This is a genomic window from Rhodococcus sp. NPDC057135, from assembly GCF_042670865.1.
Classification (GTDB): Bacteria; Actinomycetota; Actinomycetes; order Mycobacteriales; family Mycobacteriaceae; genus Rhodococcus_F.
In genome coordinates this window covers 379785-434348 of record NZ_JBHUUU010000003.1, presented here as the reverse complement: position 1 = coordinate 434348, position 54564 = coordinate 379785, and the positions used below count along the sequence as shown (strand labels likewise).

Below are 54564 nucleotides of genomic sequence, written 5' to 3'. Positions count from 1 at the left end.
AGATGATCTCCCGCAAGATCCGCCTTGAGTGCGGCAGCGGTGTTGTCCGCGATGACAGTGCCCTCGTCGATGACGATGACCCGCTCTGCCATCGAATCCGCTTCTTCGAGGTAATGCGTGGTCAGCACGATCGTCGTGCCCATCTCGCGCCGCAACCGAAGGATGTGGTCCCAGAGGTTGGCCCGACTCTGCGGGTCCATTCCTGTGGTCGGCTCGTCGAGGAACAGAAGAGGTGGGCGATGGACCAGGCCCAGAGCGATATCGAGCCGCCTACGTTGCCCGCCCGACAGAGTGCTGACCTTCCGAGTGCCCAGATCGGTGAGTTCGAGATCACCCAGCAACTCGTCGGCTCGGACCTGCGAATCGGCCTTGGACATTCCGTAGCACAACCCCTGCGTCACCAACTCGTCGCGAACCCGCTGGTTGTGGCCGGCGCCGTTCCCCTGTCCGACGTATCCAAGGCTCGAGCGCACCTCGTTTCGTGCCGCGGAGATGTCGAACCCTGCGATTCGCGCGCTGCCGGAGGTGGGCTCGAGCAAGGTGGTCAGCATTCGCAACGTCGTCGATTTTCCGGCACCGTTCGGCCCCAGCAAGGCGACCAATTCGCCCTCCGCTACGTCGAGCGTGACTCCCTTGACTGCTTCCACGAGCTTCTTGCCCTGAGCGAAGTGCTTGGTGAGCGCCTTCGTCTCGATCATCGGTCTGCTCATGATGTGGCCCCAATTTCTGCTCGACTGGTCGGATATGGACCAACCTAAATTCAATTGAGGACTCATACGGTCCTAAATGTTTGGCAGACTTCTTGCCATGAAGGAGACATCGGCTCGCCTACTGCGGTTGCTGTCACTGCTCCAGACGCGTCGAGACTGGTCCGGTGCCGAACTCGCAGACAAACTCGCGATTACCCCGCGCACGGTTCGACGTGACGTGGACCGCCTCCGCGATCTCGGTTACCCCGTCGACGCAACAGTCGGCGTCGGCGGCGGATATCGCCTGGGTGCCGGCGCGGAGATGCCTCCGCTACAGCTCGATGACGAGGAAGTGCTCGCGGTGGCGCTCTCTTTGCAGTCCGGAGCGACCGGCTCCGTGGTCGGCATCGGCGAGGCCTCGATGCGCGCGCTGGCGAAACTGCGTCAGATCATGCCGTCGAGGCTGCGGCACCGTCTGGAGTCACTGTCGATCGACGTCGTGCCGCGCGAACCGGCAGCTAGCGCGGTCGATGCGTCGGTCCTGTCCGCCATCGCGTCCGTGTGCCACAACCACGAACGCTTGAGATTCGACTACAGCACGCACGACGGCACACAGAGCCGGCGCGAAGTGGAACCGTATCGGCTCGTACGGTCGGGTGTTCGGTGGTACCTGGTGGCCTGGGATCTCGCTCGCGAAGACTGGCGGTCATTTCGCGTCGACAGGATGGAACCCAAGATCCCCACCGGTCCGCGGTTCACGCCTCGGGAACTACCTGCGGGCGGTGCAGCCGACTTCGTTTCCCGCGGTGTCGCTCGGGCCTATTCCTCCACGCGCGCAACAGTTCTACTGCACGCGCCCATCGAGCAGGTAGCACCCATGGTCAGCGAACAGTGGGGATCAGTGGAGTCCACCGACGAAGGGCGTTGCGTCATAGTGCTTTCGGGCGCTTCCCTACGGTCGATCGCACAGTGGCTCAGGGCTTTCGACGTCGATTTCACCGTTGTGAATCCACCTGAACTCCGCGAAGAATGCCGGACCATCGCGGCGGAAACGGCAGTCGCCACTCAGCGGTATCTCGATGCGTGACAGCGCTTTTCACCCAAACGCAACAAGACCCCAACTCCGAAGAGTTGGGGTCTTGTCAGTACGTCATGCGTCGGTTGCCCGACTTACATGGACGTCTTAGACGATGGTAACGCCGGTGGCCTGCGGGCCCTTGTTGCCCTGACCGATCTCGAACGCCACGCGCTGGTTCTCCTCGAGAGTGCGGAAGCCGCCACTCTGGATCTCGGAGTAGTGAACGAAGACGTCAGCACTGCCGTCTTCGGGAGCGATGAAGCCGAACCCCTTCTCGGAGTTGAACCACTTCACGATGCCCTCTGCCATGTAAATCTCCTCTAACACAGTGTCAACAGGCAGTCGCTTCGACCGCCCGGGTCACTTACTACGACCGTTCTGAGACAAATCCGTGGAGGATGTCCAAACGCTCGCAACCTAACCATTTGCGAGCGTGGAAACACAAACACAAACACTTACGACCAACACAAGTAGACCACACATCCGCCGTGTTGTCTTCCCTGAGGTCTTCATCACTGACCAACCCGTTGACAGGCATACCCCCTGGGGGTACCTTCGATGGCAGGGCGATACCTACACCGGGTATCCGTAAAATGAGTTTTCCACAACCGAAGGGATCTGCGATGACCACCGCCGAATACACCGTTTCCGGAATGACCTGCGGACACTGCGTCGGATCCGTCAAGGAAGAGATCGGCAACATCGCGGGCGTAACCGCGGTGGATGTCGAATTGGCGAGCGGACGCGTCGTTGTCACCAGCGACGCTCCCGTCTCCGCAGCCGACGTCGTCGCAGCAGTCGACGAAGCCGGCTACGCAGTCGTACCAAGCTGAGTCAGCTGTGCGCACCTCGACAACACTTGCCACCTACGCCGTAGGGCTGGTCGCCGTCTTCGGCGCCGCCCTCGGTGTGGGGGCCGCAATCGGAAGCCCGATAGACATGTCCACTACCCAGCACAGCACCCACGAATCAACCACCGAATCGATGCCAGGCATGGATTCGGCAACACCCGCAGGGCTCGAAGTCTCTTCCGGCGGTTACACACTCACCGAAGTGACCGCACCCGATCGAGCTGGGGAGCCGGGAACCTTGACCTTCCGGATTCTCGACAGCAACAACGAGCCCGTCGTCGATTTCGACCTTCTGCACGAGAAGATGCTCCACCTCATCGTCGTCAGAAACGACACCAGCGAGTTCCGCCACGTGCATCCTTCGCTCGCCGCAGACGGCACCTGGTCGATCGACTGGACCTGGCCTGTCGCCGGTACCTACCGAGTCTTCGCGGACTTCGACCCCACCGACGGCACCCAACTGACGCTCGGCCGAAACTTCGATGTGGCAGGCGAATTCGCTCCTGCTCCGCTGCCGGCGAAGAGTGCGACCGCAACTGTCGACGGATACACCGTGACTCTCGACGGTGATCTGACCACTGCCGGCGGCCCGATCACGCTGAGCGTTGCTCGCGACGGAGCCCCGGTCACCGATCTCGATCCGTACCTCGGTGCCTACGGTCACCTTGTCGCTCTGCGCACCGGCGACCTCGCCTACCTGCACGTTCACCCCGAGGGTGAGCCGGGCGACCGCGTCACTGCTCCCGGTCCGGACATTTCCTTCCATGCACAGGCGCCGAGCGAAGGAACGTATCGCCTCTTCCTCGACTTCCAACACGAAGGAGTGGTTCGCACCGCCGAATTCACGGTTGATGCAGGCACTTCCGCAGCTTCAGTTCCAGACAATCACGAGGGCGGGCACTGATGACGTCACCGACTGCGGTCGACAATGCTGCCAACTCGAGTAGCGTCGAACTCGCGATCACCGGAATGACCTGCGCTTCCTGCGCGTCACGAATCGAGAAGAAGCTCAACAAGATCGACGGCGTCACAGCCACCGTCAACTACGCGACGGAAAAGGCCAAGGTCACTTTCCCAGACGGTGTACCCGTCGAAGATTTGGTCACTGCCGTCGAGAATGCCGGCTACGCCGCCGCGCTCCCCAAGCCGCCGAGCGCGCCTGACACCGTCGACCCGGACGCGGAAACCCCGCAGGATCGCGATCTGCGCGAGCTGCGCACCCGCCTGATCATCTCGACTCTGCTCTCCGTACCGGTCATCGCGATGGCGATGGTTCCTGCACTGCAGTTCGACAACTGGCAGTGGCTCTCCCTCACGCTGGCCGCGCCGGTCATCGTGTGGGCGGCCCTTCCCTTCCACCGTGCCGCCTGGGTGAACCTGCGTCACGGCGCCGCCACGATGGACACGCTCATCTCCCTGGGCACCATCTCGGCATTCGTCTGGTCGCTCTACGCACTGTTCTTCGGCACCGCGGGCGAAGCAGGAATGAAACACGCGTTCAGACTGACGGTCGACCGGATGGACGGCAGCGCCAACATCTACCTCGAAGTTGCCGCGGGCGTCATCACGTTCGTACTGGCCGGACGCTACTTCGAGCACAAGTCCAAGCGCACGTCCGGAGCCGCACTACGCGCGCTCATGGAACTCGGTGCGAAAGACGTCGCGGTATTGCGAGACGGCGTCGAAGTACGAATCCCCGCCGAAGAACTGGCAGCGGGCGACTCCTTCATCGTTCGGCCCGGCGAGAAGATCGCCACCGACGGCATCATCACCGAGGGCCGCTCAGCCGTCGACATGAGCATGTTGACGGGTGAATCCGTACCGGAGGAAGTCGGTGTCGGGGACACCGTCGTCGGCGCCACCGTCAACGTCGGTGGAACCTTGACCGTCCAGGCCACCCGAGTCGGGAGCGACACCCAACTCGCCCAGATGGCGGCGCTGGTCGAAGACGCACAGAACGGCAAGGCCGAAGTTCAGCGCCTCGCCGATCGGATCGCCGGCATCTTCGTTCCGGTCGTCATCGCGATTGCCGTTGCGACGCTGGGCTACTGGCTCGGGACCGGCAACCCCATCGAGATGGCGTTCACCGCTGCGGTCGCCGTGCTGATCATCGCGTGCCCCTGTGCTCTCGGATTGGCAACGCCCACAGCCCTGTTGGTGGGCACGGGCCGCGGAGCTCAGATGGGAATCCTGATCAAGGGACCCGAGGTGCTCGAATCGACGCGCGCAGTCGACACCGTCGTGCTCGACAAGACGGGAACCGTCACCACTGGTCAGATGACACTGCTGGACACCGTCGTGGGCGAAGGAACAACCGTCGACGAGGTGCTTCGACTGGCCGGCGCACTGGAACATCGCTCCGAGCACCCCATCGCCGCAGCGATCGCGAAGGGCGCGACCGAAGCCGTGGGCGAATTGCCTCCGGTCGAGGATTTCGTGAACGTCGCCGGACGCGGCGTGCAGGGAATGGTCGACGGTCATGCCGTCGTCGCCGGCCGAGACGCGCTGCTCGCCGACTGGTCGATGCCGTTGCCGGAAAATCTCCGCGAGGCGAAAGCTGAAGCAGAGAAGGCCGGGCGCACCGCAATCGCGGTGGGTTGGGACGGCAAGGCACGCGGCATCCTCGTGATCGCCGACGCGGTCAAGGACACGAGCGCCGAAGCGATCGCGCAGTTGAAGGCACTCGGCCTCGAACCCGTTCTGCTGACCGGTGACAACGCCACCGTCGCCCGCACTGTCGCGGATCAGGTCGGAATCAGCACCGTGTTCGCCGAGGTCATGCCGGCCGACAAGGTCGACGCCGTCAAGAAACTGCAGGCGGAAGGACGCGTCGTGGCCATGGTCGGCGACGGCGTGAACGACGCGGCAGCCCTGGCTCAGGCCGATCTCGGTCTGGCAATGGGCACGGGTACCGACGTTGCAATCGAGGCCAGCGACATCACCCTGGTGCGCGGTGACCTGCGGTCGGCAGCCGATGCAATTCGACTGTCCCGCAAGACGCTCAAGACCATCAAGGGCAACCTGTTCTGGGCATTCGCCTACAACACGGCAGCGATCCCGCTGGCTGCGGCCGGTCTGCTCAACCCGATGCTCGCCGGTGCCGCAATGGCATTCAGCAGTGTGTTCGTGGTGAGCAACAGCCTGAGGTTGCGGCGGTTCAAATAGCGGGGGGCAAGGCCCCTGTGCGCGGTTAGGGAGTCCCTGCACTCCTTAACCGCGCACGGGGCTATTCGCCTCCAGCCAGCCGAACGAAGGCTGCTGCGTCGAGCATCTCGCCACGCGTCTGTGGCTCGATGCCCGCAGCGAGGAGCCGTCGTTCGGCTTCGGCAGGCGAACCTGCCCAACCACTGAGCGCGGCACGCAAAGTCTTGCGGCGCTGCGCGAATGCGGCGTCGATAGCCGCAAAGACCTGCTTGCGGTGCTTCTCGTCCATCGGCCACGGCGGCTCCGCATACCGGTCGATACGAACCAGACCTGATTCCACCTTGGGTACCGGCCAGAAGACGTTGCGTCCGACGGCGCCGGCGCGGCGAACCTCGCCGAAGAAGTTGGCCTTGACGCTGGGAACGCCGTAGATCTTGCTTCCCGGATCAGCCGCCAGTCGATCGGCAACCTCGGCTTGCACCATCACGAGTGCGGTCCGCAGACTCGGCAACGATGCAAACAGGTGCAGCAGTACCGGCACCGCGACGTTGTACGGAAGGTTCGCGACCAGCGCGGTCGGCTCGCCGGGAATCTGCGAAGGCAACACACGCATTGCGTCGGCTTCGACGACGGTCAGGCGATCGGCCAGTTCCGGCGCTCGCTCGGCCACCGTCTTGGGGAGGCGGGCCGCGAGGTTGGGATCGATCTCGACCGCGATGACCCGATCGACCACGTCCATCAGCGCCATCGTCAGCGAACCGAGACCGGGCCCTACTTCGAGGACGACGTCGTCACGCGTGACGCCTGCGGTGGTGACGATGCGTCGCACGGTATTGGCGTCGTGAACGAAGTTCTGCCCCAACTGTTTCGTGGGTCGGACACCGAATTCCTCGGCAAGAGCGCGCACCTCGACCGGACCGAGCAGGGCTGCCTGCCCGCGCGGAGTAGCGATGGGTTCGTTCGATTGTTCGGCGTCTGACACCAGTAGAACTTATCCCAGTCCGAGGCGACCCGAGCACGACGGCCATGCGCCCCAGCCCTGAGTGCGCTGGGTCTGTGTCGCAATCGCGATCTGCTCTTCACGGGTGGCGAGGTCGGCGCGGGGCGCATATTTCAACCCGCCCTGTCGTTCCCAGGTGTTCTGATCGAACTGCACGCCGCCGTAGAAACCGTTGCCGGTGTTGATTGCCCAGTTACCGGTGGCCTCGCACTGTGCGAGCGCATCCCACGTCGAACCGTTCTCCACGGGCGGCACCTCGGTGCCCGGCTTCGTGCCGACACGCACGACCTTCGGCTGAGCCGGTGTGGTGATCGTCTCCGCCACCTGTGTGCGTCCGGCTTCGACACCGTTGACGAGATTGACGGCGAACGTCACGTCGCGCACGCCGGGAACGCCCGGGTTCTCGACGGTCGTACGGCTCTGGTTCATCGTCGGATCCTCGATGCGCTGATCCGGCGGATCGAGCGGCAAGGTCTCGATCTTGTTCTCGGTGCGGTTACGCGTCACCGTGACCTCGAGGCCCTCGGTCAACGGCGCATCTGCGGCGGGAACAACCGTGTCCGACTGCTCGAGCGGCGTTCCGTTTGCGGTGAGGAACTCCCCTACCGTCGGAGCCGCGATACGCACGTCTGCTGCCGCGTTTGCGCCGTCGACCAGTTTTGCGACAACCGGTGTCAGCACGTCCAGCGCGGCGCCGTCGAGCGGAAGACGCTGCGAGCGCGAAGCCGACACGTGCACATCTGCTGCGACATCCAACTGCTTCAACGCGTCGTCGACGGTCAAAGCGGTGGTCCAGAGCTTCTGCGGCTGACCGTCGACCGTCAGCGTGATCTCTCGCGCGCGACGGAGCACCACGGTGTCGCCGTCGGACAGCGAAGCGTCGGCCGCGGGAGCAACTGCGTCCTTGTCACCGATCGGGTAACCCGCATCCTCGAGAGCGCCGTCGACGTTGGTCGACATGGTGCTCAGGCGAATCTGCTCACCGTCGACGTCGAGGGTGATGGTCTTGTGCCGGACGACAGCGAGAACACCACCCACGAGGACGGTCAGAAGGAGCGCGGCGATCGCCGAGTACAACAACGGCGACCTGGTCGAGTTGATCTTGGCGAACGGTGACATGGGTTCCTGAGTTCTGTGTGGAGTGAGGGCGGGTCAGCGCAGGCCCAATTTGCTGGTGCAGGACGGCCACGCACCCCAGCCCTGACCGGCGCGGACCTTCTCGCCGATCGCGATCTGCTGTTCACGTGATGCGAGGTCGGCGCGAGCCGCGTACTGACCGCCGCCGAATGCCTCCCAGGTGCTCTGGGTGAACTGAAGTCCGCCGTAGAAACCGTTGCCGGTGTTGATGGCCCAGTTTCCGGTCGCTTCGCACTGAGCAATGGAGTCCCACGTCGACGCGTTGGACACGGCGGGCGCGGAAGTCTGCTTGGTGCCGACCTTCACTACTGCTGCGACCGGTTCCTTGATCACGGTCGCGGAAAGTTCGGTTCGGCCGGCCTCGACGCCGTTGACGGTCTTGACCTCGACGGTGGCCGTGCGCTCGCCCGCAACACCCGGGTTCTCGACGACGGTCTTGTCCTTCTCGAGCTCGGGATCTTCGACCTTGTTCTCGGGCGGCGCGATCGGCTGCGTCTCGACGCGAGTGTCCGTGCGGTCGCGGGTGACCTGGATGGTCAGGCCGTTGGTGACAGGTGTGTCCGCGGTGGGAACAACCGAGTCGGCCTGCTCGAGCGGCGCATTCTTCGCCGCGAGAAGATCACCGACGGTCACGGCGGCGAGCTTGATCTCCGACGCGGGAGCGCCGCCGTCGCTGACGCTGACGGTCTTCGGGCTGACGACGTCGAGTTCGGTCCGTTCGAGGGGCAGACGATGCGAGCGCGAAGCCGAAACTGCGAAGTCGTCGGAAACATCTACCTGCTTCAAGGCCTCGTCGACCGTCAATGCGGTGGTCCAGATGGTGGTCGGCTGACCGTCGACGGTCAGCGCCAACTCACGGGCACGGCGCAGTACGACGGTATCGCCGTCGGACAGGGAGGAATCAGCGCTGGGAGCGAGAGCGTCCTTGGGATCGACCGGGTATCCGGCGTCCTCGAGAGCGGTACCGACGCTGCTCGACATCGTGGACAGCGAGATCATGTCGCCGTCGACATCAAGGGTGATCGTCTTGTGCCGAACTACGGCGAGCGCACCCCCGACGATGAGCGTCAGAAGCAACGCACCCACCACTGAGTAGAGAAGTGGTGACTTCGTGGAGTTGATCTTGGCAAAAGGCGACACAGGAAATCCCAAGGCAGACGACGTTCGATCACAATACGGTAACGACCGAGCGTTGTATCGGCAACCAAATCACAACGAAATGCGACTTTTGTCACGGAACGGCAACGGCGTGTCGTGTGTTCTGCACTTTCCGGCTCCGATACCCGTGTATCGATTCAGCTCTGGGCGCAGTATGTTCTCGTCTGGTTCAAAGCAGTCCGGCGATCCCGGGCGCGACAGAAGAAAGCTGGGCGATAGTGCGAAGAAGATTCGACAGACCACGTAATGCCAGGTGGCCGATCCTGGCCATCCTGCTGGCGCTGATCGCAGCGCTGTTCGCCCCCGGAATCGCGAGCGCGCAACCCGGTCGCACCTACACGATCGCCACCGATCTGACATTCGCCCCGTTCGAATTCGAGAACGAAGACGGCAAACTCGTCGGCATCGACATCGACCTGCTCAATGCGATCGCCGAGGACCAAGGTTTCAAGGTCGACATCAAGCAGCTCGGCTTCGACGCGGCCCTTCAGGCCGTGCAGGCGGGGCAGGCCGACGGTGTCATCGCCGGCATGTCCATCACCGACGCCCGCAAGCAGGTCTTCGACTTCTCCGACCCGTACTTCGAGTCGGGCGTGCAGATGGCCGTCCTCGAGACCGACAACGACGTGAAATCGTACGAAGACCTGAAGGGCAAGCGCGTCGCCGTCAAGAACGGCACCGAGGGCGCCAGCTTCGCCGAGTCCATCAAGGACCAATACGGTTTCACCACTGTCTATTTCGCTGACTCCGCCAGCATGTACGACGAGGTCCGAACCGGGAACTCCGTCGCCGTCTTCGACGACTATCCCGTCCTCGCCTACGGCATCACGCAGGGCAACGGCCTCAAGACCGTCACCGAAAAAGAGGTGGGCGCGAGCTACGGCTTCGCCGTCAACAAGGGCCAGAACGCCGAACTCCTCGAGATGTTCAACGCCGGTCTGCAGAACCTGCGCGACGACGGCCAGTACGACGAAATCGTCTCGACCTACCTCGGTCAGGGTGCATCGACGTCGGACAACTCGATCATCGGCTTGATCAAGAGCACCTACCCCCAGCTCCTCAAGGGTCTGTGGCTGACCATCGTCCTCTCGGTCGTCTCGATTGCTATCGCCCTGGTGCTCGGCGCGATCTTCGGCCTCTGCCGGGTGTCGACCAACATATTCGTCCGAGGCATAGGAACCGCGTACGTCGACATCTTCCGCGGCACACCACTGTTGGTGCAGGCGTTCTTCATCTACTTCGGCATCCCTGCCGCCCTGCATTTCCAGATGTCCGCCTTCACGGCAGGCATCATCACGCTCTCGCTCAACGCCGGTGCGTACATGGCTGAAATCGTCCGCGGCGGCATCCTGTCCGTCGACAAGGGACAGATGGAAGCGTCACGAAGCCTGGGTATCAACTACATGAAGTCGATGCGAAAAGTCATCATGCCGCAGGCAATTCGCACGATGATCCCGTCGTACATCAACCAGTTCGTCATCACCCTCAAGGACACGTCGATCCTGTCGGTCATCGGACTTGCCGAGCTCACTCAGACGGGGCGCATCATCATCGCGCGCAACTTCCAGTCGTTCAACATGTGGCTGATCATCGGCGTCATGTACTTCATCATCATCATGGCGCTCACCAAGCTGTCGAACCGCCTCGAGAAGAGGATCAACAAGTGACCGAAACAGCCGTCAACATGGGCAAGCCCGACACCGAGGTCAAGATATCGGTCCAGGGACTGAAGAAGTCGTTCGGCGACAACGAGGTTCTCAAAGGCCTCGACGTCGACATCAAGAGCGGTGAAGTGGTCTGCGTCATCGGACCTTCCGGTTCGGGCAAGTCCACCTTCCTGCGCTGCCTCAACCGCCTCGAAGACATCACCGCGGGTTCCGTGCGCGTCGATCAGTTCGATCTCACGAACAAGGACGTCGACATCGACAAGGTGCGCCAGCACATCGGGATGGTGTTCCAGCACTTCAACCTGTTCCCACACATGAGCGTCGTCGAAAACGTGATGCTCGCCCCGGTGCAGACCGGCCGATCGTCCAAGGAACAGGCTCGCGAGATCGCCGTCAAACTGCTCGGCCAGGTCGGCCTCGCAGAGAAGGCAGATGCCAAGCCCGCCAGCCTGTCCGGTGGGCAGAAGCAACGTGTCGCCATCGCCCGCGCGTTGGCGATGAGCCCCGACATCATGCTGTTCGACGAGGCCACGAGTGCCCTCGACCCCGAAATGGTGGGCGAGGTTCTGCAGGTTCTTCGCGACCTCGCCAAGCAGGGCATGACCATGGTCGTCGTAACCCACGAGATGGGCTTCGCCCGTGAGGTTTCCGACCGGGTCATCTTCATGGCCGACGGGTACATCGTCGAAGAAGGCAAGCCGGAGAACTTGTTCGGCAACCCCCAGCAGCAGCGAACCCAGGACTTCCTGGCGAAGGTTCTCTAGGGGGCAAGCCCCCTGTGCGCCTTTTTGGTAGTGGGGACTACCGGAAAGGCGCACGGGTGGTGGCCAATTCGACGACAACGGCCGTCTCCATCCAGCCACGCCGACCGGCAACCAGCGACGGCAGGCCGCGAAAATGTGGCGGGACCTTCTCGACTCGAACGTGATCGGTGCTCCCAGGTACCAACACCCAGTGCCTGGGTTCTTGTTCGACAAATTCGCCGCGCTCGAGTCGGATCGCGAGAACGATCCCGGCTGTAGGTTCCACGTCGTCGGGATAGATTCCTCCATGAACCGTCCCGTCGAACCACTGCGACTCATCTATCGGGTGCAAAGCCCACGCAGATTTTTCGCCGACCACCGGCAACGGTGCACAGCACTCGAATTCCCACGTTTCGATGCGGACTGTGACCACGTTGTAGTCATTCATCTGAAATACCCCGCGCAGTAGACGGGCCGGGACACGACGGTCCCGGGCGCGGAGTTACCTGTCAGACCACCATAGCGTCAGAGTTTGTAGACGCGCTCCGCTGTCGCCGTGGACGCTGCCGCGAGAGCTTGCGGATCCTCACCGCGGATGTCTGCGAGCGCACGCACTGTGTAGGGCAGGCAGTACGACTCGTTGGGCGCCCCGCGGAACGGGTGCGGCGTCAGGAATGGCGCATCCGTTTCGACGATCAGCTGATCCGACGGCACCAGCAGCGCGGCCTCACGCAGCGCTTTCGCGTTCTTGAAGCTGACGGTTCCCGAGAAACTCAGCACGTACCCGGCGTCGATGCACTCCCGCGCCATCTCCGAATCCGAGGAGAAGCAGTGGAACACCACGGTCTCCGGTGCACCTTCCTCGTTCAGCACTCGCAGCAAGTCCTGGTCGGCTTCGCGGTTGTGGATCATCAACGTCTTGCCCAGACGCTTCGCCAAGTCGATGTGCCACCGGAAACCGTCGACCTGCTCCTCGATGGTGGCGCATCCCTCGAGCTTGCCGGGCCAGTAGAGATCGAGCCCGGTCTCCCCCACGGCAACGACTCGTGGATCGGACGCCAAACGCTCGATCTCGGCTCGGGTGCCGGCATCAAGAACGTTTGCCCTGGTCGGATGGATTGCGACGGCTGCGTAGACCCTCGAATCCCAATGAGCCGCGTCGACGGCAAATCGCGCGGCGTCGAGGTCGTCGGCCACCGTGACGACTCGCCCGACACCGACTGCCTCGGCTCGATCGACTATCTCGGCCACGGTTGCAGCGTCATGCGCACCGCACGCGTCGAGGTGTGTATGGGCGTCGATCAGAGGCGACAAGGGCTCAGGGGCATCGGGGGCGGGACGGTCTTTGCTCACGCCCGATAGAGTAAGCGCACCATGACTGTGCCTGCCTCACCCTCCCAGACCCCGCGCCCGGACTCCGCCGCCTCGGAAGGCGCGGAACGACCGCCGTTCTACATCACGACAGCGATCGCGTATCCCAACGGCGCTCCGCACATCGGCCACGCGTACGAGTACATCTCCTCGGACGCGCTCGCCCGCTTCAAGCGGTTGGACGGACATGAAGTGTTCTTCATGACCGGCACCGACGAGCATGGTCTGAAGATGCAGCAGACAGCGATCAAAGAGGGCATCGACGTCCGCGAACTCGCGGCTCGGAACTCCGACGTGTTCCAGAACCTCGACAAGGTCCTGAACATCTCGTACGACCGGTTCATCCGCACCACCGACGCAGATCATCAGGTCGCCAGCAAGGCAATCTGGGAGAAGATGGCCGCATCGGGCGACATCTACCTCGACACGTACTCGGGGTGGTACTCGGTTCGTGACGAGGCCTTCTACACCGAAGCCGAGACCACGCTTCTCGAGGACGGCACCCGTCAGTCCACCGAGACCGGTACGCCGGTGGAGTGGACCGAGGAGTCCAACTACACCTTCCGCCTCTCGGCGTACGAGGACCGTCTCCTCGCACTGTACGAAGAGCATCCCGAGTTCATCGCCCCCACGACTCGCCGCAACGAGATCGTCAGCTTCGTCAAGGGCGGCCTCAAGGACCTGTCGATCTCGCGCACTACGTTCGACTGGGGCGTCGAGGTTCCCGGCGACCCCGACCACGTCATGTACGTCTGGGTCGACGCCCTCACCAATTACCTGACCGGCGTGGGCTATCCGAACGTCGACTCGGAGGAGTTCAAGAAGTTCTGGCCCGCGAGCCTGCACATCATCGGCAAGGACATCACACGGTTCCACACCGTGTACTGGCCGGCGTTCCTCATGTCGGCCGGCATCGAACTGCCGGAACGAGTCTTCGTCCACGGGTTCTTGTACAACAAGGGCGAGAAGATGTCGAAGTCGGTCGGCAACGTGGTCGATCCGATCGCGATGGTCGATCAGTACGGCCTCGACGCGGTCCGCTTCTTCCTGCTCCGCGAGATCTCGTACGGCCAGGACGGCAGCTACAGCCACGAAGCAATCGTGACTCGAATGAACGCAGACCTGTCCAACGAACTGGGCAACCTCGCGCAGCGTTCACTGACGATGGTCGCGAAGAACTGCGACGCCCAGGTCCCCACCCCCGGTGAGTTCACCGAGGACGACCTGGCGATGCTGGCGTCGGCGGATGCCTTGCTTGCCAAGTGCCGCAGCGAGTTCGACGTGCAAGCACTGCATCTCGCGTTGGAGGCCATCTGGGGCGTCCTCGGAGAGACCAACCGGTACTTCTCCAAGCAGGAACCGTGGGTTCTGCGCAAGACCGATCCGGCACGGATGGCAACGGTCCTCTACGTGACGATCGAAGTTGTCCGTATCGTCGGCCTTCTCGTTCAGCCCGTCATGCCCGACGCGGCGTCACGCATCCTCGATCTGCTTGGTCAGAGCGAAGAGAACCGTCAGTTCACCGACATCGCGGTTCGCATCGACGCGAACCGGAAACTGCCTGCTCCGGCACCGGTCTTCCCCCGCTTCGTCGAGGAATGACCTAGGCACGAGTGCCGCATGTGGGGTCCGAAATATCCGTCTACCGGCGGATGTGTCGGACCCCACGTGCACACTCCAGCCATGACTACGAATAGAACATACATTCGAACCAGCGCTTCGGCGCAGACACTGCCTTGGAACGGAGCACGGGTGTCCACTCAGGAGGTCAGCCCTCAATCCGTCTCTGCGGCGCAGGGTCTCGTCAGCGAACTGACGGCCGCCTACGAACGCGGATGGCAACCGGCAGATCTGATCCATCTGGCTCGCCGAAGCAAAGACGCGTCCGACGCCGATCTCGCTGCCACCACCATCCTGTTCGACGCGCACGCATCCCGCGCGTCGGATCGCGCACCACTCGAGTGGGTGGGGCAGTTGCAGACGATCGGCGAGCAGTACCCGAAGTCTCGGCGCGTCGCCTCTCGAATCACCGTGGACGACGACGCTTTCCGCTCCCTCGCGGCCGGCCTACTGTTCCAGGACCCCTACTTCCTTGTTTCGCAGATCGTCGATGTCACACGATCATGGATGCGCCTACCTCATTGGACGGTATTGCTCGCGCCACCATCCACCTGGCCGTCGCAACGCAGCCACACCAGCTATGCCGGCGTCGGTGACACCGAGGTCGACGCCAAGGTACTCAAGCGAATTCGTGGGCTACTCGCCAAGGCCGAAGCCACCAACTTCGCGGAAGAAGCCGAGATCTTCACCGCGAAGGCCCAGGAGTTGATGACGCGATACGCGATCGATTCCGCACTGCTCCACAGTCGCGCCGGGGTCACCGACACGTCCGTGAATGCACGACGCATTCACATCGAGAACCCGTACGTGAAAGAAAAAGTTCACCTCTTGACCGAGATCGGCGAATCGAATCGTGTCAGGACGGTGTGGTTCAGCGATATCGCGCTCGCGACCGTCGTCGGCACTCCGGTCGACCTTCAGCAAGTCGACATGCTGTTCACTTCACTTCTTGTACAGGCAACCCGTGCAATGCAATTCGCCGATTCGAGCAATCGCGGCGGCTCCCGCACCACATCGTTCCGCAAGGGGTTCCTGGCCGGGTTTGCCAGCCGAATCGGACACCGATTACGCGACGCAGGCACCAAAGCCACCGCCGAAGCGGCCGACGCAGCATCGATGGACGTCGCAGATCTTCTACCGATCCTCGCCACCACGTCCGAGGCCGTCGACGCCGAATTCGATCGACTGTTCCCGACAACCCGCAAGACTCGCGGACGCTCCGTCGACGCCGAAGGCTGGCACGCCGGCCAGGCCGCAGCCGACGACGCCAACCTGCGTCCCGGTGCGCCAGCAGTGCACCGCTCCCGCTAGTCCTTGCGAGCGGCCAGAACCGTCTCGTACAACTCGCGCTTGGATACTCCGGCCGTCGCGACCAGAGCGCACGCGTCCTTCAAGCGCGTTCCCCCCTCGACCAGCCTTTCCACCTCGTCGACAAGATCGGCAGGATCGGATGCCACCAGCACGGCGCCTTCGAGCACCACCGTGATCTCGCCGCGAACACCCTCGGCCGCCCAGGCAGCTAACTCCCCGAGAGTGCCGCGCTTGACCTCCTCGTAAGTCTTGGTCAATTCCCGGCACACGGCCGCGCGCCGATTCGGCCCGAGAACTTCCACCGCATCTGCGAGGCAGTCGGCAAGGCGATGGGGTGCTTCGAAGAACACACACGCTCGCTGCTCGGTTGCCAAGGCCGAGAGCCACGTCTTGCGCTGCCCCTGCTTACGCGGTGGGAATCCGTCGAAGCAGAACCGCTCCACGGGCAATCCGGAGAGTGCCAGCGCCGTCGTCACCGCCGACGGACCGGGAAGGCACGTGACGGCGAGGTTCTCGGCCACGCAGGCGGCAACGAGGCGGTATCCAGGATCGCTGACAGACGGCATGCCTGCGTCGGTGACCAGAAGGACGGTCTTGCCTTCGGCGACGTCGGCGACCAGTGCAGGCAGCCGCGAAATCTCGACCTGATCGTAGAAACTGACGATCTTTCCGGTGATGGTTACGTCGAGCGCGGACGCCAGAGACTTGGTGCGTCGTGTGTCCTCCGCAGCGACGACGTCGGCGGTTGCGAGAGCAGACCGAAGACGCGGAGACGCGTCACCGACATCTCCCATGGGTGTTGCGGCGAGTACCAAACGACCAGTCATACCTGACAGCCTACGATTGCCAGGTGACTGTGCAGACGGACGAGCGGCCAACGCCCGCCACGAGCGATCGGGTAGTGCGTAGTCCCGGGCCGCTGGTACCGGATCCTGATTTCGGCCCGACCGACAGATTGCGCGGCTGGATAGTCACCGCTTTCATCACCGCCATCGCGGCAATCACACGCTTCACGATGCTCGCCTATCCGACCGACGCCGGCACTCCGGTCTTCGACGAGAAGCACTACGTTCCGCAGGGTTGGCAGGTTCTCACCGGCGGCGGCATCGAAGACAACCCCGGCTACGGATTGGTGGTTCACCCGCCGATCGGCAAGCAGATGATCGCGATCGGAGAAGCACTCTTCGGTTACAACGGTTGGGGGTGGCGATTCTCGTCGGCCCTGGTCGGGACACTGATGGTCTTGCTCATCATCCGCATCGTGCGCCGCATGACGCGCTCCACGCTGATCGGCGCCATTGCCGGAATCCTGCTCATCGTGGACGGCGTCACCTTCGTCTCCTCACGCCTGGGGATGCTCGACATCTTCCTGGCTTTCTTCGTCCTCGCCGCTCTCGGATGCCTGGTGGTTGATCGCGACCAAGTCCGTGAACGGATGGCGAAGGTATACGAAGAAGGCCGAATCGATGATTCGGCCTGGGGTCCGCGACTGGGTTTCCGTTGGTGGAGGTTCGGCGCCGGCATCCTGCTCGGTCTGGCCTGCGGAACCAAGTGGTCCGGCATGTACTTCATTCTGTTCTTCGGATTGCTCAGTGTTGCCTTCGACCTGTCAGCGCGCCGCGCATACCGCGTGCAGCGCCCATGGGTCGGCACCGCCGTTCGCGACATCGGACCGGCTCTGTATGCGCTGGTGATCATTCCGCTCGGTGTGTACCTCGCGAGCTACTGGGCTTGGTTCACCAGCGAGACCGGCGTCGACCGTCACGCCGTCGGTAACGAGATCGGTGAGGGCGGCACGTGGAGCTTCATCCCCTCCGCGCTGCGCTCACTCTGGTATTACAGCGGAAACGTTCTCCAATTCCATGCCGGTCTGACGAACTCCGCCGGAAACCACCACCCGTGGGAGTCGAAACCCTGGACGTGGCCGATGGGGCTGCGACCGATGCTCTACTACTACGCCGACGGTGAGCAGGTCACCGGTTGCGGGGCCGCCAGCTGCGTCAAGGCCGTGATGCTGATCGGCACACCGGCGATGTGGTGGCTGGCCCTGCCGATGCTGGCGTGGGCGATCTGGCAGACGTTCGTGCGCAGGGATTGGCGATACGCAGTGGTCCTGACGGGTTACGGTGCCGCCTACCTTCCGTGGTTCGCGACGCTGGACCGCCAGATGTACTACTTCTACGCCGTTGCGCTCGCCCCGTTCATGGTCATGGGATTTGCGCTCGTCCTCGGTGACGTTCTGGGCAAGGCGAGCGCCTCCGTCGAGCGTCGTACCACCGGACTTCTTGCAGTCAGCCTGTACATCGGTCTGGTCGTGGCCAACTTCGTCTACCTCTGGCCGATACTCACCGCCATGCCGATCACGCCGGAATCTTGGCAGAACCACCTCTGGTTGCCGAGCTGGAAGTAACAGGACAAAGAAGGAGGCACCGAACCCAGTTCGGTGCCTCCTTCTTTCACGCTTACTCCGCCGATTTACCGACGCGACGCCCCCGCCGCGGGCGCAGGAGTGCACGTTTCTGCTCCTTCGCCGCAACGATGATCGGGTCGTGCGAAAGATCCTTGTACAGCGAGAAGCACAGTCCGATCATGACAAGCACGAACGGCGCCGCAGCGATGATCGTCATCGTCTGCAAGCCGTCGAGCGCTTCGGAACCACCGGTCCACAGCAGAAGCGCCGCGACGCCACCGGTCAACATGCCCCAGAAGACTACGACCCAGCGACTCGGTTCGAGCGTTCCGCGCTGCGAGAGCGTGCCCATCACCATCGACGCGGCGTCCGCGCCGGAGACGAAGAACACTGCGACGAGCAGCATGACCAGGACAGTCGTCACTCCGGCCAACGGCAGATTGTCGAGCATGCCGAAGAGTTGAGCCTCTTCCGAGCCGCGACTGGACAGGCCGATTCCATCGCGTTCCTCCCCGATGCCGGCGCCGCCGAAGATCGCGAACCAGAGCAAGCTGACAGTCGTGGGAACGGCGATGACGCCGACGATGAACTGACGGATCGTACGACCACGGCTGATGCGCGCCAGGAACATGCCGACAAACGGCGTCCAGGACACCCACCATGCCCAGTAGAAGATCGTCCAGGACGAAAGCCACGCGCCCGTTTCGGGATTCGACGACGCACCCGTGCGGGCGGACATCTGGGCAAGGTCGGAAACGTACGCACCAATGGTCGTCGGGAGCAGATTGAGAATCAGTACGGTGGGCCCGAGAACGAACACGAACAGGGCCAAGACCAGCGCGAGCACCATGTTGATGTTGGAGAGCCACTGAATTCCCTTGGCCACACCGGAAACCGCGGAAGCGACGAACGCCAGGGTGAGCACCGCGACGATGGCAACGAGCAGGAATACGCCGGCTTCTTCCATCCAGCCGACTACCTCGAAACCGGAGCCGATCTGCAGTGCGCCGAGCCCCAAGGATGCTGCGGTTCCGAAAAGTGTCGCAAAGATTGCCAGGATGTCGATGACCTTGCCGATCGGCCCTTCGGCCTTGCGACCGAGCAACGGGATGAAGGCCGAACTGAACAGTTGCTTGCGTCCGCGGCGGTACGACCCGTACGCAATGGCAAGGCCCACAACGGCATACATCGCCCAAGGGTGAAGTCCCCAGTGAAACATGGTGGTAGCCATGGCAGTTCCGACGCCGCCGTCGGTGCCGGGAGGCGGAGTCACGTAGTGCGCAAGCGGTTCCGCGACACCGAAGAACATCAGGCCGATCCCCATACCGGCGCTGAACATCATGGCGATCCAGCTGACGGTGCGGAACTCGGGCTTCTCGCCGTCTTTACCCAGCGGAATGTCGCCGAATCGGCTCACTGCGAGGTAGATGGAAAACAGCACGAAAGCCGAAGCTGCGAGTACGAAGAGCCAGCCGATGTTGGTCACCAACCAGCCGAGAACACTTCCGGTTACCGAGTCGAGGTTGTCGGGAGCTACCAGGCCCCACACGACAATGGCCGACACCGCTGCGGCCGCCACGGAAAACACCACGTAGTCGGTCCGAACGCCTACCCGAGTAAAGCCCGTCTCCGGGCGCTCTTCGTTGGCCCCGGAATCTTGTTCGGATCGATCAGATTTCGTCACCATAGATGACTACGTTCGTCACTTTGTGGTCCAAAAGCAAGCCAGAAGGCGGGCTCAACGTCCGCTGAGCCCGCCTTCTCACCGCGATCAAGCTGGGGTTTTAACCCAACCGTTGCCCTTGCCGATCAATCCGTCGATGCTGATCCGTCCTGCGCCGATCACGGCGATCAAGAGCGATCCGACACCGAGAGCGACGACGAGTTCATAGCCACCGTTGTCGATGAAGACACCCTTGTCCGCGTGCACGATGAAGAACGCGCCGACCATGTCGAGGAACAAGAGCGCTCCGACGAGCGGGGTCAGCAGACCCGCGATGAGCAGGATTCCGCCGCCGAGTTCGATGGATGCGGCGAGAACTGCAGAAATCTTGGGGAGCGGGGCGCCCATCCCTTCGAATGCGGCCTGCGTTCCGGCGATCTTGTAGGTGAAGAACTTCTGCCAACCGTGGGCGATGAAGATGATCCCGAGGCCGACACGGGCGATGAGGAGTCCGAGGTCACGAGCAATCGACGAATTCATGAGCCAAGACTGACAGCTTTAACTTGAAGCGTCAACTTAATCATTGTGTCACGCACCTCTCAATGCCGACTCCACCATAGCGACGATCTCACTGTCGGAGTACCCGAGCGAGCGGACGCTATGCGCAAACGCAGTCGCCGCTTGTTCGGCCTGCGCCTGCACCGGATCGGTCCCGGACGCGATGAAGGTCCCTTGCTTTCCCCGCGTCTCGATGACGCCCTGATCACTGAGCGCGCGATAAGCCTTCGCGACGGTGTTGGCCGCCAAACCCAGCTCCGAGGCGAGCGCCCGCACCGTCGGGATCTTGGTTCCCGCGATCAATCCGCCGCCGTGAACCTGCTCGATAATCTGTTGCCGCAGTTGGTCGTACGGAGCCGTGGAGGAATCGTGTTCGATCGCGATCTTCATCGTCACCCTCGTCGTATCTTCTCGGTCACAGGCCACAGCATCTTCTCGATCACAGACCCTCGACAGCCTCGCGGATCGTATGGGGGCCGGAGGTCAGAACCAATATCTTGCCGACGCTGGACGGCGCATCGATGAGCGCCTCGACTACGGCGGCGACGTCGGCACGCGGAACTGAGCCGCGATCGACGGGCGGCTGCGCAAGCAACACTTCACCGGTTGGGTCGTCGTCCGTCAGAAGGCCTGGCCGAAGAATCGTCCAGTCCAGCGAAGTCCTTGCCTGGAGGTCCTCCTCCGCCGCAGTCTTCGCCCGCAGGTACGCGGCAAAAACCTCGTCGGTGCCCTCGGGCACGTCGTCACCAGCACCCATGGCGCTGATCTGAATGAACCGACGCACTCCCGCTTTCTCGGCGGCATCGGCCAACAGCACGGCCGCGGCTCGGTCGACGGAGTCCTTTCGTTCGATCGAGCTGCCCGGTCCGGCGCCCGCGGCGAAGACTGCCACGTCGGCACCGTCCAGCACCTTCGCAACTTCCTCGACCGTCGACGATTCCAGATCGATAACCACGGGGAACGCGCCAAGCGTGCGGACAGCACCCTCGTGCGCAGAATTGCGGATCAGCGCTACCGGCCGATCACCATGCCCGGCCAGCAGGTATGTCAGGTGCTGCGCAATCTTGCCGTGCCCACCGGCAATGACTACGCGTCGTTCGTCCACACTTCGATGTTCCGTCATCGTTTTCTCCTCACACGTCGGTACTTCAAGTGCAGCACGCCGGAGCGGCCCGTTGTTCCCCTGTTTGTCCCACGAGTTCGGACGCAGAGGCAGAATGACGAACATGGCATCTGCAACCATCTTCCACAATCAACGGTGCAACACCTCGCGGACTGTTCTCGGACTCATCCGGGATGCCGGAATCGAACCCACCATCGTCAAGTACCTCGATACTCCGCCTACCCGATCCGAGCTGGAAAAACTCCTCGCCGACGCCGGCCTCGAGCCCAGTCAAGCGGTTCGCAAGCGCGAAACGCAGTACAAGGAACTCGGACTCGCCGACGCTTCCGAATCCGAGATCCTCGACGCGATGATCGAGCACCCAATTCTGATCGAACGCCCCTTCGTCGTCACTGACAAGGGCACCGTGCTCGCGCGTCCGGCAGCCAAGGTGGAAGAGATTCTCTGACAGCGTCTACCACTCACAGCGGATCGCGGGCGATCGGACAGGACATACACCGAGGCCCGCCACGACCGGAGCCCAGTTCGGAACCCGCGATTCGCAAGACCTCGATACCCGAGGCCTCCAGCCTGGCGTTCGTTTCGACGTTGCGCTCGTACGCGACGACGACGCCAGGTTCGACAGCCAACGTGTTGTTGCCGTCGTCCCACTGCTCGCGCTCGGCCGTCACCGTGTCGAGTCCGGTGTCGATCACACGAAGTTTTCCGATTCCCATGGCGTCGGCCGCCGCTTCGAGGAACGGCGTCGCACCGCGAATACTCACCCCGTCGTCCTCCTTGCGCAGGGTGAACGCCGACAATGTGTCCTGGATGGCCGGGTACATGACGACCGCGTCGGCCTCCACCATGGTGCAGACCGTGTCGAGATGCATCGACGCTCGGCGCTGCTCGATCGGAACAACCAACACCGTGTGCGCGAGACCGTCGTCGAACACGCTGCGCGCCAATGCTTCTGCTCCCGCGGGTGACGTCCGCTCACCGACACCGATTGCGATCACCCCCGGAGCGAGAAGCAGCACGTCCCCTCCCTCGACAGGGGCGGTGTGGGACTCGTACGCGCGGCGCACGCCCTTGAATCGAGGGTGATGGGCGTACACGAGATCCGTGATCGAGGATTCGCGAGCTCGCGCCGACAACGCCAAGGACGTGATGATCACCCTCGGCCCGACCCAGAACGACGAATCGCGGGTGAAGAGCAAATTGGGCAGGGGGTCGATCACGAAGTCACCGCCGTGATGCATCCGACGCACCAACGAGGTCGAGTCGGCATCGATCGGCAGCTCGTCGAACGTCATTCCGGCAGTGAGGATCGACGACAGCTCCTTCGGCTCTACCTGTCGCAGGTACGCGGCCAGGTGTTGCCCGAGCGCGTGCCCGATCTTGCGTGCGTCGACGGCAGCCGCGATTCCTTGGATCCTGGCTGCGCCACTGACCTCGAGCGCCTCGGTGAGGAGGTCGGACAAAAGCAGTACCTCGACGCCGCGCTCACGAAGGACGGTCGCAAACTGATCGTGCTCTTCCTGCGCACGGTCCACCCACGGCAACGCGTCGAACAGCAGCTCGTCGTTGTTGCGCGGGGTCAACCGTTTCAACTCGTCGCCGGGCCGATGAAGAATGACCGATCGCAAGCGGCCCACCTCGGAATCGACACCGAGGGGGACGGAGCCAGAAGCGTTCATGAGTGAACACTAATCCCGTAGGCCCCACCCAGCAGGGAGAAGCAGCTGCCTTACCGGCCCGCGTAACGTCTGATCCGACGCAGGCGAGAGGACTACGCAATGGACAGTACGGATCAGGTGGCGCTGAGCGGCGCCGGAATCGACAGGTTCACCGGACGCTGGGTCGGCGCTGGAGCCGGACATTTCCCGACCATCGACGACTTCGAGTACTCCGAGGAGATCGAGTTCGCGGCCACTCCCAAACCATTTGTCACCTACTCGTCGCGCACTCGCGGGCTTCCCGACGGCCGACCGCTTCACATGGAATCGGGATACCTGCGCCCAACACCTGGTGGCGAGCTCGAACTGCTCGTCAGTCAACCCACCGGATTTGTCGAGATCCACCGCGGCACCGTCGACTCCGAAGGCACGCTCGCTTTGACCCGTCTCACGCTCGCGGCATCGCCCGACGCAAAACCCGTTCACGACGTCCGACGCGTCTTGCGGGTCCAGGGCGACACGCTGACATACGACGTGTGGATGGCGCACGGAGACACCCCGCTGACGCATCACCTCCACGCCACACTTCATCGGGCGACGGACCGGTAGCCGTTATGGAGATGCCGTCGTGGAAGGCCAAGGAACTGACGCCCGGCCAACTCTCCGAGCGCAGCGGTGTGGCGGTCTCAGCCCTGCATTTCTATGAACGGGAAGGCCTGATCGTCAGTCGCCGGACCAGCGGCAACCAGCGTCGATACCAACGAGACACACTTCGACGCGTCGCCTTCATCAGAATCTCGCAACGCGTCGGAATTCCGCTGTCGGAAATCCGGGAGGCACTCGGCACACTGCCTGAAGGCCGGACCCCGAACCGCGCAGATTGGGAAAGGTTGTCGACCGGGTGGCGGCGCCACCTCGATCTACGCATCGAGCAGTTGGAACGCCTACGAGACAACCTCACCGGCTGTATCGGTTGTGGGTGTCTCTCGCTGGAGGGGTGCGCCCTCGCCAACCCTCACGATCAACTCGCGTCCGCCGGTCCGGGTGCGCGCGTTCTGGAGGTCGATTTCGGCGCCGATTCAGGCGAGAAATGACTCGACGGCGTCCCGATCGCGCCCCAGCAAGTCCTCGACGGTCTTCTTCAGCAACTTCTCGATCTGGCCGCCGATAATCGGCATCTTCACCTCAGCCGTTCCGTCGACGACCAACCGCGTGCAGGACTCGGCGGCGGTGAGATCGAGCGTCGTCTCGATTCGTATCGGCAGTCCCCGCGCGATTCCAGTCACCGAACCTGCCGCACGCCCGTCCGACAGAGGTCCCCACCGATCGATTCGCCGCAGACCGAGTCGACTCGGCGCAACCTTCGCAACCAAGCTCGGCAGGGAGGCGGAGTCAATTTCCTCGGATACCGATACTTCGATGGATCCGTCCAGTACCGCGATGTCCGAGGTGGCATACAGATCGCCCAGTCGAACTTTCCAATAACTCGGGTCTGTCAAAGTTCGATGAACGTCGTCGATCGGATATTTGAATTCGATATCGAAATGAAAACTCTTCGGCATGACCTTGGTCCCTATTCGACTAGATAAAAGTCCCGACTGAGTTAATGCTCATCGCCTGAGCAATTTACCGAACTGGTCGTTCGCTTTTTGCATGACGAACTCGTAAGGCGGGGCGAATTTGCGCGCCCACCAGTATCCGAAACGGATGTCATTGGACGTGTAAACGAGATACTTGTTCTTCTCGATCCCCCGAACAATGCACGACGCCACCTTTTCCGGCGAAACCGCGCGCTTCTCGAACCGATGTGTGAGCTTTTTTACCCGCGGGTCATCCCTGTCGATACCCGCGATTTCCACGGTTCCCACCAAAGGCGTCTTCACCCCACCAGGCACAACCAGACTGACGCCGATCCCGTGCCGCTTCAGATCGAATCGCAGCACCTCGGAGACCCCGCGAAGGCCGAACTTGCTCGCACTGTAGGCAGCGTGCCACGGCAGGGCCAAGAGCCCGGCGGCCGAAGACACATTGACCAGATGTCCGCCCTTGCCTGCACGAATCATGGGCGGAACAAACGTCTCCATGACATGAATAGGCCCCATCAAGTTGACGTCCACCATCGACTTCCAATGCCGATGTTCGAGGTTCTCGATAGTTCCCCAAGCTGAAATGCCGGCGATATTCATGACGACATCCATCGGAGAGAATTGAGTGTGAATCTCGGTACCGAATTTCACGACCTCGTCGTAGTCCGAGATGTCGAGCGCCTTCGCCATGCTGACCGTGCCGCCGCCGGCACCGACCATCGCAACGGTCTCCTCTAATCCGAGGTCATTGATATCGGTGAGAAACAATTCTGCACCAGCCTCGGATGCACGCAGCGCGGTTGCGCGTCCAATTCCACTACCAGCGCCGGTGATCAGGCATTTCTTGCCGTCGAGCGACCTTACAGACATGGATGAACACTCCCCCGCACTAGTACTGTGGACATGCGGGAAAGTCTACGCACGCACGGTGCAGGCGCCCCGAAACACGCAAGGCGACCTGCGAGTGCGGCCGCACTCCACAAATGTTCGGTGGAGACGACCGCACGCAGTACTACAGACGCTGCATCATCTGCTCTTGATAGCCCCTGACCGTACGGTCGAGTTCTTCCGCCGCTACATCGTCCCCACGCTTGCGCGCGTCGTGGGCTCGATCCTGAATTTCACGGATTGCGCGGCGCAGTTCGTCATCGCTCATCGTGTGTTTCATATCACAATTCTGCACCTGTCCAGCGGGTTTAGCTAGCACAGATCGCGTTCCGGCAAACCGTTCAAGGTTCAACCCAGAAGTGATCCCCACGACATCGCGAATAAGCAGTCAGATTGCGACCTCATTCATTCAAACCGTGCCTGAACTGCAGTTTTTCAACCGAAACACTCTCGAAAAACCAGGCTAACGCTTAGCTAATATCGCCAAAACAGGTAAATAGTTTGATAATGGGCATATTAGCCAAGTACTGGAAGGTTCGAATAGCGCAGCCGTAGCTGCGCTTTTCCGTGCGGCGGATACTCAATGTGCGCTGGGACATAGCTGAGCACTCAACGACCCGATGAATCGAATCTCGGACACATTTGACAACTACTCCACTAAACAGACTACGGTGAGCTACCGATCGGTTATCCGCGTGATACCGTAGGATTCACTGAACGGACAATTGCTAGCTAGAGAGGATTACGGGGCGGTTCACAATGGCTGACTTTGCAGAACGATTGAACAAACTGTTCGACAGTGTTCATCCTCCGGGGCGCAAACCCCACACCAATGCCGAGGTTGCGGCAGCGCTCATCGAAGACGGCCATCAGATCTCCAAGCCGTACATCTCGCAGCTCCGCTCGGGACAGCGCACCAATCCGTCCGACGAGACAGTCGCCGCATTCGCCAGGTTCTTCAAGGTGAAGCCCGACTACTTCTTCAACGACATCTACGCAGCCAAGATCGATCACGACCTCGAGCTGCTCTCGCAGCTCCAAGGCTACGGTCTTCGCCGCCTCTCGAGCCGTGCATTCGACCTCTCGGAAGAATCGCAGAACCTGCTCACCACGATGGCTGAAAAGCTCCGCGCGAGTGAAGGATTGCCAGAGGTTCCGCCTGACGCGTCACGCTGATGCGAAAGTGCTGAAGTGGCGAGAGCACTGAAATACTGAAATGACATGGAGTAGGTCGACTATGAACGTCGACCTACTTTTGTCGTTTCATCGAGTTCTTTCGCCAACAACAAGACCCAACGGCGCGCAGACATCTTCTCCGGTGGTGCAATCCACCTGGTGTCCAACACATCCGAGGCCAACGGATCCGCGATCCACCCTGCCAGTATTCCCGCATGTGCAGTGACTGCCCGTGGCGGTTCCTGTCCACCGACGTCGAACATCCCGGCGCCGGACTGGATATACATTGCATCCATGATCTGGGCGATCATGTCCGATGCTCGCAGCACGGAAGTACTTCCAGCACTGTCCGCGTCGACAACCTCGGGGAATCGTTTGACGAGAAGCGCATGCATCCGCCGCAGACGATACAAATCTCGTCGTGCGCGCAACCAGGTCTCGAGAAGCACCCATGTGATGCCCAGCGCTATAAGAACACTCGACGCAGCGATGAACCAGACCCCTGCGCCCGTCCAGACATCCGATTCGAGTGCTCCTGTGCCACCGATCGACTCGACCAGCATCACGACGACCACGACAAGCAGGATCGACGAACCCGTCACGATCAATGCGATACCACGGCCCAACGGCGCCCACGCCACGTGCCGTAGACCTGTCGAAATGACAAGGGACAGAGCGACGATGACAAAGATCAGAGCCGGCGCCGGGTAACCGAAAAGAACCGCGATCGCCACCAGCAGCCCCACCGAGTACAGCACCGTAGCGAGGCCGCGCATAGCTGGGCGCGACATCACCGGCCAGGCAGACACGGCACCGACTGCGCTGGCCGCAGACAACGCTGTCCACAAGACAAGAACGATCATCGCTGCGGCATGCTGCTCCGGTGCAATGCGATCGACGATGTCCCACACCGCCGGCACCATGACCGTCGAGGACAATGCGACCGAGAAGCCGGCAAAGACCATCGACATTCGCAAGGGGGTAGCGGTGCGCGCGACAACTCGACCCAGTCTCGCGCCGGCTGCAACCCAGACGAGAAGGGCCACAGCCCAAAAGATCATCCGATCGCCTCGTCGTACCGCAACACCGACAGCGGTGTTCCACGGCCACTCATCGTTCGCAGACGCATGATCAACATGGACGCAAACGTCTCGGCCTCCCACTCGGCGATGTCATCCATCGGCACGGGCTCGTTGCGCCGCAAAGAGCGTTGGCTCAGCATGTACGCGATCAAATCGTCACTGACTTCGAGCGTCGCCTCGGCGATCTCGGCACCCTCGTGACGAAACACTATGTGCCCCAACTCATGTGCCAGGGTTCGCTCGACGTTGGGCAGTCCGGGAGCCAGGACGATGACATCGTGATCGTCGTAGGCTCGACGCTGACCGCACACTCCGGTGGCGAGCGGGGTTTCCAGATCGATCTCGATCGGTCGACCACGCTCGCGGGCGACTGTCTGCACCACCGTCAGCAGTGACACAGCCTCCGACGACGCTGCAGCGTCACATACGGCATCCACCGCAGCCAGAACGCGGCGATGTGAACGTCTGTCCGGCACGACTCACGCACCTCCCTGTGATCCGGGTGCCAAGAACTCGGCACGGGCGGCAGCCAATCGCGCCTTCTGCAGCGATGCTCCGCGGAAAGTCATTGCTCCCGCACCGGCCGCCACGACCGCCATCCCGCCCACACCGCCGGCGACGGCGGCAGCGTTGAGAATCGGCGGAAGCCCTTGAGTGAACGCCGTCGGAAATGCCTGCGGGTTGTCACTGGGAGTCGCGACGTTCGGAGTATTCGACGGCACCTGGGGAGCTACGGGTGCCGGAGCGGCCAGAACCTCGGGGACCGATGGTGCTGCGACTGCGCCCGGCGCAGCGTTCGCCGGTCCACCGGAAGAAGGTGCAGGTGCTCCGCCGCCCGCTGACGGCCCCTGCGGATCAGACGGTCCCGCCGGCGGAGCCGCTACCGCGGACGACTGCTCGGAACTCGGCTGCGATTCGGAGGGAGACTGCGTCTCGGAGGGTGCTTCACTCGAAGAATTTTCAGCCGGCGAGGTTGCAGGCGTGACCGAGGCAGTGCCGGTTGGCCGAAACACCGAGGAACTGGCGGAGGTTTCGGTCGTGGGCTCGGTCGTCGTCGTGGTCGTCGTGGTCGTCGTCGTGGGCTCGGTCGTCGTCGTCGTCGTGGGCTCGGTCGTCGTCGTCGTCGGCTCAGTCGTCGTCGTCGGCTCAGTCGTCGTCGTCGGCTCAGTCGTCGTCGTCGGCTCAGTCGTCGTCGTCGTCGGCTCAGTCGTCGTCGTGGGCTCAGTCGTCGTCGTGGGCTCAGTCGTCGTCGTGGGCTCAGTCGTCGTGGTCGTCGTCGTGGGCTCAGTCGTCGTCGTGGTCGTGGTCGGCTCAGTCGTCGTCGTCGTAGTCGTCGGCACAGTCGTCGTGGTCGTCGGCACTACCGTCGTTCCGCAGTTGTGGTGGTGATGATGGCAATGCCAGCCGTAGTTGCCGTCGCCGCCACCGTTGTTGCCGTTGCCGTTGCCGTTGTTCCCGTTGCCGTAATTGCCGTTGTTGCCGTTGTTTCCGTTGCCGTAATTGCCGTTGCCGTTGTTTCCGTTGCCGTTGCCGTTGCCGTTGTTTCCATTGCCGTTATTGCCACCAGGCTGGGCGGCGACGATGGCGGGGAAGACCGATACGGCAAGGACGCCGATTCCCATCAGGCACATCACAGCAACAAGCATCATCGCTAGCCGTCGTGGCTGGCTCATCGACATTCCTCCCCGACATATACGTCCTACCTGCGGAAAACTGCAGCGGACTCACCGTGCCTATCGCAGCGGACAGACCCTCGTTACATTTCCGGCAAACATGTATCCGCCCAAGGATCATCCCTCACTTGGAAGCTCAACGGTCCGGATCGGCGGTCGCAATCGTATGAAACGGCGCACACTCAGACCGAATCTTCGCAATTCGGGCAGGCCCTGAAAATGCAGGAAAGGGTCGTTCAACTTTCGTTGAAAGACCCTTTTTGCTGGTACTTCTTGGTGGAGCTGAGGGGAATCGAACCCCTGACCTCTTCGATGCGAACGAAGCGCGCTACCAACTGCGCCACAGCCCCGTGCCACCGCCTCAGCGGTGCTCGGCAACTCTAACAGGAACGAATACTCCCGTTGGAATCACCCGACACGAACTTTCGGCCCGACGGATCGGCCCAGAAGATCGGCTCAGAGGATCACTGACCGGACGCGCGACGCATCTCGGTGTGCCTGACCTCTTCTTCGTAGTGGTCCAAGTGATCGAACACCGGATCTTCGTCGTCGACTTCGAGGACAACCGCTCCGGGCCGACGCAGTCGCGCGGGAATCAGGCGCAGCTCTTCGTCGGTGTGCGATTCGACTCCGAGTCGCGATCGGTTGAGGCGTTCGGTGCGACGGCGGCGAATCTCCTGCTCGATCCGAACCTGCCGACGCAAGTAAGCCATGTACCCGCCGAGGCCGCACACGGTGAGCGCGAACAACCACCACACCATCGGCGAGATGATCAATGCGAGAGCGCCCGAAAGAATTGCGACGAACGCAAGTCCCAGCAATGTCCGCTGACGGAAGGCGTACCGCGCCTCCCGGGCGATGGCATCCGCTTCGGGGTCGAACCCGCCTCGGCCGCGCCTGACGGGAACAAATTCTCCGACCGGTGCACGACCGCCGGCGTAATCGTCTTCTGCGTGAGTGTCCATCTGGTCCTCCGCGTCGTAGCTGCTGCGCACTGGTTCTGGTTGCCAGTTCGGATCGCTTCGATGTCCTGCTGCCGGCCCGCGCTGAACAGGGTTGCTGTCGCCGCGGTGGAGTACTCGAGTCGCGAGCGCCGCGTCACTCGTCTGCCGGATCCTGGGGCGCTTGTTGACGAGCATCGGCACCAGGACGAACAGCCACACGGCCACCAGCCCGATCCACACGAATGAGCTAGGCATGCCGCGGCCTCCTCCCGATCACCTACCAGCACCTATGCCAGCCGTTGACGAGTCAAGGTTAACGGCCGACGCCCTCGCATCGTTGCCGACGCGCCGAACCCCACCATACTCATGTGTCACACGCGTACCGAACTGAACTTCCGGTTCAGTCCCAAAAGTCTCAAGTTCTAGTTGAATCAAAAATCACAAATTTCCGACCAAAAGTAGGACTACTCAGCGGTAACTGCTGTTTAGCTCGCGTTTCTCACGCTTCTGGCGCCGTCTTCGTCACACCCACGAAGCGCGCCCGGACCGCACCAATCTGTCGACGACGGTGGTGGGCACTTCCTCGATCGTCATTCCGACCAGAAGATGATCGCGCCATTGGCCGTCTACATCGAGATAGCGTTTGAGGAGACCTTCCTCCCGGAACCCCACATTTCGCAGGACTGCGCGACTCGACGCGTTCTCCGGGCGAACAGTCGCCTCCACTCGATGCAGACCGACCTTCGAGAATGCGTGATCGAGTGTGAGCGCAACGGCCGCTGTGGCAACGCCCCCACCGGTGACGTGCGAGGCGACCCAGTAGCCCACCCAGGCGGACCTCAGGGCGCCGCGCACCACATTTCCGATGGTGACCTGCCCGCAGTACTTCCCGTCGAGTTCGATCACCAGGGGAAGGATCCTGCCCTTGCGCGCTTCGGAGCGAAGGTTTCCGCACAGGGAGGGCCAGACAGTGATGTGGTGGCGAGCATCCCAGGGCGATTCTCCGGTGGGCTCCCACGGCTCGAGGTGCTCGCGATCGCGAATGCGGAGACGACTCCACACAGCAGCGTCACGAAGCTTGACGGGGCGGACGGTCACCACGCCCGCGGGCACTCGCAGCGGGCCGAGATCTTCCGGCCATCCTGGATGGACTGACATCACACCCCACTCGGGTCGGCGTTACCCACGTTGGGCGAGAAAAGCTACGTCGACTTCTTCACCGATGTGCACTTCGGTGACGTCTCGATCGACAAGAACCAGGCAATTGGCTTCCGCCAAAGTCGCGAGGAGATGAGAGGACGCGCCGGGTGCACCGCCGAGAGCCTGCACCAGGTACTCCCCCGTCGCTTCGTCACGCATCAGCTGACCACGCAGGAAACCCTTGCGATCGGCGATCGACGTAATCGTTCCCACCGTGCGCGCCTTCACTACTCGTCGCATCGGTTGGCGTCGTCCCAGCGCGATTCTGATCAGCGGGCGAACCATGACTTCGAATACCACCAGTGCGCTGACCGGATTGGACGGTAGGAGAAAGGTCGGAACCTCGTCTCGTCCCAGCTGTCCGAAGCCTTGGACTGATCCCGGATGCATGGCAACGCGCTCGACCTCGAGTGTCCCCAGATCGGCAAGCGCCTCACGAACTTCGTCGGACGCTCCGCCGCCCACTGCACCGGCGATGACAACGATTTCCGAGCGAATCAGCTGACCCTCGACTACTTCACGCAGACGGCGCGAGTCGTTGCCTGCGATTCCCACGCGGTTGACGTCGGCACCGGCATCGCGCGCGGCGGCAGCGAGAGCATACGAATTAACGTCGTAGACCTGACCAGGCCCCGGCGTGCGATCCACGTCGACGAGTTCTCCACCGACGCTGATGACCGAGAGGCGCGGACGCGGATGGACGAGCACTTTGTCGCGGCCGACGGCGGCAAGCAACCCGACCTGTGCGGCTCCGATGATGGTGCCTGCCCGAACGGCGACATCACCCGGTTGGACGTCGTCACCTGCACGGCGAACGTAATCGCCCGAACGCACCGGCTCGAAGATCCGAACGCGAGCGCGACCACCGTCGGTGTTTTCGAGCGGAAGGACTGCGTCGGCCAGCGTGGGCAACGGCGCGCCGGTGTCGACTCGGACAGCCTGACGAGGTTGCAGCCGGATCGGTTGGCGTGAGCCCGCCGTCACCTCGCCGACCACCGGCAAGCTGAGGTCGGTGGGCTCGCCATCCTCGCCTCGGAGATCGGCTCCTGCACCGGCGACATCGACGCTGCGAACCGCGTAACCGTCGATGGCAGCTTGATCGAATCCTGGCAATGGGCGTTCGGTCACCACTTCCTCGGCACACAGCAGTCCCTGCGCCTCCGAGATGGCGACCCGAACCGGACGGGGTGCCACTGCAGCAGCGGTAACCCTGGTCTGCTGCTCCTCAACCGACCGCATCTGGTCCGCGTCCTCCTGTGTCTGGAAATTCGGTGATATCCGTCAGCTCATGATGCCTTGCCTTCGAAAAGGGACAAGCACATTGATACTGCGTTATCGGGCGATCAACCACCGTGGCGACACGCTCAGCGGTCGAGTCGATCCGCGAGCCACTTACGCAAGGACGGGCCGTAGTCGTCACTGTCGAGAGCCAGGTCAACCGAAGCGCGGAGGTACCCGCCGGGGTTGCCCAGGTCATGACGTGTTCCGCGGTGCACAACCACGTGAACCGGATGACCCTCGGAAATCAGGAGCGCGATGGCGTCGGTGAGTTGCAACTCACCGCCGGCTCCCGGCTTGATGCGACGAAGTGCGTCGAAGATCGCACGGTCGAGCAGGTAGCGACCCGCCGCGGCAAAGGTCGACGGCGCATCTTCCACAGCGGGCTTCTCGACCATGCCGACGACCTTGAGTACGTCGGGATTGACCGCGTCGGGAACGATCTCGACGTCGAAGACGCCGTAGGCACTGACCGCATCTTTGGGTACGTCGATTGCACAGAGAACGGAGCCGCCGCGCTTGGCCCGAACTCGCGCCATGATCTCCAGGACACCACGCGGCAGTACCAGATCGTCGGGCAGAAGGACCGCGATGGCATCCTCGTCGTCGTCGAGAACCGACTCGACACAACCGACGGCATGCCCGAGCCCGAGGGGCTGTTCCTGAATCACGGAATCGACTTCGAGCAAACCTGGCGCTTTGCGCACCTTTGCCAGGGCAGCAAGTTTTCCGCTTGCTTCCAGCTTGCTTTCGAGCACGAGATCCTCGACGAAGTGAGCAACCACTCCGTCTTTGCCCGGGGACGTCACGATGACGAGCCGCTCGGCTCCCGAGTCCGCGGCTTCACCTGCCACCAGTTCGATACCCGGTGTGTCCACGACCGGCAGCAATTCTTTCGGAACCGTCTTGGTGGCAGGCAGGAAGCGCGTACCAAGTCCGGCTGCGGGGACCACGGCCGTACGGAAGGCCCTCGTGCTGCTAGCGACAACGTCTGTCATGCCAACACCTTAGCCGCCGCTTGTTACCGCTCGGTCAGCAAGACGAATATCGTTGCGGGGTGACACCTCGGACAAAAGCGCAATGGCGACAAATCGCACTCGCAGCCCGTGAAGCAGTCTCGGAGCACACTCGAAACACGGAAACTGCGGCGTTGATCACGCACCTGCGGTCGGTGATCGTCGACGGGTCAACGGTATGTGCGTATGTCCCCACTCGCACCGAACCCGGATCCACCGACTTGCTCGACGCCGTTGCCGAGATCGCCCAGCGAGTACTACTACCGATCACCGGGGAGCCCGGACCCTTGTCCTGGGTCCAGTACAGCGGCGCCGACGGTTTGCGCCCGGCGAAGTACGGCATTCGGGAGCCCGTCGGACCCGTCCTACCACCGGAAACCCTGTCCGAGGTGGAATGCATGCTGATCCCTGCACTCGCGGTGGACTTTCGCGGAACACGCCTCGGCCGTGGCGCAGGCTTCTACGACCGCACTCTCGGGTCGGTCGGCTCGCAGACTCGACTGGTGGCCCTCGTCAGAGACTCCGAACTCGTCGAGACCTTGCCGGCAGACGACCACGACATTCCGATGGGCTGGGCACTGACGCCGGGCGGCGGTCTCGCGCGGCTCCATCGCGAATGATCTGCGGGAATAGATCCCTGATTAGCGCTGTTGGCACTGTCACTTGTAGAGTGCTAAAGGCTGCGGTGTAAATACGCGGCTGCTCGAACATCACAGTGCGGAGGAAGCCCGGTGCCCACCTACTCATACGCATGTACGGAATGTGACAACCGTTTCGACATCGTCCAGTCCTTCAGCGAAGATTCGCTGACGGTCTGCCCAGCCTGCTCAGGCAAGCTCCGCAAGCTGTTCAACTCTGTTGGCATCGTGTTCAAGGGCAGCGGCTTCTACCGCACCGACAGCCGCGGCGGCTCCGGAACAGCGAGCGAGCCGGCCAAGAGCGATTCGGCACCCGCCGCGAAGTCCGAGTCCAAGTCGGACTCCTCTTCGACCTCGAGTTCGTCGACCAGCACGCCGGCGCCCGCGAAGGCTGCCGCAAGCTGATTTCCACAACCTCCGGGTTGTCCACAGGTTCACATCGTTAGGGCCGGAAGCACCGCTTCCGGCCCTAACGTGCATGAATGCCGTCAGTACGTTCTCGTTCGCCGAGGCGCTCCCACCCATTGCGCGCCCAACTCGATCTCACGCCGAACACCTTCGATCGCCTCGTCGGACTGACACGCGGCACACGATTTCGCTCGGCGACCGTCCGCAAGTTCGCAGCCGTTGTCCTGGCCGTACTCGGCGTTGTTCTTTTCTTCCGAGGCGACCCCGCGACCGACACCGTCGCCGTAGTTGTCTCGAGTCGCGATCTCACTCCGGGGCAGGTGATCGCGGATTCGGATGTCGAGGTCCGCGAGATCGACTCGAAACACCTTCCCGAAGGAGTTGTCTCCGATACCGACCTGGTAGTCGGGAGAACCGTTGCCGGCCCGATTCGCTCCGGAGAAACCGTCACCGACGTGCGTGTTCTCAGCCCCCGGTTGGCCGGGTTGTCGGTGGGCACCGACGACGCCCGCATCGTTCCCGTTCGACTCGCCGATGCGGCCGTTGCAGACATTTTGCGCAGCGGCGATGTCGTCGACGTCCTGACTGTCGGCCCAGACACACCCCGCCCCGACACACCCAACGAATCAATTGCCGACAAGGCCCCGCAGATTCTTGCCGCGGGGGCAGTCGTCGCGCTGGTCACCACCTCGGAAAGTACACGTAACCAGCAGGAACAGGTGATTCTGCTGGCCCTGCCGACACCGGCGGCCAACGTCGTAGCCGCCGCATCTCTGTCCAATGCGATCACCGTGACATTTCGCTGACCGCACAAAGCGGCCGAAGCTCCTCTAGGATTTTTCCAGTCGGTTCGGTATCAACGGACCATCTGGCACTTGCCATCGGAGACTCGAGGGGACACCGACATGCTCAAGGGATTCAAGGATTTCCTGCTTCGCGGAAACGTGCTCGACCTGGCCGTCGCAGTGGTCATCGGAGCTGCCTTCACCGCCATCGTCACAGCATTCACCAGCAACATCATCAACCCGCTCGTCGCTTCGATCGGCGGCGGCAACGAATACGGGTGGGGCATTCAGCTGACGGGTGACACCTCTGAGACGTTCCTGAACTTCGGCGCAGTGGTCACCGCGATCATCAACTTCGTCATCATCGCGGCGGTCGTTTACTTCGTCCTCATCGTTCCCGCGAATGCGGCGAAGAAGAAGTTCGTCTCCGAGCCCGAGGACAAGGAAGCCAGCGAAACCGATCTGCTCATCCAGATCCGCGACATCCTCTCCGCCAACAGCGGCGCCGACACGGGAGCGCACGCCAAGACGCTCGAATAGGCAGTGCCCACAGAACAAATCAGGCCCTCGGACATTGCGTCCGAGGGCCTGATTTACTTCTCAACCACCGTGGTGCGGGGGCCGCTGGCTGCGCAGCCAATCGTCGTCCGAGGATCGCGACGATCCTTCCGGACCCCGCTCGTCCGACGTCGTCTCGGGAAAGACGTCCCCGAAGATGCGCGCCAGGCGCTTCTTGTCGACTGGCGGCTTCTTCGGGATATCCGGCTGCTCGGGCAAACCGTCTCAGCCCTCGAGGCTGGACAGCTCGGCGATGACGTGGCTCGCCAGTGCCGTCAGGGTTGCCATGCCGTCGCGAATCGCCGGCCTGGTCGACGCCAGGTTGGCGACCAACGTGCTGCCCGAAACCCCGACGAGGCCACGGGACAAGCCGGCATCGAGTGATCCGGCCGAAAGACCGGAAGCGCGAAGTGCTTCGGCAATTCCCGGGATCTCGCGATCGAGAACCTCGGCGGTCACATCGGGAGTGACGTCACGCGGGGACACCCCGGTACCGCCGACCGAGATGACGAGGTCGACGCCACCGATGACCGCGGTGTTGAGAGCGTTGCGAATTTCCACTTCGTCGGCGGCGACGGCAACCGTCGCATCGACGAGAAAACCCGCTTCGTTCAGCAGTTCCGTGACCAGAGGACCGATGGAGTCGGTGTTGTCGCCGTGGGCTGTTCGATCGTCGACGATGACGACCAGAGCGCGGCCGGCCGATGTGGCTTCGAGTTCCATGACTCCTACCGTAGTGTCCGATCCCGACGCCGTTGCGATCTGGCCGAAGATCGGGTCGATCGTCTGCTGATCGCCGAACATCATCGGCCGCCCTGCGCCGCCGCGGTTCCCAACGTGACATCGACGGTCTTGGTCTGCCCGCCGTCGCTGTACGTGATCGAGACCTTGTCTCCGGGAGCATGCGAACGCACTGCCGCGATCAGCGAATCACCGTCTGCGACAACACGACCGTCGACTTTGGTGATGACTGCGCCCTTCGGGATACCGGCCTTTGCGGCTGGCCCGTCAGCGGTGACATCCATGACGGTTGCGCCGTCGGCGTTGTCCTGCGACGGCACGGTCACGCCGATCATGGCCTGGGTCGCCTTGCCGGTCTTGATCAGCTCGTCGGCGACGCGGCGTGCCTGATCGATCGGGATGGCGAACCCGAGGCCGATGGAGCCGCCCTGGGTACCCGAGGACGCTCCGAGGGAGGCGATCGCCGTGTTGATGCCGATCAGCTGGCCGTCCATGTTCACGAGGGCACCACCGGAGTTACCGGGGTTGATCGCTGCGTCGGTCTGCAGAGCGTCGATGACGGTGTTCTGGTTGCCGGACTCGCCGCTCGTGGACACCGGACGATCGAGTGCGGAGATGATGCCTTCGGTGACCGTGCCGGCCAGACCGAGCGGGGACCCGACGGCAACAACCTGCTGTCCGACCTGGACGTCGCCGGAGTTGCCGAGATCGATGGGCGTGAGGTCGTTGCGACCGTCGACCTTGATCACGGCGATGTCGGAGACGGGATCGGCACCGACCAGGGTGGCCGAGGCCTTGGTTCCGTCGGAGAACGCGACGCGAAGTTGCGCTCCCTGAGCACCGGCAACGTGGTTGTTGGTCAGGATCAGGCCGTCGGAGGACAGGATGACACCGGAACCCTCACCGCCCTGTCCCTGCGCGGTGGCCACCTCGATCTGCACGACGCTGGGCACCACCTTCGAGGCAACGGCCTGAACCGAGCCGGCAGGAGCGTTGGACGTGTTGGTGGCAGTGGGCTTGGGGGCGTTCAGCGAGTTGGTGACCGTCGCGGTTCCACCGTTGCGGTCCGCTACGACGGCACCGACCACGCCACCGACGCCACCACTGACCAGAACCAGGGCGAGAGCGCCGGCAACCAGCGCCATGCGTCCTGACTTCGGCTTGGTGGTGGTCGAACCGGAGTTCGGCCCCTGCAGCGGCGCTGGGATCTGATTGTGGCCGCCCGGACCGTTCGGGCCGCCGGGTCCACCAGGTCCACCTGGGTTGGGTGCGCCGTACGGAGCGTTCTGCTGGTACGCCGCCTCATGAGCACCGTGCGGGTGGCCGAAAGCCTGCGTGGGCTGCTGCGGCGCCTGCCCGAAGCTTTCGGTGGGTCGGCCTTCAGTGGGTCGGCCTTCGGTGGGTCGGCCTTCGGTGGGCCGGGCAAAGGATTCGGTCGGCTGGTACGGCTGCTGCGGCTGCACAGGAGGCTGCTGCGGCTGCGCCTGGGTGGTGGGCTCGCTGTTGGGCTGCTCGGGCCGGGTCGGCCCGACGTTACGGTCCTCGGTCATCGGCTCGCTTTCGTCTACGGTGACCACCGGACGGGCAGTCACAACTGTTCTGCCGACAATGCTGCCTTGCGCTGCTGAGAAGGCGCTGAGACGTGCCTGTCACTTTACCCAGAGTTCGACGTGAAAAACCGGTGTTGCCGGCTCGGCCCGAAATACTTTCGGCCCGAACGCATTACCCCGTGACCTCGGTCACCGATACGCGGGACCGACGGGCCTGGGCAGCCGCCCGAACACGCTACTCGGCGCTCGGACCCGGTTCGCCGGGAAGCACGATTCGAACCAGCGCTCCCCCACGATCGGATTCGTCGATCGCGATGGTGCCGCCGTGCTTGACAACGACCTGACGCACAATCGCAAGTCCCAGACCCGATCCCGGCATGGACCGAGCCGCGGTCGACCGGTAGAAACGATCGAACACCAACTCCCGATCCTCCTCCGGAATGCCAGGTCCCGCATCACTTACGGTCAATTCCAACAATCCTTGGCCGACCGGACGCATTTCGACGCGCACCTGTTCGCCCTTCGGGCTCCATTTCGCAGCGTTGTCGAGGACGTTGAGCACGGCACGCGAGAGGCCCGCCTGGTCTCCGTAGACGTACCACGGAGTGGTGACCGCCTCGAACTCGATTTCGTTGCGCCTGCGCCGTGCTCGCTCGAGCGCCCGCTCGACGACGTCGCTGACGTCGACGCGCTCGTACACGGTTTCGGGCGCGTCTTCGCGGGCCAGATCGACGAGGTCGCCGACAAGAGTCGACAGTTCCTCGATCTGCGCGACGACGTCGGCGCGCAGTTCGGCCATGTCCTCGTCGGGAATCTGCGGCGCGCCTGGTCGACTGGACGCGATGAGCAATTCCATGTTGGTACGCAACGAAGTCAGCGGTGTGCGCAACTCGTGTCCGGCGTCCGCAACGAGACGCGACTGACGCTCGCGGGACTCGGCGAGTGCCCGCAGCATCGTGTTGAAACTCTCTGTCAGGCGCGCCAATTCGTCGCTGCCGGTCACGGGGATCTGCGTCAGATCGTCGGTCCGGGCGACGCGTTCGGTGGCTGCAGTCAGCCTGGCAATAGGCCGTAAACCGGTGCGGCCCACGGTAGTACCCGCCACCGCCGCGAGAATGACGCCACACCCGCCGACCACGAAGAGCACCCAGGCCAGACGGTCCAGTACCGCAACGGTCGGCGCGAGCCGCTGCCCGATCACCAAAGTGCTTCCGTCATGGGTTCGTTGGGCCAGCACACGCTGGCCGTCGACGGTTCGGAGCGAGGAATCCGATTCGCCCCGCGCAACGGCATCTTCGGCTTCACCGATGGGCACGTCGGAACCGGGCGGCTGGTACGTGCTCAGATCCGAGAAGATCAGGGCAACACTGATGTCGGTGGTGTAGAGCGTCGCGCCGGAGATGTAGCGAGGATCGAAGCGCACGACATTACTGTCGATGAGCACCGCTGCTCTGGTCCGCAACTGGTGATCGACGTCCGCGTAGAGCGCACGCGAAACCACCGCGTACGCCGCGATCGCCATGACTGCGACGGCAATGGCCACCACCGACGCAGCGAGCAGTGTCACGCGCCAACGCAGCGACACCGAACGGGTCAGTGGCATCGGCGGGCGCATTTCGACGGACGCTTGGGCGGTGGAGGATTTCTTCGGTTCGGCGTTCTTGCCGAACGGAGCGGTGATCACGGAGGCGTCTCCCGCAGGACGTAGCCGACTCCGCGGACAGTGTGAATCAACCTCGGTTCGCCGTCCGCCTCCGTTTTACGACGCAGGTAGCCGACGTACACCTCGAGCGCATTGCCGGACGTCGGGAAGTCGTATCCCCACACCTCTTCGAGAATGCGTCCACGGGTCAGCACGCGGCGCGGGTTGGCCATGAGCATTTCGAGGAGGGAGAACTCGGTTCGGGTGAGGCTGATCGATCGTTCGCCGCGCTTGACCTCGCGGGTGACCGGGTCGAGGGTGAGGTCCTCGAACGCCATCATCTCGGAATCGGCGTCGAGATCGGGTGCGGTGCGACGCAGCAGAGCACGCAGTCGCGCGAGCAGTTCTTCCAAGGCGAAAGGCTTGGGCAGGTAGTCGTCGGCTCCGGCGTCGAGGCCGGCGACTCGCTCGCTGACCGAATCGCGAGCGGTGAGTACCAGGATGGGTAGGTCGTCGCCGGCGCTGCGCAGTCGGCGGCACACTTCGAGTCCGTCGAGTCGCGGCATCATGACGTCGAGAACGACGGCGTCGGGCCGGTTGGCGAGGATCTTCTCGAGAGCGTCGAGCCCGTCGACCGCGAGTTCGACCGTGTAGCCGTTGAAGCTGAGCGACCGCCGAAGCGACTCGCGAACCGCCCGGTCGTCGTCGACCACCAAAATACGCATACCGACAGTTTGGACTGAAGTGCTGAGATGCGGCTGAGAGGGTCCGATTCCGGGCTCCGGCGTGTCGCGATCAGTCCCGGGTTCGACGGGGTCCCGGCAGGCTCCAATGACGCCACAACGCAAGCAGTCTGAACACTGCGGCGAATGCGGTGCCGCACACCAGCGCGGCGTTGGTGGACAGTCCGGCTTGCGAGACTGTGACCACCAACGCAGCGCCGAGCAGTGCGGGAACCGCGTACAGGTCCTTGTGCAGGAGCAGCGGCACCTCGTTGACGAGGACGTCGCGGATCACTCCGCCGCCAATTGCAGCGGTCGCACCGATCAACGTCGCCGCCAGCGAACTGGCGTTGTTGTCCAGCGCGATGACGGCGCCGGTGCTCGCGAACAGGCCCATTCCCAGTGCGTCGAGCGCCAGGATTTCACGACGCAGTCGATTCAGCGGCTCGTGAAGGTAGAACACGGCGAGTGAGGTGGCGGCGGCCGTTCCGAAGTACGGCCAACTGCTCAGCGAGCTGGGCGGATGGACGCCGAGGAGAACGTCGCGGACGATACCGCCGCCGATACCGGTGAACACACCCACCGAGCACACCCCGAAGATGTCGAGTCGCTTGGTGACGCCCACCAGGGCACCCGAGGCCGCGAACGCCACGATGCCCACCAGTTCGAGGATCCTCAGCAGCACCGGCCAAGGATCGCACGGTCAGATGCGGCTCGGGTCGATCACCCCGAGTCGAACCGCTTTGACCAGTCGCCGGGGAACCCGGTGGGTCTGGCCGAAGGCCGTGACCTCGACCAGATCGGGCGCCGTCGCCTTCCACTGGGCACGCCGACTGCGCGTGTTGGAGCGGGACATCTTCCGCTTCGGAACGGCCATCAGAGCGCCTTGCGCTTTCCGTAGCGACGCTCGAACTTCTCGACGCGTCCTGCGGTGTCCATCACGCGTTGCGCTCCGGTCCAGAACGGTTGCGAGTCGCTCGTGACATCGACGACCAGCAGCGGGTACGTGCCGCCGTCTTCCCATTCGACGGTGCGGTCACTCGTCACGGTCGATCGGGTCAGGAAGCTCTTGCCGGTGCTGGCGTCCTGGAACACCACCGGGTGGTAGTCGGGGTGCATCTGCTTCTTCATTCGTTTCCCTCTCGCGTTGATTCGGTTTCGGCATAAGGTGATTCGGATTCGTCACACGGGTCTTCGTGGAACTCACCGAACGGGTCTTCCCAGGTGGCCCACGACGTTTCGTCTGCCAATTCGTCGTCGGTGACCAAGGCGTGCTGCAGTGTTCGGTCGATCTCGAGCGGGTTGGCACCGCAGGTCAGAACGACCATCGAGGTGTCGCGATCACCGAAACGCTCGTCCCATTTCAGAGCGGCGAGGGCACGGCGCTCGGCCGGAACGCGCTCTCGTTGCTCCGGCGTCATCGCGGCCAGCCAGGTGTCTGCGCTCGCAACTCGCAAGCCACCGCCGGCCGATTCGAGCCAGAGCGCTTCACCCGGTTGCGTCGCCACCCAGACGCGCCCCCGGGAGTACACGACGCCTTCGAGCAGGACGTCGATCGCCTCGTGCAGACGCCCGGGGTGGAACGGCCGGTTCGCGGTGAACTCGACCAGCATCACTCCGCCGTCGTCGTCGAGCGGCGGCTGGCGACGCAGCAACGGTGAATGTGCGTCGGCCAGTTCACCGCGGCGCGCATCCGTCGGCACCTCGAGGAGCAGTGCCTCGATGTCGTCTCCCTCATCGAAGACGGGTACCCGCGGAGCGATGCGCGCGAGAACCGCGTTCAGGCGGGACCGCTGCCAGCCGTCGAGTCCGTCGGACCCGCGCAGGACGAGCGCGTCGGCGAAGTCGACCTGCCCGACGACGACCTGAGCCAGGGTGCGGTCGTCGTCGAGAGCTTCGTCGCCCGTCGCGTCGGCGAGCCAGGTCTGCGCGTCGATGCACGTCACGACGGCGTCGACGCGGACGTCGCGCTGTGCCGGTCCGTCGAGTTGGCCGACGACGCCGGTCACGACGACGTGCTCGATCGCCCAGCACAGCGCTTCGGGTTCGAGTTGGCGGTCCAGCAGCAAGACGATCCGCTGGACCGAACTGTGCGAGTGAAGCCGGCGCAGCAGCGGCAGCAGGTCTTCCCGCAGGGTGCAGGAGACGCAGCCGTGGGCGAGCTCGAGGATCGTCTCGTGCTCGGACACAGTGCTGGCAGACCCGGCACTCCCGGTCATCGAGGTGACCGTCCGCCGGACGACTCCTTCACGGACGTGACTCAGGTCGTGATGGACCAGAACAGTTCCGGTTCGCAGCAACGCTCGTGCGGTGTGTGGGGTGGATTCGCTCATGCCGGCGACCAGGACCAGCGGAGTCCTGCCGTCCAGGATCGTGTTCACAGCGGACCTTTCTGGGAATGATTGTCATTACCGAGGTTGAACGCTACATTGATCTCACCGCATTGTCGAAAACGATTGTCATCTGCAAGTTGAAAGGAACACCCATGTCGGCTCACTGCCAAGTGACCGGACGTGTGCCGGGGTTCGGAAAATCCGTCTCGCACTCCCACAAGCGTTCGAATCGTCGCTGGAACCCGAACATCCAGCGCAAGACCTACGTGCTGCCCAGCGAGGGCCGCCGCATCACGCTCACGCTCTCGACCAAGGGGATCAAGACGATCGACCGCGACGGCATCGAATCCGTCGTCGCCCGGATCCGCGCCCGCGGCGAGAAGGTCTGAGCAGATGGCGCGCAACGAGATCCGCCCGATCGTGAAACTCAAGTCCACCGCGGGCACCGGGTACACGTACGTGACCCGCAAGAACCGTCGCAACGACCCCGATCGACTCGTGCTGAAGAAGTACGACCCGGTGCTGCGAAAGCACGTCGATTTCCGAGAAGAGAAGTAGGCATGGCCAAGAAGTCGAAGATCGCCAAGAACAACCAGCGACGGGTCATCGTCGAGCGGTACGCGGAGCAGCGATCCGCTCTCAAGGAGGCGATCCGCTCCCCGAAAAGCTCGCCCGAGGAGCGCGCGAAGGCCCAAGCGACCCTGCAACGTCTACCACGCGACGCCAGTCCGGTACGATTGCGCAATCGAGACGCTGCGGATGGACGTCCGCGCGGCCACCTGCGGAAGTTCGGGCTCTCCCGGATTCGCGTGCGAGAAATGGCGCACCGTGGGGAACTGCCTGGCGTACACAAGTCGAGCTGGTAAGGAAGTCGGATGGCAGTCAAGCGTTCACCGTCGAAGAAGCCACGCCCCGTAGAGGGTCGTAAGCCCAAGAAGAACCCGTTGTTCGCAGCGAAGATCACGCATGTCGATTACAAGGACATCAACTTGCTTCGCACGTTCATCTCGGACCGCGGCAAGATCCGCAGCCGTCGCGTCACGGGCCTGACCCCGCAGCAGCAGCGTCAGGTCGCCGTTGCAGTGAAGAACGCACGCGAAATGGCGTTGCTCCCCTTCACCGCCGCACGGTAGTCACACGTAGAAGTACCGAAGAGGCCGCGCAGTCACTCGACTGCGCGGCCTTTTTGTTGCCCGGACTAAGATTTCTCGAAGTCGTTCATTCCAGTCGAGAGGTGCCCGCAGCGTGTCGGGAGTTGTTGCGGGTTTCACCGTAATTTTTGTTGTCATCGCGGTCGGGTATCTCCTCGGCCGACTCGGCACCCTCGGTAGCCAAGGACAGTTCGTTCTCGGTCGACTCGTCTTCTTCGTCGCGACGCCCGCCTTGCTGTTCACCACGCTCGCGTCGTCCGATCTGTCGGTGATCTTCTCGCCGACGCTCGCGGTTGCGTCGGCCACGGCCTTTGTAGTCGGCGCTCTGTACGTTCTCGTTGCGAAGATCTGGCTCAATCGGCCGCTGCCCGAACTGACTATCGGCGCACTGTCCGCGTCATACGTGAATTCGGCAAACCTCGGAATCCCGATCGCGGTATTCGTACTCGGTGATGCCACGTTCGTTGCCCCGCTCCTGCTGTTCCAGATCGTCGTCTACTCCCCGATCGCTTTGACGATCCTCGATCTGACGGCGCTTCGCGGCGAGAATGCCGAGAAGCTCTCGTTGATCGACACCGTCACCGCCCCGTTCAAGAACCCGATCGTGCTCGCGGGTGCAGCGGGATTGATCGTCGCGTTGGTCGGTTGGTCACCGCCCCGGCCGCTGATGCAGCCTTTCGAATTGATCGGCGCCACGTCGGTCCCCGGAGCGCTGTTGGCATTCGGGCTCTCGCTGTACGGCGTGCGGGTGCTGGAGAAGGGCTCGAGTCCGCGCCGCGACGTCGCGCTGGCGTCGACGCTCAAAATCGTCGTCCAACCTGTGTTGGCCTACCTGATGGCGCATTTCCTCCTCGGCATCGACGGCCATCAGTTGTTCGCCATCGTGGTCGTCTCGACCTTGCCGACTGCGCAGAACGTCTTCATCTACGCAAGCCGCTACCGGCGCGGAATGGTCCTCGCCCGAGACAGCGCCTTTGTCACCACTTTGGCGTCGATTCCGGCAATTGCGCTGGTCACGGCACTACTCGCTTGAGCAGGGTTACGGTGGATCCATGCGTGTACTAACCCTCGCCGTTCTGGCCTGCCTTGCTTTGGCCGGATGCTCCGTCGGGGCCCAGACAACCGGGCCGGTTGCCGCACCGAATCCGATGGCGGCCAACGAAGCGAGTCCCGCCGACTGGTCGCTCGGAACGCCCGTTCCCGACGAGGTCGACGACAGCGAGATGGGCACGGAGTTCGACAGTCGCACCGACATCGTGGGTGCAACGGCCACGATGTTCGAATCGTGGTCCGAGGTCGACGATCACACGGTGGCCGTCCACTTCGTGACGGGCACTCCGGAGTGCTACGGCGCGTACGCAGCCGTCGAAGAGACTGATACGACGGTGATCGTCACTCTGCGAACCGGGGCACTGCCCGAGGCCGCGGACAAGATGTGCATTTTGGTTGCCGTGTTCGGCAGCTTGGACGTCCCGCTGAGCCGACCGCTCGGCGATCGTCACGTCATCAACGGCTAGCCGCGCGCCTAAACGGCACAAGTTCGACGATCGAACACTCCGTTTCGTCAGGTGTGGCGTGCGTCTCCTCAGGACAGACTGAAAACCGACAACCGTTCACTCGCTCGTCGGCAGCTTTTCGACTCGAGCGGTGCTCAACATGAAGGAGCTCGCAAGTGCCTACTCTCCAGAGAGACGTTGCAATTGTCGGCGCCGGCCCCTCTGGCCTGGCAGCGGCAACCGCGCTGCGCAAGGCCGGCTTGTCCGTCGCCGTGATCGAAGCACGCGATCGTGTCGGCGGCCGCACGTGGACCGACACCATCGACGGCGCAGTCCTGGAAATCGGCGGCCAGTGGGTCTCCCCGGACCAGACCGCGCTGATCTCCTTGCTCGACGAGCTCGGCCTCACGACGTTCGAGCGCTACCGAGAGGGCGAATCCGTCTACATCTCGTCAGCGGGTGAGCGGACGCAGTACACGGGTGATTCCTTCCCCACGAACGAGACCACGAAGAAGGAGATGGACCGTCTCATCGACGAGATGGACGATCTCGCAGCGCAGATCGGCGCGGAGGAGCCGTGGGCACACCCCCTCGCCCGCGATCTCGACACCGTCTCGTTCAAGCAGTGGCTGATCAACCAGTCCGACGACGCCGAGGCGCGCGACAACATCGGCCTCTTCATCGCCGGCGGCATGCTCACCAAGCCCGCCCACTCGTTCTCCGCTCTGCAGGCAGTACTGATGGCCGCCTCCGCTGGTTCGTTCTCCCACCTCGTCGACGAGGACTTCATCCTCGACAAGCGCGTTGTCGGCGGAATGCAGCAGGTATCCATCCGTATGGCAGAGGCGCTCGGTGACGACGTCTTCCTCAACGCGCCCGTGCGTACGGTGCAGTGGAACGAATCCGGCGCAACGGTGTTGGCGGACGGCGATGTTCGTGTCGAGGCAAGCCGGGTCATCCTGGCTGTACCGCCCAACCTCTACTCCCGGATCTCCTACGATCCCCCGCTGCCGCGCCGTCAGCACCAGATGCACCAGCACCAGTCCCTCGGCCTCGTCATCAAGGTGCACGCCGTGTACGAGACGCCTTTCTGGCGTGAAGACGGCCTGTCCGGCACCGGTTTCGGCGCGTCCGAGGTAGTGCAGGAGGTGTACGACAACACCAACCACGAGGACGATCGCGGCACCCTGGTCGCTTTCGTCTCCGACGAGAAGGCCGACGCCATGTTCGAGCTTTCCGCCGAGGAGCGTAAGGCTACGATTCTGGCCTCACTCGCCCGCTACCTGGGCCCGAAAGCGGAAGAGCCGGTTGTGTACTACGAATCCGACTGGGGCTCGGAGGAATGGACACGCGGTGCCTACGCGGCGAGCTTCGACCTCGGTGGCCTGCACCGCTACGGCGCGGATTCCCGCACGCCCGTCGGCCCGATTCACTTCTCGTGTTCCGACATCGCGGCTGAGGGGTATCAGCACGTCGACGGCGCCGTCCGGATGGGTCAGCGAACCGCCGCCGACATCATCGCCCGCAGCAAGGCCTGACGGCCGCTTTGCCAAGTCTCGATCATTGCCCGGCAGTCACGACTGCCGGGCAATGATCGAGAGCAGCAGTTCCGCACGAACTCTCGCAACTTCCAGCCGACAGTCGATCAGGCTCTCCACCTTCGCCATTCGGCTTCGCAGCGTGTGTCGGTGAACGCCCATCGTGATGGCTGCCGCCTCCCAATGCCCGTTGGCCTCGAGGAACGCCCGCAACGACGCCAGCAGTTCGGTGCCGTTGTCACGGTCGTAATCCTCGATCGGAGTGATCATCGTTTCCGCCAGTGTGTTGAGCACTTCACGGGTGGAATCGAAAGACAGCAGCACACTCCCGGTCAGCGCCGCGAATTCCAAAGGCTCACCGCCGATTTCCGCCGCAGACGCACACAGCTGGGACTGTTCGACTGCGACCGCCAGCGCCGCGACCACGCGTCGCGCGCTCAGGCCGACGCGAAGTGAGCGTAGATCCGACCTCGATACCCCGCTCAGTAGCTCTCGGGCGAACGCGACGTCGTCGGTTCCTCGCAGCAGCACCGTGACGCGAGTGTCGTTGATCCGCGAGAACAACTGCCGCCCTGCCTTGTTCATGAACTCGGCAATCTCGACTGCGACGCGTCCCGCGACGTCGGACGTGTCGGCAAGAACTGTCAGGCCACGGATCATTCCCTCGCCGTCGGCGGCTTGGCGGATCTGTTGCCACGCCGGCGCCGGGTCGCGGTCTTCGGTGAGCAGCAGTCCGAGGGCATGCGAATTCAACTGATCCTGAGTGGCGCGCAGGCGGGCGGGTTTCTCGAAGTCCAACGCCAGCAAAGAGTTCGCGTGACCGAGAAGTATCTGATCAACGTAGCTGAGGGCGGACGCACTGATGACCGCCAGATATCCGTACGGCGTACGCCCGACACTGATCTGCTGCACGGCGATGGACGCTCCGGAACGTGCAAGCGTCACGCTGCTGGACGCACCGCCCCCGAGAGTTGCTCGCAGTTCGCCGATCACGTCGTCGGTCGGCAGTTGAGGTGAGCTCTCGAGAACCCGTCCTGCGACGTCGAGCAGGAGCACCGTCGCCGAAGTCGCGATCGCCAGTTCACGCACGGTCGCAGCAGTCCCACCGGAAATGACTGCGCGCGTCATCCGCGGTTGCGCCCGTGACGCCCGAAGGACAGCTTCGTATTCCTGCTCTGCCAACCGGCTCATCACGCGTTTGACGACGGCGGCAAAGGGCGTCGGCAGTGGCACCTCGATCAGCGGCAGCCCGATCTCGTCGGCGACGGCCACCAGATCGGCCGGGACCTCGGGGTATGAGAGTCCGGTACCGAACCCCACCGCCGCCACACCCGCTGCGTCGAGCATCCGGAGATAACGGCCGCGCTTTTGCTGAGTGGACGGCAGTCGAATGCCGGTGGTGAGGATGAATTCGCCGCCGGTCAACCATCGGAACGGGTCGAGCAACTCCGTGGCGTGCGCAAATGTGATTTCGCGACCGACACCCTGCGCTCCACCTTTGAGTTCGAGCGCGAGGTCCGGCTGCGCCAACATCCACCGCACAGCGATCGTCATGCGCTGGACTGTACAACTCGGCGCGTTGGTGATCAAAGATTTCACCTTTTTGGCAGCTGTCTTTACCTGTGAGTCAGCGCACACTTGCTCACACACGCCCCACAAAGTGCGAGTTCCGTGCCGATCACCTCGGCCGGAACTCGTTCGACCTCGAGAGGAACCGGTACCGATGTCGATCGTCGTACTCGAGAACTACATCAACGGTGAATTCGTCGCCTCAGCCGCGACGGAAACGCTCGACCTGATCAACCCCGTGGACGAGAGTGTGGTCGGGCGTACGCCGGTCTCCACCAAGGAAGACGTCGACGCCGCCGTCGAAGCGGCGCAGCGCGCATTCGAGACCTGGGGCAAGACCACTCCGAGCGTGCGCCAGGCCGCACTCCTCAAGCTCGCCGACGCCATCGAAGCGCACAGCGACGAAATCGTCGCGGCCGAAAGCGCCAACACCGGCCAGGCCCACCAGATGATCGCCGACGAAGAGGTCAAGGTCGGAGCCGATCAGATGCGGTTCTTCGCCGGCGCCGCACGCCTTCTCGAGGGCAAGGCTGCCGGAGAGTACATGGAAGGTTTCACCTCGTACGTCCGCCGTGAGCCGATCGGCGTCGTCGGTCAGGTCACTCCCTGGAACTACCCGTTCATGATGGCGCTGTGGAAGATCGGGCCCGCGCTCGCAGCCGGCAACACGATCGTCCTCAAGCCCAGCGACACCACACCCGGCAGCACGTTGGTCCTGGCGAAGCTCTCGAAGGGCATCCTGCCGGACGGTGTGTTGAACGTCGTCCTCGGCAACGGCGGAACCGGCGCGACGTTGGTGGAGAACCCGGCCCTCGGTCTCGTCTCCATCACCGGTTCGGTACGGGCAGGCATCGCTGTCGCCGTGTCCGCGGCGCAGCAGCTCAAGCGTGCACACCTCGAATTGGGCGGCAAAGCCCCGGCGATCGTCTTCGGCGACGTCGACATCGAGAAGACTGCCACCGGCATCGCTGAGGCAGCATTCTTCAACGGCGGCCAGGATTGCACCGCGGCCACCCGCGTGATCGTTCACGAATCCATCCACGATCAGCTCGTCGAAGCTCTCGTGCGTAACGCCGAAAAGCTGCGACCCGGAGCGCCTTCCGATCCTGATGCCTTCTACGGCCCGCTCAACAACATCAACCACTTCAACGCCGTGAGCGACAAGATCGCGAACCTGCCGGCGTCGGCCAAGATCGTTACCGGCGGAAAGCGTTCGGGCGAAACCGGATTCTTCTTCGAGCCGACCGTCATCACCGGCGTCGCGCAATCAGACGACATCGTGCAGGAAGAGACTTTCGGTCCTATCCTCACAGTCCAGAGCTTCTCCGACGAGAAGGAGGCGATCACGCTTGCCAACGACGTTCGGTTCGGCCTGGCCTCGAGCATCTGGACCAAGGATCACGGTGTCACGCAACGTGTCTCCGCTGCTCTCGACTTCGGTGCGGTATGGATCAACTGCCACATCCCGCTCGTCGCCGAGATGCCGCACGGCGGCTTCAAGTACTCCGGTTACGGCAAGGATCTCTCGGCCTACGGAGTCGAGGACTACACCCGTCTCAAGCACGTCATGAGTTCGCACGACTGAGTCGCCGCCCCTCCTGCTGTGCGCCTTTATTAACCCCCCGCGGTTAATAAAGGCGCACAGCAGATTCCTCCAATCCGGAAAAGAGCCACCATGCGCCTTATCGTCGGATACCTCGCCACACCCAGCGGTAAAGACGGGCTGGTCCTCGGGGCCCAGCTCGCGCGCAGTCTCGGCGCGCAACTCGACATCTGCATGGTCCTCCCACCGGATCGGACACTGCCGGCCAAGGTTCCTTCGGAAGCCGGCTACGACGACATCCTCGCCGCACGTGCACACGATTGGCTCGCCGAAGCGAAAGCGTCGGTGCCCGAAGACATCCAGGTGGAAGTACACCTGAGCTTCCACGAGTCGTTTGCTCAGGGCCTGCTCGACGAGGTGGACCGACTGAACGCGCTGGCGATCGTGGTGGGCGCTTCCGGCGACGGTCTGCTCGGCCGTCACGCGATAGGTTCGGTCTCGACCGAACTGCTGCACTCCGCCCACGTCCCGGTAGCACTGGCCCCTCGCGGAACGCGGCACTCGGCGGCCACTGCAATACGAGAGGTCACCTGTGCACTCGGCACCCGCGTCGGCGCCGACATCGTCTTGAACACCGCCGTGCGCGCCAGCGAACTGATGCAGGTTCCGCTGCGACTGGTCTCTCTCGTGGCGCTCGACCCCCAGAACGATCTGCGCGATCATCGCGACACCGCTGAGTCGGCCAGGGAGCGTGCACGAAATCACGCTCAGGACACACTCGACGTCGCAAGAGCCGCGCTCCCCGCGGAGTTCCCCATCGAGGTCATCATCGCCGACGGGTCCACCGTGGAATCGGCAGTGCGTCAACTGGACTGGCAGGACGGCGATCTCGTGATGGTCGGTTCAAGTCGCCTCGCCCAGCCCCGCAAACTTTTCCTGGGTTCCACCGCCGCCAAGATGCTGCGCGTGTTGCCCGTTCCCATGGTCGTAGTGCCCAAGCACGAATTCACCCAGCCGGAGGCACTGTCATGACCAGCACCGAACTGAGTTCCAAAGGCCTCGCCACCGGCAAGATCGGCATGATCTCCGGCGCGGTGCTCGGAATCTCCTCCGTGGCACCGGGTTACACCCTGACGGCCAGCATCGGATTGATCGTCGCTGCGGTCGGTCTCAAGATGCCCGCCATCTTCATCGCCGGCTTCATCCCGATGTTCCTCACCGCGTACGCGTACCGCGAACTGAACTCCGACACTCCTGACTGCGGAGCGTCATTCACGTGGTCCACCAAGGCATTCGGACCGTACGTCGGCTGGATGTGCGGCTGGGGCATGGTGATCGCCACCATCATCGTGCTCTCGAACCTCGCGGCCATTGCCGTCGACTTCTTCTATCTGTTCATAGCGCGAGTGGTCGACAATCCCTCCATCGCCGATCTACCGGGCAACAAGTTCGTCAACGTCGGCACCACCCTGGTGTTCATCGCCTTGGCCACCTGGATTGCCAGTCGAGGAATCACCACCAGCGAGCGCGTGCAGTTCGCGCTCGTCGGTTTCCAGATGGTGCTGCTCGTCGTCTTCGCCGTCGTTGCACTGGTTCACGTCGGTGCCGGCGATGCCCCGGCCGGATTGTCCTTCGACCTGAGTTGGTTCAACCCGTTCAGCGGACTCGCGATCGGCGCATTTGTCATCGGACTCACCGGATCGATCTTCGCGTTCTGGGGCTGGGATACCTGTCTCACACTGGGCGAGGAGTCGAAGAACCCGAAAAAGACCCCGGGCCGTGCCGGTTTGCTCTGTGTCGCAACCATTCTCCTGACCTACCTGTTGGTCGCCGTGGCCGCGATGATGTACGCGGGCGTCGGCGAGGAAGGCCTCGGCCTCGGCAATCCCGACAACTCCGAGAACGTCTTCGGCGCCCTCGCCGACCCGGTCCTGGGCAACTGGGGCGGAATGCTCCTGTTCCTCGCCGTCTTCGTCTCCTCCGTCGCCAGCCTGCAGACCACGTTTCTGCCCGCCGCACGAACCATGCTCGCCATGGGCGCGTACGGAGCCTTCCCCAAGAAACTCGCCGAGGTCTCCCCTCGCTTCCTGGTGCCGTCGTACGCCACAGTCGTGGCCGGCGCGGTGACCGCAGTGTTCTACAGCGTTGTCACGTTCCTGTCCGAAAGTGCACTGCTCGACACGATCGCCGCACTCGGCATCATGATCTGCTGGTACTACGGCATCACGGCATTCGCGTGCGTGTGGTACTTCCGCAAGACAGTGTTCGACAGCGTGCGAAACTTCGTCTTCCGGCTCGCGTTCCCGCTCATCGGTGGTCTCATGCTGTTTGCGGTGTTCGTCATATCGGTCCAGGAGAGTATGAATCCGGACAACGCCAGTGGAGCATCCATCGGCGGTATCGGCCTGGTCTTCTTCCTCGGCTTCGGAATCCTCATCCTCGGCGCGGTCCTGATGATGGTCATGCGAGTGCGCAATCCCGAGTTCTTCGAGGGCAAGACCCTCAACCGCGACACGGAAGCTTTGCGCGACGAGAACGACCTCAGCGTGTCCTAGGAGACAGCGGTTTCGGGAGCCTGCGCGATCAGGCCCGCCATCAACACCCGCAAGCCGAATTCGAAGGCGGCGTCGGCACGTTCGGGATTCTTCCCGGACGTTGCCAACGCCGCCTTCATCGCGTCGTTGGCTTCGGGCCCCGACGCCCACTGGACGTCCGGCGCCGCCAGGTCCAAGGCCGAACCGAGAACAAAACTGTCGACGGTCGTGATCGCGTGCAGTGTTTCAGCCGGGTCGAAGCCACCATCGGCAAATGCCTGCGCCAATGCGTTGTACAGGGTGAAAGCCACACCGGCCTGCACTGTCTGCGCAGTGAAGAGCGGAATCAGACGAGGATGCGCGGCGTAGCTTCGCCGGTACTCGGCTGCCAGCGCCGCGACGGTCTCACTCCAGGTCCCCGAGGCCGACTGCACGTCGATTCCTGCCATCAGTTGAGCCCTCATCAGTTCGACGATCTCGGCTCGTCCGGAAACGTGGTTGTAGAGCGACGAGGGTCGAACCTTCAGCCTTGCGGCGAGTCCAGGCATCGTGAAGTCGCCGGACTCGTCCACCGACTCGATCGCTGCCTCGGTGATGATCTCCGGTGAGAGCAGTCGTTGCGGTGGCCGCGGCATGTGTCCTCCTGTGGTGGGCCGAACCGTTCTCTTTTCGAACGCTGGTACTGGCGCCGGAAAACAATTCCCCGAAAGGCCTTGATCAATCAGCGCTCACCCACCATACTTAACGAATCACATTCGTTTTACGTTGAACGTCGAATACCGAGCACCGAGGAAACCCATGCTGACGATCACCGCCCTCACTCCCCCCGAGTCCCTGGCCGCGACTTCACCCTCCACGTCTGCCCCATTGCGAGTAGGTCTCGTCCAACATCGCTGGCACGCAGACCAGAACGACCTCCGCGCCGAACTGAGTGAGGGCATCGCATCCGCAGCGAAACTGGGAGCGGCAGTGGTGTTCCTTCCGGAGTTGACGCTCAGCCGCTACCCCGCCTCCACCCCTGCCGGGGACAATCCCGGACGCGAAGCCGAAGACCTGCTCACCGGACCCACTCTCACCTTCGCTGCCAAGGCCGCCGCCGAGAACCAGGTCCTCGTTCATGCATCGCTGTACGAGCGCAGCGAAGCCGAGGACGGACTGGGATTCAACACCGCGATCCTCGTCTCCCCCGGAGGGGAGCTTCTCGCTCGTACCCGCAAGCTCCACATTCCGGTGACGGCCGGGTACTACGAGGACACGTACTTCCGGGGCGGTCCGTCCGAGGACGCATACCCCGTTCACGAGGCGCTCGGCGCCAAGTTTGGACTCCCGACG

The 54564-nt window shown here is 63.1% G+C and carries 64 protein-coding genes and 1 tRNA gene (2 of these 65 running past the window's edge); 30 read left to right on the top strand and 35 right to left on the bottom strand.

Features of this window, described 5'->3' with window-relative positions; all coding sequences use genetic code 11:
- On the bottom strand, nucleotides 1-710 hold the 5' portion of the coding sequence (locus ACFT1A_RS07560) for an ATP-binding cassette domain-containing protein (RefSeq protein WP_378446453.1). It extends 271 nt beyond the left edge of the window; only the first 710 of its 981 coding nucleotides appear in the window; it begins with the start codon at nucleotides 708-710; its stop codon lies off the left edge, out of view.
- A gap of 97 nt (nucleotides 711-807) precedes the next feature.
- On the opposite strand from ACFT1A_RS07560, the gene ACFT1A_RS07555 reads away from it, so the two are divergent.
- Nucleotides 808-1776, top strand: coding sequence for a helix-turn-helix transcriptional regulator (locus ACFT1A_RS07555; protein WP_378446452.1), 969 nt, complete (start codon nucleotides 808-810; stop codon nucleotides 1774-1776).
- Nucleotides 1777-1872: 96 nt separating this feature from the next.
- On the opposite strand, the gene ACFT1A_RS07550 is transcribed toward ACFT1A_RS07555, so the two are convergent.
- Nucleotides 1873-2076: a cold-shock protein gene (locus tag ACFT1A_RS07550; RefSeq protein WP_003946232.1), complete on the bottom strand. Its 204-nt coding sequence runs from the start codon at nucleotides 2074-2076 to the stop codon at nucleotides 1873-1875.
- A 314-nt stretch (nucleotides 2077-2390) separates the two neighbouring features.
- Between ACFT1A_RS07550 and ACFT1A_RS07545 the strand changes: the two genes are divergently transcribed.
- The 3 genes from ACFT1A_RS07545 to ACFT1A_RS07535 are packed head-to-tail and all read left to right on the top strand — an operon-like array spanning nucleotide 2391 to nucleotide 5783.
- Nucleotides 2391-2600, top strand: a complete 210-nt coding sequence (locus ACFT1A_RS07545) for a heavy-metal-associated domain-containing protein (RefSeq protein ID WP_003946267.1) — start codon at nucleotides 2391-2393, stop codon at nucleotides 2598-2600.
- A 7-nt stretch (nucleotides 2601-2607) separates the two neighbouring features.
- Nucleotides 2608-3522 (top strand): hypothetical protein, encoded by a 915-nt coding sequence (locus tag ACFT1A_RS07540; RefSeq protein ID WP_378446451.1) that lies wholly within the window; start codon nucleotides 2608-2610, stop codon nucleotides 3520-3522.
- Nucleotides 3522-5783: a heavy metal translocating P-type ATPase gene (locus ACFT1A_RS07535; RefSeq protein WP_378446450.1), complete on the top strand. Its 2262-nt coding sequence runs from the start codon at nucleotides 3522-3524 to the stop codon at nucleotides 5781-5783. Before ACFT1A_RS07540 ends, ACFT1A_RS07535 begins: the two co-directional genes overlap by 1 nt.
- Nucleotides 5784-5844: 61 nt before the next feature.
- Here ACFT1A_RS07535 and rsmA read toward each other — a convergent pair whose 3' ends face one another.
- Genes rsmA through ACFT1A_RS07520 form a run of 3 tightly spaced genes read right to left on the bottom strand, consistent with a single transcriptional unit; the run spans nucleotide 5845 to nucleotide 9039 of the window.
- Nucleotides 5845-6744 carry a 16S rRNA (adenine(1518)-N(6)/adenine(1519)-N(6))-dimethyltransferase RsmA gene (rsmA, locus tag ACFT1A_RS07530; RefSeq protein WP_003946263.1) on the bottom strand — a complete coding sequence of 300 codons (900 nt, stop codon included), beginning with the start codon at nucleotides 6742-6744 and terminating at the stop codon, nucleotides 5845-5847.
- 9 nt (nucleotides 6745-6753) lie between these two features.
- Nucleotides 6754-7881, bottom strand: coding sequence for a transglycosylase family protein (locus ACFT1A_RS07525; protein ID WP_378446449.1), 1128 nt, complete (start codon nucleotides 7879-7881; stop codon nucleotides 6754-6756).
- A 33-nt stretch (nucleotides 7882-7914) separates the two neighbouring features.
- Nucleotides 7915-9039 carry a transglycosylase family protein gene (locus ACFT1A_RS07520; protein WP_378446448.1) on the bottom strand — a complete coding sequence of 375 codons (1125 nt, stop codon included), beginning with the start codon at nucleotides 9037-9039 and terminating at the stop codon, nucleotides 7915-7917.
- Between the two features lie 236 nt (nucleotides 9040-9275).
- Here ACFT1A_RS07520 and ACFT1A_RS07515 point away from each other — a divergent pair, with 236 nt between their 5' ends.
- Both ACFT1A_RS07515 and ACFT1A_RS07510 read left to right on the top strand, forming a co-directional pair.
- Nucleotides 9276-10724, top strand: a complete 1449-nt coding sequence (locus ACFT1A_RS07515; RefSeq protein WP_378446447.1) for an amino acid ABC transporter substrate-binding protein/permease — start codon at nucleotides 9276-9278, stop codon at nucleotides 10722-10724.
- A complete protein-coding gene (locus tag ACFT1A_RS07510; RefSeq protein WP_378446446.1) occupies nucleotides 10721-11488 on the top strand; it encodes an amino acid ABC transporter ATP-binding protein in 768 nt (255 codons plus the stop codon). Before ACFT1A_RS07515 ends, ACFT1A_RS07510 begins: the two co-directional genes overlap by 4 nt.
- A gap of 37 nt (nucleotides 11489-11525) precedes the next feature.
- Here ACFT1A_RS07510 and ACFT1A_RS07505 read toward each other — a convergent pair whose 3' ends face one another.
- Together ACFT1A_RS07505 and ACFT1A_RS07500 are read right to left on the bottom strand one after the other, a co-directional pair.
- Nucleotides 11526-11915 (bottom strand): DUF6578 domain-containing protein, encoded by a 390-nt coding sequence (locus ACFT1A_RS07505; protein WP_378446445.1) that lies wholly within the window; start codon nucleotides 11913-11915, stop codon nucleotides 11526-11528.
- Nucleotides 11916-11992: 77 nt separating this feature from the next.
- Nucleotides 11993-12820, bottom strand: coding sequence for a TatD family hydrolase (locus ACFT1A_RS07500; protein WP_347874363.1), 828 nt, complete (start codon nucleotides 12818-12820; stop codon nucleotides 11993-11995).
- A gap of 21 nt (nucleotides 12821-12841) precedes the next feature.
- On the opposite strand from ACFT1A_RS07500, the gene metG reads away from it, so the two are divergent.
- Nucleotides 12842-14440: a methionine--tRNA ligase gene (gene metG / locus ACFT1A_RS07495; protein ID WP_378446444.1), complete on the top strand. Its 1599-nt coding sequence runs from the start codon at nucleotides 12842-12844 to the stop codon at nucleotides 14438-14440.
- Nucleotides 14441-14590: 150 nt separating this feature from the next.
- A complete protein-coding gene (locus ACFT1A_RS07490) occupies nucleotides 14591-15769 on the top strand; it encodes a DUF2786 domain-containing protein (protein WP_378446443.1) in 1179 nt (392 codons plus the stop codon).
- Here ACFT1A_RS07490 and rsmI read toward each other — a convergent pair.
- A complete protein-coding gene (gene rsmI / locus ACFT1A_RS07485) occupies nucleotides 15766-16596 on the bottom strand; it encodes a 16S rRNA (cytidine(1402)-2'-O)-methyltransferase (protein ID WP_378446442.1) in 831 nt (276 codons plus the stop codon). The genes ACFT1A_RS07490 and rsmI overlap by 4 nt on opposite strands.
- Nucleotides 16597-16619: 23 nt before the next feature.
- Between rsmI and ACFT1A_RS07480 the strand changes: the two genes are divergently transcribed.
- Nucleotides 16620-18179 (top strand): dolichyl-phosphate-mannose--protein mannosyltransferase, encoded by a 1560-nt coding sequence (locus ACFT1A_RS07480; RefSeq protein WP_378446441.1) that lies wholly within the window; start codon nucleotides 16620-16622, stop codon nucleotides 18177-18179.
- Between the two features lie 52 nt (nucleotides 18180-18231).
- On the opposite strand, the gene ACFT1A_RS07475 is transcribed toward ACFT1A_RS07480, so the two are convergent.
- From ACFT1A_RS07475 to ACFT1A_RS07460, 4 genes are all read right to left on the bottom strand, one after another.
- Nucleotides 18232-19866 carry a BCCT family transporter gene (locus ACFT1A_RS07475; RefSeq protein ID WP_276117248.1) on the bottom strand — a complete coding sequence of 545 codons (1635 nt, stop codon included), beginning with the start codon at nucleotides 19864-19866 and terminating at the stop codon, nucleotides 18232-18234.
- An 84-nt stretch (nucleotides 19867-19950) separates the two neighbouring features.
- A complete protein-coding gene (locus ACFT1A_RS07470) occupies nucleotides 19951-20382 on the bottom strand; it encodes a DoxX family protein (RefSeq protein ID WP_003946228.1) in 432 nt (143 codons plus the stop codon).
- Between the two features lie 48 nt (nucleotides 20383-20430).
- On the bottom strand, nucleotides 20431-20790 hold the full coding sequence (locus ACFT1A_RS07465) for a GntR family transcriptional regulator (protein ID WP_378446440.1): 360 nt from the start codon (nucleotides 20788-20790) through the stop codon (nucleotides 20431-20433).
- A 49-nt stretch (nucleotides 20791-20839) separates the two neighbouring features.
- The gene (locus tag ACFT1A_RS07460; RefSeq protein ID WP_378446439.1) at nucleotides 20840-21523 is read right to left on the bottom strand and encodes an SDR family oxidoreductase; all 684 of its coding nucleotides are present in this window, start codon (nucleotides 21521-21523) and stop codon (nucleotides 20840-20842) included.
- Nucleotides 21524-21617: 94 nt separating this feature from the next.
- On the opposite strand from ACFT1A_RS07460, the gene arsC reads away from it, so the two are divergent.
- Nucleotides 21618-21971: an arsenate reductase (glutaredoxin) gene (gene arsC, locus ACFT1A_RS07455; protein WP_230814310.1), complete on the top strand. Its 354-nt coding sequence runs from the start codon at nucleotides 21618-21620 to the stop codon at nucleotides 21969-21971.
- A 13-nt stretch (nucleotides 21972-21984) separates the two neighbouring features.
- On the opposite strand, the gene arcA is transcribed toward arsC, so the two are convergent.
- Nucleotides 21985-23202: an arginine deiminase gene (gene arcA / locus ACFT1A_RS07450; protein ID WP_378446438.1), complete on the bottom strand. Its 1218-nt coding sequence runs from the start codon at nucleotides 23200-23202 to the stop codon at nucleotides 21985-21987.
- Between the two features lie 99 nt (nucleotides 23203-23301).
- Between arcA and ACFT1A_RS07445 the strand changes: the two genes are divergently transcribed.
- Both ACFT1A_RS07445 and soxR read left to right on the top strand, forming a co-directional pair.
- Nucleotides 23302-23790, top strand: a complete 489-nt coding sequence (locus tag ACFT1A_RS07445) for an FABP family protein (RefSeq protein ID WP_378446437.1) — start codon at nucleotides 23302-23304, stop codon at nucleotides 23788-23790.
- Between the two features lie 5 nt (nucleotides 23791-23795).
- Entirely contained in the window at nucleotides 23796-24275 is a 480-nt protein-coding gene (gene soxR, locus ACFT1A_RS07440; protein WP_050654499.1) for a redox-sensitive transcriptional activator SoxR, read from the top strand.
- Here soxR and ACFT1A_RS07435 read toward each other — a convergent pair.
- The 3 genes from ACFT1A_RS07435 to ACFT1A_RS07425 form a co-directional block, all read right to left on the bottom strand.
- Nucleotides 24261-24743, bottom strand: coding sequence for a DUF2505 domain-containing protein (locus ACFT1A_RS07435; RefSeq protein ID WP_378446436.1), 483 nt, complete (start codon nucleotides 24741-24743; stop codon nucleotides 24261-24263). The genes soxR and ACFT1A_RS07435 overlap by 15 nt on opposite strands.
- A 48-nt stretch (nucleotides 24744-24791) precedes the next feature.
- Nucleotides 24792-25637 carry an SDR family oxidoreductase gene (locus tag ACFT1A_RS07430; RefSeq protein WP_378446435.1) on the bottom strand — a complete coding sequence of 282 codons (846 nt, stop codon included), beginning with the start codon at nucleotides 25635-25637 and terminating at the stop codon, nucleotides 24792-24794.
- Nucleotides 25638-25779: 142 nt separating this feature from the next.
- Nucleotides 25780-25923: a hypothetical protein gene (locus tag ACFT1A_RS07425; RefSeq protein ID WP_378446434.1), complete on the bottom strand. Its 144-nt coding sequence runs from the start codon at nucleotides 25921-25923 to the stop codon at nucleotides 25780-25782.
- 491 nt (nucleotides 25924-26414) lie between these two features.
- Here ACFT1A_RS07425 and ACFT1A_RS07420 point away from each other — a divergent pair, with 491 nt between their 5' ends.
- The gene (locus ACFT1A_RS07420) at nucleotides 26415-26831 is read left to right on the top strand and encodes a helix-turn-helix domain-containing protein (RefSeq protein WP_003946231.1); all 417 of its coding nucleotides are present in this window, start codon (nucleotides 26415-26417) and stop codon (nucleotides 26829-26831) included.
- A gap of 59 nt (nucleotides 26832-26890) precedes the next feature.
- On the opposite strand, the gene ACFT1A_RS07415 is transcribed toward ACFT1A_RS07420, so the two are convergent.
- Genes ACFT1A_RS07415 through ACFT1A_RS07405 form a run of 3 tightly spaced genes read right to left on the bottom strand, consistent with a single transcriptional unit; the run spans nucleotide 26891 to nucleotide 28926 of the window.
- Nucleotides 26891-27892: a hypothetical protein gene (locus ACFT1A_RS07415; protein ID WP_378446433.1), complete on the bottom strand. Its 1002-nt coding sequence runs from the start codon at nucleotides 27890-27892 to the stop codon at nucleotides 26891-26893.
- Nucleotides 27889-28389: an ImmA/IrrE family metallo-endopeptidase gene (locus tag ACFT1A_RS07410; protein ID WP_003946241.1), complete on the bottom strand. Its 501-nt coding sequence runs from the start codon at nucleotides 28387-28389 to the stop codon at nucleotides 27889-27891. The genes ACFT1A_RS07415 and ACFT1A_RS07410 overlap by 4 nt, the downstream gene beginning before the upstream one ends.
- A 3-nt stretch (nucleotides 28390-28392) precedes the next feature.
- Nucleotides 28393-28926 carry a hypothetical protein gene (locus tag ACFT1A_RS07405; RefSeq protein ID WP_378446432.1) on the bottom strand — a complete coding sequence of 178 codons (534 nt, stop codon included), beginning with the start codon at nucleotides 28924-28926 and terminating at the stop codon, nucleotides 28393-28395.
- On the opposite strand from ACFT1A_RS07405, the gene ACFT1A_RS07400 reads away from it, so the two are divergent.
- Complete coding sequence (locus tag ACFT1A_RS07400; RefSeq protein ID WP_378446431.1) at nucleotides 28895-29302, top strand: hypothetical protein; 408 nt, start codon at nucleotides 28895-28897, stop codon at nucleotides 29300-29302. The genes ACFT1A_RS07405 and ACFT1A_RS07400 overlap by 32 nt on opposite strands.
- Before the next feature lie 2 nt (nucleotides 29303-29304).
- A complete protein-coding gene (locus ACFT1A_RS07395) occupies nucleotides 29305-29568 on the top strand; it encodes a hypothetical protein (protein WP_378446430.1) in 264 nt (87 codons plus the stop codon).
- 292 nt (nucleotides 29569-29860) lie between these two features.
- Here ACFT1A_RS07395 and ACFT1A_RS07390 read toward each other — a convergent pair.
- The 5 genes from ACFT1A_RS07390 to ACFT1A_RS07370 form a co-directional block, all read right to left on the bottom strand.
- Nucleotides 29861-29936 (bottom strand) — tRNA-Ala (locus ACFT1A_RS07390).
- A gap of 114 nt (nucleotides 29937-30050) precedes the next feature.
- Nucleotides 30051-30785 (bottom strand): gephyrin-like molybdotransferase receptor GlpR, encoded by a 735-nt coding sequence (gene glpR, locus ACFT1A_RS07385; protein WP_095971057.1) that lies wholly within the window; start codon nucleotides 30783-30785, stop codon nucleotides 30051-30053.
- A 267-nt stretch (nucleotides 30786-31052) separates the two neighbouring features.
- Complete coding sequence (locus tag ACFT1A_RS07380; RefSeq protein WP_007727523.1) at nucleotides 31053-31688, bottom strand: GNAT family N-acetyltransferase; 636 nt, start codon at nucleotides 31686-31688, stop codon at nucleotides 31053-31055.
- Nucleotides 31689-31709: 21 nt separating this feature from the next.
- Nucleotides 31710-32969, bottom strand: a complete 1260-nt coding sequence (gene glp, locus ACFT1A_RS07375) for a gephyrin-like molybdotransferase Glp (protein ID WP_317554289.1) — start codon at nucleotides 32967-32969, stop codon at nucleotides 31710-31712.
- 125 nt (nucleotides 32970-33094) lie between these two features.
- Entirely contained in the window at nucleotides 33095-34006 is a 912-nt protein-coding gene (locus tag ACFT1A_RS07370; protein WP_019744725.1) for a UTP--glucose-1-phosphate uridylyltransferase, read from the bottom strand.
- A 59-nt stretch (nucleotides 34007-34065) separates the two neighbouring features.
- On the opposite strand from ACFT1A_RS07370, the gene ACFT1A_RS07365 reads away from it, so the two are divergent.
- From ACFT1A_RS07365 to mscL, 4 genes are all read left to right on the top strand, one after another.
- Complete coding sequence (locus ACFT1A_RS07365; protein ID WP_378446429.1) at nucleotides 34066-34644, top strand: 5-formyltetrahydrofolate cyclo-ligase; 579 nt, start codon at nucleotides 34066-34068, stop codon at nucleotides 34642-34644.
- A gap of 111 nt (nucleotides 34645-34755) precedes the next feature.
- Nucleotides 34756-35067 (top strand): FmdB family zinc ribbon protein, encoded by a 312-nt coding sequence (locus tag ACFT1A_RS07360; protein ID WP_003946378.1) that lies wholly within the window; start codon nucleotides 34756-34758, stop codon nucleotides 35065-35067.
- Nucleotides 35068-35144: 77 nt separating this feature from the next.
- Entirely contained in the window at nucleotides 35145-35876 is a 732-nt protein-coding gene (locus ACFT1A_RS07355; RefSeq protein WP_378446428.1) for an SAF domain-containing protein, read from the top strand.
- A gap of 99 nt (nucleotides 35877-35975) precedes the next feature.
- A complete protein-coding gene (gene mscL / locus ACFT1A_RS07350; RefSeq protein WP_317554387.1) occupies nucleotides 35976-36395 on the top strand; it encodes a large conductance mechanosensitive channel protein MscL in 420 nt (139 codons plus the stop codon).
- Nucleotides 36396-36455: 60 nt separating this feature from the next.
- Here the strand turns inward: mscL and ACFT1A_RS07345 are convergent, their stop codons facing one another.
- The 9 genes from ACFT1A_RS07345 to mrf all read right to left on the bottom strand — a co-directional run bounded on the left by ACFT1A_RS07345 (nucleotide 36456) and on the right by mrf (nucleotide 43449).
- Nucleotides 36456-36632 carry a hypothetical protein gene (locus tag ACFT1A_RS07345; protein WP_230814328.1) on the bottom strand — a complete coding sequence of 59 codons (177 nt, stop codon included), beginning with the start codon at nucleotides 36630-36632 and terminating at the stop codon, nucleotides 36456-36458.
- Nucleotides 36633-36638: 6 nt separating this feature from the next.
- Entirely contained in the window at nucleotides 36639-37136 is a 498-nt protein-coding gene (locus tag ACFT1A_RS07340) for a molybdenum cofactor biosynthesis protein B (protein WP_283303020.1), read from the bottom strand.
- 80 nt (nucleotides 37137-37216) lie between these two features.
- Nucleotides 37217-38704, bottom strand: coding sequence for a S1C family serine protease (locus tag ACFT1A_RS07335; RefSeq protein WP_378446427.1), 1488 nt, complete (start codon nucleotides 38702-38704; stop codon nucleotides 37217-37219).
- A 235-nt stretch (nucleotides 38705-38939) separates the two neighbouring features.
- The gene (locus ACFT1A_RS07330; protein WP_020908630.1) at nucleotides 38940-40319 is read right to left on the bottom strand and encodes a HAMP domain-containing sensor histidine kinase; all 1380 of its coding nucleotides are present in this window, start codon (nucleotides 40317-40319) and stop codon (nucleotides 38940-38942) included.
- Nucleotides 40320-40384: 65 nt separating this feature from the next.
- Nucleotides 40385-41071 (bottom strand): response regulator transcription factor, encoded by a 687-nt coding sequence (locus ACFT1A_RS07325; RefSeq protein ID WP_003946387.1) that lies wholly within the window; start codon nucleotides 41069-41071, stop codon nucleotides 40385-40387.
- A 70-nt stretch (nucleotides 41072-41141) separates the two neighbouring features.
- Nucleotides 41142-41753 (bottom strand): trimeric intracellular cation channel family protein, encoded by a 612-nt coding sequence (locus ACFT1A_RS07320; RefSeq protein WP_003946409.1) that lies wholly within the window; start codon nucleotides 41751-41753, stop codon nucleotides 41142-41144.
- An 18-nt stretch (nucleotides 41754-41771) separates the two neighbouring features.
- Complete coding sequence (rpmF, locus tag ACFT1A_RS07315; protein ID WP_007727540.1) at nucleotides 41772-41945, bottom strand: 50S ribosomal protein L32; 174 nt, start codon at nucleotides 41943-41945, stop codon at nucleotides 41772-41774.
- On the bottom strand, nucleotides 41945-42199 hold the full coding sequence (locus ACFT1A_RS07310) for a type B 50S ribosomal protein L31 (protein ID WP_378446426.1): 255 nt from the start codon (nucleotides 42197-42199) through the stop codon (nucleotides 41945-41947). The genes rpmF and ACFT1A_RS07310 overlap by 1 nt, the downstream gene beginning before the upstream one ends.
- Nucleotides 42196-43449: a ribosome hibernation factor-recruiting GTPase MRF gene (gene mrf, locus ACFT1A_RS07305; RefSeq protein WP_378446425.1), complete on the bottom strand. Its 1254-nt coding sequence runs from the start codon at nucleotides 43447-43449 to the stop codon at nucleotides 42196-42198. The genes ACFT1A_RS07310 and mrf overlap by 4 nt, the downstream gene beginning before the upstream one ends.
- Nucleotides 43450-43553: 104 nt before the next feature.
- Between mrf and rpmB the strand changes: the two genes are divergently transcribed.
- The 7 genes from rpmB (at nucleotide 43554) to ACFT1A_RS07270 (ending at nucleotide 47586) form a co-directional block, all read left to right on the top strand.
- On the top strand, nucleotides 43554-43790 hold the full coding sequence (rpmB, locus tag ACFT1A_RS07300; protein WP_020908631.1) for a 50S ribosomal protein L28: 237 nt from the start codon (nucleotides 43554-43556) through the stop codon (nucleotides 43788-43790).
- A gap of 4 nt (nucleotides 43791-43794) precedes the next feature.
- A complete protein-coding gene (gene rpmG / locus ACFT1A_RS07295) occupies nucleotides 43795-43959 on the top strand; it encodes a 50S ribosomal protein L33 (protein ID WP_003946358.1) in 165 nt (54 codons plus the stop codon).
- A 2-nt stretch (nucleotides 43960-43961) separates the two neighbouring features.
- Nucleotides 43962-44267, top strand: a complete 306-nt coding sequence (gene rpsN / locus ACFT1A_RS07290; protein WP_019744735.1) for a 30S ribosomal protein S14 — start codon at nucleotides 43962-43964, stop codon at nucleotides 44265-44267.
- Between the two features lie 9 nt (nucleotides 44268-44276).
- Nucleotides 44277-44534: a 30S ribosomal protein S18 gene (gene rpsR / locus ACFT1A_RS07285; protein WP_003946414.1), complete on the top strand. Its 258-nt coding sequence runs from the start codon at nucleotides 44277-44279 to the stop codon at nucleotides 44532-44534.
- Nucleotides 44535-44646: 112 nt separating this feature from the next.
- Entirely contained in the window at nucleotides 44647-45585 is a 939-nt protein-coding gene (locus ACFT1A_RS07280) for an AEC family transporter (RefSeq protein ID WP_378446424.1), read from the top strand.
- A gap of 19 nt (nucleotides 45586-45604) precedes the next feature.
- The gene (locus ACFT1A_RS07275) at nucleotides 45605-46069 is read left to right on the top strand and encodes a hypothetical protein (protein ID WP_378446423.1); all 465 of its coding nucleotides are present in this window, start codon (nucleotides 45605-45607) and stop codon (nucleotides 46067-46069) included.
- 155 nt (nucleotides 46070-46224) lie between these two features.
- Nucleotides 46225-47586, top strand: a complete 1362-nt coding sequence (locus ACFT1A_RS07270) for a flavin monoamine oxidase family protein (RefSeq protein ID WP_378446422.1) — start codon at nucleotides 46225-46227, stop codon at nucleotides 47584-47586.
- Nucleotides 47587-47622: 36 nt separating this feature from the next.
- Here the strand turns inward: ACFT1A_RS07270 and ACFT1A_RS07265 are convergent, their stop codons facing one another.
- A complete protein-coding gene (locus ACFT1A_RS07265; RefSeq protein WP_378446421.1) occupies nucleotides 47623-49140 on the bottom strand; it encodes a PucR family transcriptional regulator in 1518 nt (505 codons plus the stop codon).
- A gap of 169 nt (nucleotides 49141-49309) precedes the next feature.
- Between ACFT1A_RS07265 and ACFT1A_RS07260 the strand changes: the two genes are divergently transcribed.
- From ACFT1A_RS07260 to ACFT1A_RS07250, 3 genes are all read left to right on the top strand, one after another.
- Nucleotides 49310-50740 carry a gamma-aminobutyraldehyde dehydrogenase gene (locus ACFT1A_RS07260; RefSeq protein ID WP_378446420.1) on the top strand — a complete coding sequence of 477 codons (1431 nt, stop codon included), beginning with the start codon at nucleotides 49310-49312 and terminating at the stop codon, nucleotides 50738-50740.
- Nucleotides 50741-50830: 90 nt separating this feature from the next.
- On the top strand, nucleotides 50831-51730 hold the full coding sequence (locus ACFT1A_RS07255; RefSeq protein ID WP_007727555.1) for a universal stress protein: 900 nt from the start codon (nucleotides 50831-50833) through the stop codon (nucleotides 51728-51730).
- Entirely contained in the window at nucleotides 51727-53253 is a 1527-nt protein-coding gene (locus ACFT1A_RS07250) for an APC family permease (RefSeq protein WP_283302079.1), read from the top strand. The genes ACFT1A_RS07255 and ACFT1A_RS07250 overlap by 4 nt, the downstream gene beginning before the upstream one ends.
- On the opposite strand, the gene ACFT1A_RS07245 is transcribed toward ACFT1A_RS07250, so the two are convergent.
- Complete coding sequence (locus tag ACFT1A_RS07245; RefSeq protein WP_378446419.1) at nucleotides 53250-53867, bottom strand: TetR/AcrR family transcriptional regulator C-terminal domain-containing protein; 618 nt, start codon at nucleotides 53865-53867, stop codon at nucleotides 53250-53252. The genes ACFT1A_RS07250 and ACFT1A_RS07245 overlap by 4 nt on opposite strands.
- Before the next feature lie 163 nt (nucleotides 53868-54030).
- On the opposite strand from ACFT1A_RS07245, the gene ACFT1A_RS07240 reads away from it, so the two are divergent.
- Nucleotides 54031-54564, top strand: the 5' portion of a protein-coding gene (locus ACFT1A_RS07240; protein ID WP_378446418.1) for a nitrilase-related carbon-nitrogen hydrolase. Its footprint extends 414 nt past the window's final position; only the first 534 of its 948 coding nucleotides appear in the window; it begins with the start codon at nucleotides 54031-54033; its stop codon lies off the right edge, out of view.

Bases quoted from the DNA above. Each gene is read 5' to 3' on its own strand.
- ACFT1A_RS07555 (WP_378446452.1), top strand. From the start codon at position 808: ATGAAGGAGACATCGGCTCGCCTACTGCGGTTGCTGTCACTGCTCCAG.
- ACFT1A_RS07550 (WP_003946232.1), bottom strand. From the start codon at position 2,076: ATGGCAGAGGGCATCGTGAAGTGGTTCAACTCCGAGAAGGGGTTCGGC.
- ACFT1A_RS07545 (WP_003946267.1), top strand. From the start codon at position 2,391: ATGACCACCGCCGAATACACCGTTTCCGGAATGACCTGCGGACACTGC.
- ACFT1A_RS07535 (WP_378446450.1), top strand. From the start codon at position 3,522: ATGACGTCACCGACTGCGGTCGACAATGCTGCCAACTCGAGTAGCGTC.
- ACFT1A_RS07525 (WP_378446449.1), bottom strand. From the start codon at position 7,881: ATGTCACCGTTCGCCAAGATCAACTCGACCAGGTCGCCGTTGTTGTAC.
- ACFT1A_RS07505 (WP_378446445.1), bottom strand. From the start codon at position 11,915: ATGAATGACTACAACGTGGTCACAGTCCGCATCGAAACGTGGGAATTC.
- metG (WP_378446444.1), top strand. From the start codon at position 12,842: ATGACTGTGCCTGCCTCACCCTCCCAGACCCCGCGCCCGGACTCCGCC.
- rsmI (WP_378446442.1), bottom strand. From the start codon at position 16,596: ATGACTGGTCGTTTGGTACTCGCCGCAACACCCATGGGAGATGTCGGT.
- ACFT1A_RS07475 (WP_276117248.1), bottom strand. From the start codon at position 19,866: ATGGTGACGAAATCTGATCGATCCGAACAAGATTCCGGGGCCAACGAA.
- ACFT1A_RS07470 (WP_003946228.1), bottom strand. From the start codon at position 20,382: ATGAATTCGTCGATTGCTCGTGACCTCGGACTCCTCATCGCCCGTGTC.
- ACFT1A_RS07465 (WP_378446440.1), bottom strand. From the start codon at position 20,790: ATGAAGATCGCGATCGAACACGATTCCTCCACGGCTCCGTACGACCAA.
- ACFT1A_RS07460 (WP_378446439.1), bottom strand. From the start codon at position 21,523: ATGACGGAACATCGAAGTGTGGACGAACGACGCGTAGTCATTGCCGGT.
- arsC (WP_230814310.1), top strand. From the start codon at position 21,618: ATGACGAACATGGCATCTGCAACCATCTTCCACAATCAACGGTGCAAC.
- arcA (WP_378446438.1), bottom strand. From the start codon at position 23,202: ATGAACGCTTCTGGCTCCGTCCCCCTCGGTGTCGATTCCGAGGTGGGC.
- ACFT1A_RS07445 (WP_378446437.1), top strand. From the start codon at position 23,302: ATGGACAGTACGGATCAGGTGGCGCTGAGCGGCGCCGGAATCGACAGG.
- soxR (WP_050654499.1), top strand. From the start codon at position 23,796: ATGGAGATGCCGTCGTGGAAGGCCAAGGAACTGACGCCCGGCCAACTC.
- ACFT1A_RS07435 (WP_378446436.1), bottom strand. From the start codon at position 24,743: ATGCCGAAGAGTTTTCATTTCGATATCGAATTCAAATATCCGATCGAC.
- ACFT1A_RS07430 (WP_378446435.1), bottom strand. From the start codon at position 25,637: ATGTCTGTAAGGTCGCTCGACGGCAAGAAATGCCTGATCACCGGCGCT.
- ACFT1A_RS07425 (WP_378446434.1), bottom strand. From the start codon at position 25,923: ATGAGCGATGACGAACTGCGCCGCGCAATCCGTGAAATTCAGGATCGA.
- ACFT1A_RS07420 (WP_003946231.1), top strand. From the start codon at position 26,415: ATGGCTGACTTTGCAGAACGATTGAACAAACTGTTCGACAGTGTTCAT.
- ACFT1A_RS07415 (WP_378446433.1), bottom strand. From the start codon at position 27,892: ATGATCTTTTGGGCTGTGGCCCTTCTCGTCTGGGTTGCAGCCGGCGCG.
- ACFT1A_RS07395 (WP_378446430.1), top strand. From the start codon at position 29,305: ATGGCAATGCCAGCCGTAGTTGCCGTCGCCGCCACCGTTGTTGCCGTT.
- glpR (WP_095971057.1), bottom strand. From the start codon at position 30,785: ATGCCTAGCTCATTCGTGTGGATCGGGCTGGTGGCCGTGTGGCTGTTC.
- ACFT1A_RS07380 (WP_007727523.1), bottom strand. From the start codon at position 31,688: ATGTCAGTCCATCCAGGATGGCCGGAAGATCTCGGCCCGCTGCGAGTG.
- glp (WP_317554289.1), bottom strand. From the start codon at position 32,969: ATGCGGTCGGTTGAGGAGCAGCAGACCAGGGTTACCGCTGCTGCAGTG.
- ACFT1A_RS07370 (WP_019744725.1), bottom strand. From the start codon at position 34,006: ATGACAGACGTTGTCGCTAGCAGCACGAGGGCCTTCCGTACGGCCGTG.
- ACFT1A_RS07355 (WP_378446428.1), top strand. From the start codon at position 35,145: ATGCCGTCAGTACGTTCTCGTTCGCCGAGGCGCTCCCACCCATTGCGC.
- mscL (WP_317554387.1), top strand. From the start codon at position 35,976: ATGCTCAAGGGATTCAAGGATTTCCTGCTTCGCGGAAACGTGCTCGAC.
- ACFT1A_RS07340 (WP_283303020.1), bottom strand. From the start codon at position 37,136: ATGGAACTCGAAGCCACATCGGCCGGCCGCGCTCTGGTCGTCATCGTC.
- ACFT1A_RS07335 (WP_378446427.1), bottom strand. From the start codon at position 38,704: ATGACCGAGGACCGTAACGTCGGGCCGACCCGGCCCGAGCAGCCCAAC.
- ACFT1A_RS07330 (WP_020908630.1), bottom strand. From the start codon at position 40,319: ATGCGCCCGCCGATGCCACTGACCCGTTCGGTGTCGCTGCGTTGGCGC.
- ACFT1A_RS07325 (WP_003946387.1), bottom strand. From the start codon at position 41,071: ATGCGTATTTTGGTGGTCGACGACGACCGGGCGGTTCGCGAGTCGCTT.
- rpmF (WP_007727540.1), bottom strand. From the start codon at position 41,945: ATGGCCGTTCCGAAGCGGAAGATGTCCCGCTCCAACACGCGCAGTCGG.
- ACFT1A_RS07310 (WP_378446426.1), bottom strand. From the start codon at position 42,199: ATGAAGAAGCAGATGCACCCCGACTACCACCCGGTGGTGTTCCAGGAC.
- rpmB (WP_020908631.1), top strand. From the start codon at position 43,554: ATGTCGGCTCACTGCCAAGTGACCGGACGTGTGCCGGGGTTCGGAAAA.
- rpmG (WP_003946358.1), top strand. From the start codon at position 43,795: ATGGCGCGCAACGAGATCCGCCCGATCGTGAAACTCAAGTCCACCGCG.
- rpsN (WP_019744735.1), top strand. From the start codon at position 43,962: ATGGCCAAGAAGTCGAAGATCGCCAAGAACAACCAGCGACGGGTCATC.
- rpsR (WP_003946414.1), top strand. From the start codon at position 44,277: ATGGCAGTCAAGCGTTCACCGTCGAAGAAGCCACGCCCCGTAGAGGGT.
- ACFT1A_RS07275 (WP_378446423.1), top strand. From the start codon at position 45,605: ATGCGTGTACTAACCCTCGCCGTTCTGGCCTGCCTTGCTTTGGCCGGA.
- ACFT1A_RS07265 (WP_378446421.1), bottom strand. From the start codon at position 49,140: ATGACGATCGCTGTGCGGTGGATGTTGGCGCAGCCGGACCTCGCGCTC.
- ACFT1A_RS07260 (WP_378446420.1), top strand. From the start codon at position 49,310: ATGTCGATCGTCGTACTCGAGAACTACATCAACGGTGAATTCGTCGCC.
- ACFT1A_RS07255 (WP_007727555.1), top strand. From the start codon at position 50,831: ATGCGCCTTATCGTCGGATACCTCGCCACACCCAGCGGTAAAGACGGG.
- ACFT1A_RS07250 (WP_283302079.1), top strand. From the start codon at position 51,727: ATGACCAGCACCGAACTGAGTTCCAAAGGCCTCGCCACCGGCAAGATC.
- ACFT1A_RS07245 (WP_378446419.1), bottom strand. From the start codon at position 53,867: ATGCCGCGGCCACCGCAACGACTGCTCTCACCGGAGATCATCACCGAG.